Origin of the sequence: Methanobrevibacter oralis, from assembly GCF_001639275.1 — an archaeon.
Classification (GTDB): domain Archaea; phylum Methanobacteriota; class Methanobacteria; order Methanobacteriales; family Methanobacteriaceae; genus Methanocatella; species Methanocatella oralis.
Map to the genome: position 1 here is coordinate 1 of NZ_LWMU01000136.1, position 56,881 is coordinate 56,881.

The window sequence follows — 56,881 nt, forward strand, 5'->3', positions numbered from 1 at the left end:
AATGCCTTCCATATCTTAGATTGGATGGCAAACAATATATATTTATCGGTGATTTTAAAAATCCTATTCGAAAAGGGTTTTTAGATGGAAAAAGCTTTGTTGAAAAATGCTATGTTCAATTAATTCTATCCTATTGAATCAATATTGGATGATAATTATTTTGTTAATAAAAATGGTGAAATCGAAGAGCGTTATCCTTTTTGTAAACATTGTGGTTCTAAAAAAGTTATTAAGAAAGATTTTAATTGGAGAATTTTGTACTTAGAATCTGGTTTAGCTGTTAAGGTAAAAATAAAAAGATATGAATGCCATGATTGTAAAAGAAAATGTCAATCAGAATTCTCTAAATATTATGAAAAATACTGCAATTTTTCAAAATAATACTAAAATAATAAAGCAAAAAGATTACTCCAACATGGATGGAAATCATATAAGAAATCTTAAAAATGATTTTAATGAATTATATATCATTAAATATCTCTTATGAATCCATTAGAAAATACATATTTTTTGGTGATTCACTATATTGGTGTGATGAGGAATCAGAACTCTCAGGATATTTTGGTTATGACGCACAATGGATTAGAATAGAAGGTAAATGGTGGTTATAGACTCGATATATTTGATACAATAAGAAACATGCCCGTAGCATGCCATTATATCATAATAATGAATCAAATAAAACTGTTAAAAATTTTATTAAAAAAAGTATTCCATTAAAATACCGTAAAGCAATAGTAACATGATTCAAAACAAGGATATGATGAAATAATGAATGAATTAGGATTCGTTCATCAACATTGCATATTTCATTTATATAAAAATATTTTAGAAGTCATGCAATCTGAAATTAATAAAACCGTGGAAAATTACAAGCAGGAATTAAAAATAAAACATTCTGAACTCTCAGATTACAAAATTAAAAAATTAATTAAAGACAAAAAAATATGCTTAGAACAAGAAATAAAAGAATATCTTGAATTATTTTACGAATTATTTAACCAACAAAATTTCAAAAAAGCAATTCGTTATATCGATTTATTAAAAAATGAATTAAAAGGGTTTCCTAAACTTTTATCTGAATATTTAAATAAAAACTTTTTCCCAGAATATAGAAAATTTCTAAAATTCTTAGAAAATCCTTTTAAAGGAAAATTAGAAGGAACTAATAATAAATTAGAAAATTATTTGGGCAATACATTAGATAAACACACAAAAAGAATTTATAGAACTCCTGAAGGCATGTTTGCTTATATTATGTCAAGAAAAAATGGTTGGATCGAAAACCGAAATCAAGACCTAACAAATTGACAGTCCCATCTTTAGGTTAATCAAAACTTTTTTATACTCATTAATACTTAATATTAATTATTAATAAATAATGAGGGAATTTTCCATGACTGACTCCAAGATTAGTGAGAATATAGAAGAATATTTAGAAGTTCTTTATCGTAATGGAAGTAATGGTGAACAAGTTTCTACAACTAAATTATCTAGGGAATTAGGTATTGCTCCTGGTAGTGTTACTCAAATGCTTAAAAAATTAGAAAAACTTAACTATATCACTTACACACCATATAAAGGTGCTTCTTTAAATGATGAAGGTTTAAAAATAGCTCAAAAAATTACTAGGAAACATAGAATTCTTGAAAAATTCTTAATGGATATTTTAAAAATTAAAGAAGAAAATGTCCATGATCAAGCATGTAAAATGGAACATACATTATCTGATGAAGCAGAAAGAGCTCTTTGTACTATGTTACATAATCCTGATTTATGTCCAGATGATAATATAATTCCAGCTTGTGATTTTGATTTTGAAAGTTGTCAACAATGTTATTCTGAAACAGATTTTGATAATATTATTAATAGAAAATTCAATTTATTGTCTATATCTGAATTAAATGCAGATACTAATGGTGTAATTTCATTTATTAGAGGTAATGATGACTTATTAGATAATGTTAGTAAGTTAGGACTTCATGTAGGATTGAATATTGAATATGAATATTCTTCTGATAGCAATAAATCATCTTATGTGATTAAGGTTGATAATGATGAGTTAAATATTCCATTAGAAATGGCTAACAATATTTTTGTTAGAATTTAACTTTTTTTCTTTTTTTACTAAATATTTAAATAATATTGAATTCATAATATATTGCATTAAATATAATTTTATTCTTTTTGCGGTGTTTTAATGCGTGGAAATTTATCTAATGATATAGTATCTATTAAAATTGAAGAAGGAAGTAAAAGACCAATTGCTTTACATGAAAAAAGCATGTTTGGTAAAATTGAACATGATTATTTGTATCTTTCATTAATAGAAGCATGCTATTTGTTAGAAAAAGGCCGTTTAAATATTTATGAAGACGATATTAATTGTAGTATAAGTTATTTAGTTGACTTATTAAAAGAACAAAATATTTATTCTAAATATGTTGTTTATAGGGATTTGAAAAATCGAGGTTTTGTCATTAAAACAGGATTTAAATACGGTTCTGAATTCCGTTTATACAATCGAGGAGGAGGTCCTGGTCAAGATCATTCTGATTATTTAGTTAAAATTATTTATGAAACATATGATATTAATGTGTTAGATTTTGCAAGTTATGTTAGAGTTTCACATGGTGTTAATAAAAAACTTCTTTTAGCTATTGTCGATGATGATTTTGATATTACTTATTACAATATTGAATGGACAAGACCTTAGTTTAAATTAAAAATAGCTTCAAAATTATTAATATAAGTTCAATATTTATTCGTTATTATTATGCCAAAATTAATTTAATGTAGTTATAGGTTTTAAGGTGATTAGTTTGATTGATCCATGGGCATCATCAAGTGTAGATTATGATAAATTAATTAATAAGTTTGGTATTTCAAAGATTTCAGATTTATTATTAGATATTAAAAATCCTCAACGTTTAATGAAAAGAGGAGTTGTATTTGGACATAGAGATTTTGATAAAATTAATGAATTGATTAATCAAAAAAAGGATTTTGCAGTTGTTAGTGGAATGATGCCAAGTGGACAAATGCATATTGGTCATAAAATGGTAGTTGATCAATTAAAATGGTATCAAGAAAAAGGAGCAATGTTATCCCTTCCAATTGCAGATTTAGAATCATATGCAGCTCGCGATATGAGTTTTGATAAGGCTCGTCAAATTGCTATTGACGAATATTTAACTAATTGGATTGCGCTTGGTCTTGATTTAGAAAAAGACAATGTTAATGTTTATCTTCAATCTCAAAATAAACAATTACAGGATTTAACATTTAAATCTTCAAGAAAAACAAATTTTAATGAGCTTAAATCTATTTATGGATTTACTCCATCAACTAATATAGCTCATCTTCAAGCACCTATTGTTCAAGTTGCAGATATTTTACTTCCACAAATTGGGGAATTTGGAGGTCCTAAAAGGGTTGTTGTTCCAGTTGGAATCGACCAAGATCCACATATCAGACTTACAAGAGATATTTCTCATAAATTACATGATGAATTTGGATTTCTAACTCCATCTTCAACTTATCATAGGTTTTTAACAGGTTTAAATGGGGATAAAATGAGTAGTTCTAAACCATCTACAGCAATTTATCTAAATGAAGATAGTAAAACTGCATCTAAAAAAGTTAAAACAGCTAAAACTGGTGGAAGAGAAAGTTTAAAAGAACAACAAGAATTAGGGGGGGAAGTTGATAAATGTGTAATTTATGAAATGCTTGTTTATCACTTAATTGATGATGATGAAGAACTTGAAAAAATTCGCCAAGACTGTTTAAATGGGGTTTTACGTTGTGGTGACTGTAAAGAAAGAACTAGTGAATTAATGGAAAAATTCTTTGATGAGCTAAAAGATAAGCAAGTTGAAGCTCATGAAATTGCTAAAACTTTGATATAATGTTTAATTTAAAAAATGAAATTATTTTAGCTTTTAAACGAAATAAAATAGCTATCATATCAGCAACATTAATACTTTTAATCTCTTTAATCTTAGGGTATTTTTTAGAACATTATTTACAGTTTTATTTAAATCCTGTTGTTGAAGATTTAAATAATAAAGTTGAAACTGGTGTTCTTAAATTAACGTTTCAAAATATTTTTTCAAATAATATTCAAATAGTATTTATGATGTTTGCTTATGGAATAATTTTTTGTAGTTCTGCATTAGTTTTAGCATTCAATGGATTTTTCACAGGTTATTATGTAGCTAATTCCAATGACTTTTTCATAACAGCTCTTTTAATTATTCCTCATGGGATTTTTGAATTTTCTTCATGTATTTTAGCCTGTGCTGCGGGTTTTGTACTTTTTAATTTTATTTATAAATTTGTAAAGGATTTATTTAAAACAAAAAACCAAAAATTATTAACTAGATTTAATATTTCCTTTAATCAAAATTTTGATAAATTGAAAGAAGCAGTGATAATATTAGCTATCTCTTGTATTTTAATGGTTATTGCAGGAATTTTTGAGGTTTATATTACGATTCCTTTTGCAGAATTTGTATTATCAATGTTAAGATAAAATTTTTATATTAAATATATTAAAAAATAATAATGTGATTTTATGATAAGATGTGTTTCTTGTGGCGAAGAATATGATGATAATAATGTAATTTACACTTGTGAGAAGTGTGGTTCTGTACTTGAACTTGTTGTGGATATTGATGTATCTCGTGATATATTTGAGGGTAGAAGAGACACTTTATGGAAATTTAAAGAATGTATTCCAGTAGATGAAACTAAAATTGTTTCTCTAGATGAAGGAGGAACTCCATTTTGTAAATGTGGCAAGTTAGGTAGTGAGCTTGGTGTTAATTTATATGTCAAAGTAGAGGGATCTAATCCAACTGGAAGTTTTAAAGATAGGGGAATGACTGTTGGAATGACCAAAGCTATAGAGTTAGGTGTATCTACTGTTGGTTGTGCTTCAACTGGAAATACTTCTGCATCTCTTGCAGCTTATGCAGCTAGAGCTGGATTACGTTGTATTGTATTTTTACCTTCTGGAAAAGTAGCTTTAGGAAAATTAGCTCAAGCAATGTTCCATGGTGCAGAGGTAATGTCAATTAATGGAAACTTTGATGAGGCTTTAGAAGCAATGACTGCCCTTGCTTTAGAAAAACATCTTTATTTACTTAATTCAATTAATCCTTATAGGTTAGAAGGACAAAAAACTATTGGATATGAGATTCTTAGAGATTTAAACTGGCAATCTCCTGATAGGATTATCTTACCGGTAGGTAATGCAGGAAACATTTCAGCTATTTGGAAAGGAGTTAGTGAGTTTTATGAAGCAGGATTTGTTAGAGATATTCCTATGATGACAGGTATACAAGCTGAGGGTGCATGTCCAGTTACTAATGCATTTAAAAAAGGTGCAAAAAAAGTAGTCCCAGTTGAAAATCCAGAAACAATAGCTACTGCAATTCGTATTGGGGCTCCAGTTAGTGATATTAAAGCATTAAATGCTATTTATGATTCTAATGGATATTCTGAAACTGTAAGTGATGAAGAAATATTAAATGCTCAAAAATTACTTGCAAGAACTGAAGGTATTGGTGTAGAACCTGCTTCAGCAGCATCTATTGCTGGACTTAAAAAACTTGTTGATGAAGGAGTTATTGACAAAGGTGAAACTATCACTTGTGTAGTTACTGGCCATTTACTCAAAGATCCAAATGTTGCAATTGATGCTTGTAGTAAACCAAGTGAAGTAGAAGCAGATATTGATGTTTTAAGAGAAATCCTAATGAATAAGTAATATTTTCTTATTTTATTTTTTTTCTTTAATTTAGTTTTTATTAATACTAATTAACTATTTTTTTTATTTGAGCTATTCTTTGAAAAAGATTTTTGAAAATATTGTTTGCCATAATCATATTAAAATTTCTTTGTTTATAATGTTGAAATTATCAAGAAATAACAACAATAAACCAATATATTTATATATAACAAAGATAAATTAATAATTAACAAAAAAAAGAGGTGTAAATTATGGAATTACCTGTAGCTCCTGTAGGCAGAATATTAAAAAATGCTGGTGCACAAAGAGTAAGCGATGATGCAAAAATTGCATTAACTGAAGCTATTGAAGATTGTGGTAACGAAATCGCTATCAAAGCTGTCGGTTTTGCACGTCACGCTGGTAGAAAAACTGTAAAAGCAGAAGACGTTAAATTAGCTATTAAATAGATTTTTCAATGTTTTCGTGATAGTATTTTTTACTATCTCTTTTACTTTTTATAATTTTATTTTTTATTTAAACTTTAAATTAGCTTCAGAAATTTACTTTTTTTAATAACATTTATTAATGATGAATGGGATATATATTTCTGTCTAGTTCTCTAGAATTATTTCATTAATTACTAAATTTTTATTTTTAGTTTTGCTAAAAATTATATGAAATTCAGAAGTATTTGTATTGAAAGTTTAATCCCTCTTTTTTTCTTACGGGATTATATTTAGTGATATATGAATTGTTCAAGAATTAGTATTATTAAAAACTATATTAAATTATTCGTTCAGTGAATAATTTAAGTAATTTCTATAGTTAAAAAATAATATAACTATATATAATTACGAATATTATGATTCATATGAATTATAATATCTGCCTATGGATGGCATAGCCAGATGAAAAAGGAGGTATATATTATGGCAAACGCAATTTATGTAAAATTTGACACACCTGAAGAATTAGCTAAACAAGCTGAAGAAGCATTAGAAACAGCACAAGCTACTGGTAAAGTAGCAAAAGGAACTAATGAAGTAACTAAATTTATTGAAAGAGGAGACGCAGCACTTGTTGTTATTGCAGAGGATGTTGATCCTGCTGAAATTGTTGCTCATATACCAGTTCTTGCTGATGAAAAAGAAATTCCTTATGTTTACTTACCTACCAAAGAACAAGTTGGTGGAGCTGCAGGTTTAACTGTTGGTACTGCATCTGCATGTATTGTTGATGCTGGAGATGCTGAAGCTGCTGTTAGTGAAATTGTAGAAAAAGTTGCTGAATTAAAAGAATAAATAAATTCTTTTAAGTAATTTCGCGGTGATTATAGATGGAAGAAGGAACTCCTGCTGAAGTCATTGAAGTTTTAAAAAGAACTGGAATGACTGGTGAGGTAATGCAAATTAAATGCAGAATCCTTGATGGTAGAGATAAAGGAAGAATTTTAACAAGAAACATTATGGGACCTGTAAGAGAAGGCGACATTTTAATGTTACTTGATACAATTAGAGAAGCTAAGGAAATTAGAACTCCTTAAGAAGGTGTAAGAGCATGAGAACTTGTTCATTCTGTCATAAAGAAATAGAAGAAGGTACTGGAAAAATGTATGTTAAAAAAGATGGTACTATTTATTTCTTTTGTAGCAGTAAATGTGAAAAAAACATGATTAAGCTTGGAAGAGTTCCAAGGAAAGTTAAATGGGTTAAAGAATGATTCAAAAAAGTTTTGTAATGATGAAACCAGACGCTGTTCAAAGACGTCTTATGGGTAAAATATTTTCCCGTTTTGAAGATAAAGGTCTTCAAGTTATTGCTGTTAAATTAATTCAAATCGATGAAGATTTAGCAAAAACTCATTATGGAGAACATGCTGAAAAACCATTTTTCCCAAGTTTGGTTGAATATATTACTTCTTCACCATCATTAGCTATGGTGATTAAAGGAGAAGAAGTTATTTCCACAATTAGGAAAATAGTAGGTGCAACTAATCCTTTAGAAGCAGATCTTGGAACTATTAGAGGAGACTTTGCTATGGATATGGGAAGGAATATTATTCATGCTTCAGACTCTCCAGCTTCTGCAGAAAGAGAAATTGGTCTTTTCTTTGATGAAGACGAGATTTGTGATTATAAAATCATCGATAACAATTTAATTTATGAATAAATTTATAATTTAAATATTTATTATTAAGAAAGATTACTATGAAAATAAGATCCCCGATTGTATCAGTTTTAGGACATGTAGACCATGGAAAAACTACATTGTTAGATTATATTAGAGGCAGTACTATTGCTGATAAAGAAGCAGGTGGTATTACACAACACATTGGCGCTACAGAAATTCCTAATGATACTATTGAAGAAATCTGTGGGAATTTTATATCAAAATTATCTATCAAAGACTTAATTCCAGGTTTATTTTTTATTGATACTCCTGGACACGCGGCATTTACTAGTTTAAGAAAACGTGGTGGAGCATTAGCTGATTTAGCTATTTTAATTGTGGATATTAATGATGGATTCAAACCACAAACATTTGAAGCATTAAACATTCTTAAAATGTACAAAACTCCATTTATTGTTGTAGCTAATAAAGTTGACAGACTTTTTGGTTGGGAAACTCATGAATGTGCTTCTTTTAAAGAGACTTTTAATCAACAAGCTCAAAGTGTTAAACAGGAGTTAGATGTTAAAATTTATGAAATTGTTGGTACACTTCACAAAGAGGGTTTTCAATCTGAAAGATTTGATCGTGTAAGTGATTTTGCTTCACAAATTAGTATTATTCCGATTAGCGCTAGGTCTGGTGAAGGAATTATTGAAGTTTTAGCTATGCTTTTAGGTTTAGCTCAAGAATATTTAACTGAACAACTTGAAATTAATGAAAATGCACCTGCTAAAGGTACAGTTTTAGAAATTAAAGAAGAAGTTGGTTTAGGACTCACTGTTGATGCTATTATTTATGATGGAGTTTTAAAGACTAATGATGAAATTGCATTAATGTCTTCTTCAAATGAAGTATTAACTACTAAAGTTAGATCTATTTTAAGGCCTCTTCCTCTAGAAGAAATGAGAGATTCTAAAAAGAGATTCCAAAAATTCAATGAAGTAGTTGCAGCTGCGGGTATTAAAATAGCTGCTCCTAATTTAGATGATGTCGTTTCTGGTTCTCCACTTAGAGTATTAAGTGATAAAGAAAATGTTAAGGAAGAAATCTTAAAAGAAATTGAGGATATTACTATTAGTACTGAAGATGAAGGCGTATTAGTTAAAGCTGATACATTAGGTTCTCTTGAAGCTATTGTTAAATTATTAAGAGAATTAAAAATTCCAATTAGGGAAGCTAATATTGGTGATGTAAATCGTAGGGATATTATTAATTCTTCAATTGCTTTAAGTGAGGATGAAGCTCATGGAGCTATTATTGCATTTAATGTAGGCATACATTCTAATTCTATCGATGATTTAAATAACTCTGGAGTTAAACTTTTCCAAGGGGATGTAATCTATCAAATTATTGAAGAATATGAAGAATGGGTTGAAGAAAAAGAAGCAGCTAAGAAAAAAGCATTTTATGATGCTATTGTTAAGCCTGCAAAATTTATTTCACTTCCAAAATTAGTTTTTCGCCAGAGCAAACCTGCTATTATTGGAATTGAAGCTTTAAGTGGAACTGTTAAGCAAGGTCAAACTGTTATTAATAAAAATGGTGAAATTGTTGGAATGATAGCTAGTATGGAGGATAAAGGTGAAACATTACCAAGCATTTCTAGAGGTCAAAGAGTCGCTATGGCTATTAAAGATGCTATTGTTGGAAAACACTTTGAAGAAGGGGATGAATTATATGTTAATGTTTCTGAAAAACATTATAAATTCATTGAAAGAGAATTTAAGGATAAATTAACTGAAGATGAATTTGAAACTTTATATGAATTTTTAGATATTAAACGTAAACAAAATCCTGAATGGGGTAAATTTGGTCTTTTTGAATAATAAATAGAGTTTTTAAAAAAAATAAGGAGGAATACCATGGCATTCAAAGTAGTTGTATCTGATAAAGCTGAATCCTATCAAATTGAAGTTGATGAAACTAAAGCATTTAATGGTTTATTAATTGGTGATGAATTTGATGGTGGGCTTGTTGGTTTAGATGGATACACTTTAAAAATCACTGGTGGTAGTGATAAAAATGGTTTTACCATGAAAAAGGATATTTCAGGTACTAGAAGAATTAAAAGTTTATTAACTGGTGGTATTGGATATCACCCTAAAGCTGATGGTGTTAAAAGGAGAAAAACTGTTAGAGGAAACACTATTGCTGAAGATATTGTACAAATCAATACGGTTGTTGCTGAAGCTGGAAGTAAACCAATAGCTGAAATTCTTGGCACTGGTGATGAAGAGGAAGAATAGTTTTACTATTTTTCTTATTTTATTTAAAATAATGAAAAAGGTGGTTATCTGTGAAAGTACAGTCAGATGTTAACATAGGTTTAGTTGGTCACGTCGATCATGGTAAGACTACACTTACCAAAGCATTATCAGGTATTTGGACTGATACTCACAGTGAAGAAACAAAAAGAGGTATTTCTATTCGTTTAGGTTATGCAGACATTGAATTTAGAAAATGTCCTGATTGTGATGAACCTAAATGTTATACTACTTCTAAAATTTGTGAAAACTGTGGGAGTGAAACAGAATTAATAAGAAAAGTATCTTTTGTTGATGCTCCAGGTCACGAAACTCTTATGGCGACTATGTTATCTGGTGCTGCAATTATGGATGGTGCAGTATTAGTAATTGCTGCAAATGAACCTTGTCCACAACCACAAACTAAAGAGCATCTTATGGCACTTGATGTTATCGGTGTGAAAGATGTTATTATAGTTCAAAACAAAATTGATATTGTTTCAAAAGAAAGGGCTATTGAAAGTTATAATGAAATTAAGGAATTTGTTAAAGGTACTTGTGCAGAGGATGCTTTAATAATACCTGTTTCTGCTCAACAAGGAGTTAATATTGATGTTTTAATTGAAGCAATGCTTAAAAAAATCCAACCCCCTGAAAGAAATGCTGAAAAAACTGCATTGATGCATGTAGCAAGATCTTTTGATATTAATAAACCGGGGTCTGGTGCTAATAAAATTAAAGGTGGAGTTATTGGTGGTACTTTAGTTCAAGGTACTTTTAAACTTGGTGATACTGTTGAAATTAAACCAGGTATAAACAATAATGGTAAAAGAATCACTTTAAAATCTGAAATTATTGGTTTAGAATCAAATGGTGAACAAATTGATGAAATTGGTCCTGGTGGGCTTGTTGGTATTGCAACAAAATTAGATCCATCTTTAACTAAATCAGATTCATTATCTGGTTCTGTTGCTGGTGAAGAGGGTACATTACCCGAAGTATTAGATGCTTTTAAAATGGAAGCATATTTACTTGATCGTGTTGTAGGTACTAAAGAAGAACGTGAAGTTGCTCCAATTAAACTTAAAGAACCATTAATGATTAATTGTGGTACTTCAACTACAATTGGCGTAGTTACTTCAACTAAGAAAAATATTGTTGATGTTACTCTTAAATTACCCGTATGTGCAAATAAAGGTGATAGGGTAGCTTTAAGTCGTAGAGTTGGTGCTCGTTGGAGATTAATTGGTTACGGTATCATTAAATAATTAGAGGGCAAATTATGGAATCTAAAGAAGTTGTAATTGATACTAATTTTTTTATGGTTCCTTTTCAGTTCAATGTTGATATTATCAATGAACTTGAAAAATCATTACCTTCTTATAAATTAACAACTCCAATCTTTGTTATCAATGAATTGAAGGGTTTAACAAAAAATACAAAAGGAAAAACAAGGTTAAATGCAAATTTGGCTTTGAAATTAGCTAATTCTTCAAAAGTTGAAATAAAAGATATTTCATTAATGGAAAATGAGACTGTGGATGATGCGTTACTTAGAGTTTCTGAAGTATTAGCTACAAATGATATTGAATTAAAAAAGCGTGCAAAGGATAATGGAATTACAGTAGTATATTTAAGACAAAAGAAATATATTGTTATTGAAGGTAAAATATAATTATTAAATTAAAAAACTACAAATAGAGGGATTATTTTGTATTACAAAACAAAAATTGGAGATACTGTAAGAATTCCACCTTACAGATTTGATGATCCTCTTAAAGAGGTAGCTATTCAAACCTTAAATGAAACATATGATGGTCATTTAGACAAAAAATTAGGTTTACTTATCTGTGTCAATGAAATAATTGAAATTGGTGAAGGTAGACTTATTATGGGTGATGGAGCTTCTTATCATAATGTTGTTTTTGAAGCAATTTTCTTCAAACCTGAACAACAAGAGGTTATTGATGGTGAAATAATTGAAATAGCTGATTTTGGTGCTTTTGTAAGAATTGGACCTATGGATGGTTTAGTACATGTTTCTCAAGTGACTGATGATTATATTAATCATGATTCTAAAAGAGGAGCTTTACTTGCAAAGGAATCTAATAAAACTTTAGATGAAGGAGATTTAGTTAGAGCTAGGATTGTTTCACTTTCTATTAAGGATAATTCAGTTAAAAATACTAAAATTGGTCTTACTATGAGACAACCTAATTTAGGTAGATTTGAATGGATTGAGGAAGCTAAACAAAAAAATAAGAAGGGTAAACAATGAAAGCATGTACCGTTTGTAAAATGATCTCAACTAAAGATCGTTGTCCATCTTGTGGAAATCCAACTTCTGAAAATTGGAGTGGTCTTTTAATTATAACTGATCCAGAAGAATCTGAGATAGCTCATGAATTAAACATTGAAATTCCTGGTGAATACTGTTTGAGAGTAAGATAGAAGGTTTTATTGTGTTACGTTTAGATGCAGAATTAAATAAAGATATAATAATGGAACTTAAAAGACCATTAGGTAAGTTATATCCTGACTTTGAAGATGCAATTGATGAAATTAAATCTTCTGAGTTTTTAATTTCTGTTGGTGATGCAACTTTTAATAATCTTATTAAACATGGATTATATCCAAACATTGGAATTATTGATAATTTAATTCAAAGAAAAAATTATGATAATAAACATATAGGGACAAACAATATTTTAAAAGCAAATAATCCAGCAGGTACTATTACCGATGATCTATGGGAAACCATAGGCAAAGCTCTTGAATTATCAGACAATGGCGAATGTCATATAATTTCAGTAGCTGGGGAAGAAGATCTTGCAGTTCTTCCTTGTATTTTAATGGCTGATGATAATACAACTATTTTATATGGTCAGCCTAATGAAGGATTAGTCCTTTTAAAAGTTTGTGATACTAAGGTTATGGCTCAAAAACTTATTGATGGATTTATTAAAGAATAAACTAGAGGTTTTATAATGGAAATTGAATTTATTGAAGAAAAAGAAAACAAAGTTTTCAACAGAAAAGAAATTAAATTTTATGTTGATTATGAAGGAGAAGCTACTCCTAAGCTTTTAGATGTTAAATCTAAATTAGTTGCTTTATTAAACACTAAAAAAGAGTTAGTAGTTGTAGATAATATACAACCTCATTATGGTGAACCTAAAGCGTTAGGTTATGCTAAAGTTTACGATACTATTGAAGATTTAGAATACATTGAAACTAAAAGTGTATTAGCTAAAAATACTGAACCTGAAAAAGAAACTGAAGAAGAAGCAGAAGAATAGGTGTTAATATGGTAAAAAAATCTGATCTTTACAAAGTAGACGGAGACAAAATTGAAAGAAAAAATCAAACTTGTCCTCGTTGTGGTGAAGGTGTATTTATGGCTAACCATGGTGACAGAGTTGCTTGTGGTAAATGTGGATACACTGAAATGAAAAAATAGATTTAATTAATTTTTTTCTTTTTTTAATTATTTTTAAGAAGGGATTCTAGTGGATAACATAAGAAATGGTCGATTTAAAACAGGTATGACTGATGAAGCTGCTGAATATACTTCTTCGCTTGAATTTGATAAAATTATTTTTGAAGCAGATATTAAAACTAATTTTGCACATACTTTAATGTTGAAAAAGCAAAATATTATTGATTCTGATATAGCAAATAATATTTTAGGAGCTTTGGATCAACTTAAAGAAGAAGGTTACGATGAATTGATTTTTGATCCATCTGTTGAAGATATTCACATGGCAATTGAAAATTATGTAACTTCTAAAATTGGTTCTGAAGCTGGATTTATGCATACTGCTAAATCTCGTAATGATCAAGTAGCTTGTGATGTTAGATTAGTTCTTCGTGATAAAATTACTGAAATTCAAATTGGTATTTTAGAATTCATTGAGGGATTAGTTGAATTTGCAGGAAATCATTTAGAAGATGTATTTATAGGTTTTACTCATTTACAACATGCACAACCGATTACAATAGCTCATCATTTAATGGCTCATGTACAATCACTTAAAAGAGATTATGAACGTTTAGAAGATACTTACAAGCGTGTTAATTTAAATCCATTAGGTTCTGCAGCTATGGCTACAACTAGTTTTCCTATTGATAGACAATTAACTACAGATTTATTGGGATTTGATGCATATCTAGAAAATTCTATGGATGGAGTTTCGGCAAGAGATTTCATATGTGAAACTACATTTGATTTAGTAAGTTTATGTACTACTTTATCTAAAATTTGTGAAGAACTTATTTTATGGAGTACTTATGAATTTGGAGTTATAGAAATGGCTGATGAATATTCATCAACATCATCTATCATGCCTCAAAAGAAAAATCCTGATGTAGCTGAACTTGCAAGGGCAAAATGTACTATTGTTAATGGGGAACTTGTAACAATTTTAACGATTTTAAAAGCTATTCCTTATACTTACAATAGGGATTTACAAGAAATTACTCCTCATTTATGGAATGCGGTTAGTGTAACTCAAGATACATTATCTATTGTTACTAAAATGTTACTTTCAGTTGAATTTAATGTTGAGAGATGTGCTAAGTTAGCTGGAAAGAATTTTGCAACAGCTACTGATTTGGCAGATATTATGGTTCGCGAAAAGAAAATACCGTTTAGAATTGCTCATAAAATTGTTGGAAGGATTGTTAACGAAGCAACTGCTAATAATCTAAGTGAAGATGATATTACTTCTAGATTTATTGATGATATTGCATGTAGTTTAGGATTTGAAAAACTAGAACTTGATGATAATTTACTTCAAAATGCTTTAAACCCTATTGAAAATGTTAAGATTAGATCTGTTGTGGGTGGTCCTGCACCTGAAATGGTTGAAATTGCTAGAAATAATATAAAATTATTTTTAAATGAAGAATTTGAGAAAAAGGGAATTTAATTAATTCTGTATCATAAATTTCATAAATCTATTCTTCATCTTCTATATAATCTAAATAGTTTTCATGTATTTCTCTAGCTAAGTTTTCATCACCTTCAATAATAGGTCCTGTGTAATCACAGTCTTGACATACCCACATTGACCAGTTTTGAGGAATAATCCATTTTACATTTCTAGATCCACATCTTGGACATAACTTAAATTGCATTTTATCACCTTATTTTGTTTTATAGAAACTCCAGATTAAATCTAATGCTTCACCAGGTTCTAGTGCTGATGAACGTGTTTCTCTAAGTATTCTTTGTATTGAGTATTTTTTCAAATGAGGATATTTTTTATGAACTTCATAAAGAAGAGGACATCCAAAGCCTTTAAACTCTTTTAATTTGAATTCTCTTATTAATGATTTTATCTCTTGTTTGCTTAGTGATAAACTTGCCGGTAGGTTTAAACGATATACTCCTTCATCTTGAAGATTTATACATTGTGTACCTGTTGCAAGCATATCTCCAAATATAATAATGGGAATTTCATTATTTTTTGCATATTCTTTAGCTAATTTTCCAGTATTTTTAGAACATTTTCCACAAGGATGAATTTTTCCCAATAACGATTCTTTAATGATTTCACCATAATCAGCTCTAATATATTCATGGGAAATATTTAATTTTTCACAAAGTAGTTTAATATTGTTTTTATACTGATTTGGAAGAATAATAGTTCCAGAATCTATTGTAATAGCTTTTGGATTAAATCCTAATTTTTTAGCTAAAATCAATGAAAAACTACTATCAACTCCACCAGAAAGAGCAACTACAGCTTCGGTATTTTCAGATTCTTCAAATTGATTTTTTTCAAAATAACTATTAAAGTCAAAAGCATACATGTTATCTAATCTATCATCAATTACTTTTTCAAGATTTTCTAAAGCATTGCTTTTTAAATCTAAGTTATGAATCGTTCTTTTAGATAATTTTAATTGATATTCTTTTGTTAAAAAATCTCCATAACTTTCAACATGTATACTAGAAAGACCTAATTTTTCTCTTAATTTACCAACAACCCATCCCCCTTTTCCAATAATAGCGGATTTATCAGGTCGATCTTCTGTTATTATCCATAATTCATTTTCATTAAAGAAAATATCTTCAATAAAAATATTTACTTTATCATGACCAATTTCATGTCTAATTGAGTTAACTTCTGATAAAATAAATTCTTTTGTATACATTATTCACCATAGAACTTTTTTTTAAATATTAAAGTAAATATTTATCTAAATTTTATTTTCTTAATACCTTTCGGTTTGTTTATCAATATTTTCTTTATTGAATATAAACGCTTTATTTAATATTATTTCATTTTAACATATTTTTATATTGATTGTTATTTATCATATTTTATTCACATATAATTGTTTAGTTATGCAACACTTTATATAAATATTTAAATAGATATTCATTAAAATTATTAACTAGGTGATAATATGGATTTTAAAAAAGCATTAATTGTTGTTATTATTTTGATAATTATAATTTGTGTTTGTGCATTTTTTTTAATGGATAATAACTCTAAAATAAAGGATAATGTAAATGTAACAAATAATACAACAAATGTTACTAACGATACAGTTAAAAAAATTTTCATTGATTTAAATGATACTTCTGTTAATCAAACTAACCAAACTAATTCCTTAAATAATTCTTCTGATGGTGGATGGGTTTGGTCTGGTCAAGCAGATGATTATATTAAAGAGTATAATGATGATATGGGAACTCATCATGTGATTTTTAAAAGTACAGGAGATCATATTCAATATATGAAGAATGGTGAAGTTTATTATAATGGGGAAAATATTACTGAAGCGTTCCATGGGGATTTTAAATAAATCCTCCCTTTTTGTAATTTTATAAAAAATTAACCATTTAATATATATACTAATAAAAAACATAACTAATTTTATCAATAAATTAATTTTATTTAAATAAAGGTTTGATAATATGGTTAGATTTTCATCATCTCTTGAAGATAGGCAGCCACAAAATAGGAAAAAAACTGCTTCACAATCAAATGAAAATGTAGATTATTCTAATTATCAAGAAATGCAACCTCAAAAAGTAATTCCTGATGATTTTGAAGTGATTCCACAGAAAAAACCTCAAAATTCAGATTATTCTATTGAAGAAGCTTTTAAAAAACCAATTTCACAATCTAGTCAAAATATTGCCTTTCCAAAGGAGGATAATATTAAGTTTGGTGTAGTATATTCTCCAAATTCTAAACCGCCTGTTATTGGAAATAATTATACAATTAGATCTAATTCGATTATTTATAATGATGTGGTAATTGGAGATAATTTTCGAACTGGACATAATGTGGTTATTCGTGAAAATACCAATATTGGAGATGATGTTTTAATTGGAACAAATACTGTAATTGAAGGGGATGTTATTATTGGTAATGATGTTTCAATTCAATCTAATGTTTATATTCCAACTAACTCTGTTATAGAAGATAATGTTTTTATTGGACCATGTGCTTGTTTTACAAATGATAAATATCCTGTAAGGATTAATTATGATTTACAAGGTCCAAAAGTAAGAAGGGGAGCTTCAATTGGGGGAAATACAACATTTTTATCTAATGTTGAGGTTGGCGAAGGAGCTATTGTAGCTGCAGGAGCTATTGTTATTCATAGTGTCCCACCATTTTATTTAGCTATTGGTACACCTGCTCGTATTAAACCACTTCCAGATCATTTAAAAGTTCCGAATAAATTTTAATTCGTATTAAATAAAACATTTATACATGCTAATTTTATATATATAATTGGAGGTACTATCATGGCTAAATGGAAATGTAAATTATGTGGTTACATTTATGATGAAGAAAAAGGGGATTTAAGTAGAAATGTTCCAGCTGGAACTCTTTTTGAAGATTTTGCACTATCCTATAAATGCCCTAAATGTGGTGCTGGAAAAACTATGTTTGAACCTTTAGAATAGTTTTATATAATAAGAATATTAAAGTAATTATAATTAAATTTTAAATATTATTACAGTTTAAGATTTTAATTAAGTATCATTATAAAATTAAATTCTAAAATTTTATATGTATTAAAATTTAATTAAAATTTAAAAATATTATGGAGATTGTTTAGTATGGCGAAATTTAAATGCAAAATTTGTGGATATGTATATGATGAAGATGTTGAGGGAACTCCATTTGCGGATCTTCCAGATGATTTTAAATGCCCAATGTGTGGGGCTTCTAAAGATTTATTTGAAGAGGTTTAGGTGATTTAAATGGCTTATATTTGTAAAGTTTGTGGATATGTATATGAAGGCGATGAATTACCAGAAGATTACATCTGCCCAGTATGTGCTGTAGGTCCTGATCAATTCGAAGAACAATAAATCATGTTCTTTTTTATATTTTTTTGAAAATTTCTTTATTTTTATATTTGACTTTTATTTTATCTGCATATTTATTAAATTGTTTAGATAAGTTTGTATTGTTTTTAGATATAACAGAATATATTACTTTATTTGAATAATCTTTATCAATAATTATTAAATTATTATTTCTAACTTCATTATCAACAAGTTTAATATTTGAATATTCAAAAATAAAATCGTAAACATCATAATATTCTACTTCAATAATTACACTTTGAGCTATAGCTTCAAGAACAGCCTTACTATAAGCTCTTACAAGACCACCGGCTCCAAGTTTAATTCCACCAAAATACCTTGTTACAATTGCGGTTACATTTTTAATTTCGTTTTTTTTTAAAACATTAATCATAGGTTTACCTGCAGTTCCAGCAGGTTCACCATCATCATCAAAACCTTCTCCATCATTTACAATATAAGCTACACAATTATGAGTCGCATCATTATATTGTTTATTTATTTTTTTGATGATTTCTTTACTTTCTTTTTTAGTATTAGTTGGAAATAAACTGCAAATAAAGTGTGATTTCTTGATATTTATTTCACTTTTCACTGATTTAGCTATTGTTTTCATACTATCTATAATATTTATATAACTTATTAAATATATTATAGTTAATTAACTTATCAAGGTGTTATTATTGACAAGTAGGTCTGCTACAGTATTGGTAATTTTTATAGTTGCAATTGTTGCTTTTTGTTTAGCTAGTGTTTTTGCATCTATGACTGGTCAAATTTCTATTTTACCAAATGAAACATCTAATAATACAACTATTGAAAATTTAACGAATAGTGATGATGGATTTAACTATCAAAGTTATGGTTCACAAGATATTTCATCATACGAGGGTAAAAATCAAGAAGTTCATTATGATACATCCAATGATGATTCAGATGATGATGGTTCCAGTTCTGATTCTAATTCAGACAGTCAAACTACTAAACCAAAATCTCCGGATGATTCTTCAAGTAATGATGTAGAAAAGGAGACTAATCTTGAGGATGATTAAAATTAATAAGTTTAATTTTAGAAATCTAACAATTTTTCAATATCAAAAAGTACAGAATTAATAGATAAACTAAATAGTCTTTTTCCATAGATTTCATCTACATAAACACCATTTTCCTCAACATCTCTTGCCCCTTCATCTATATTAGAATCATTTTCACGTGCTTTTTTAAAACCATATAAACCAACTTCTTCATATTCATTAACATTTGCTTGGTTTACAACTTCTGCTTCGTTAAGGATACCTAAAACTTTAGCCATTGAAAGTTCACCACTTCCAGCATGAGGACCTTCAGAGGTGATAACTTTATTGTTTAAAATAATTGCCAGATTTGTTTTTTCTTCAATATGCCATAATTCAGTTAAAATTGGAATATTACCTCCATGAGCATTAACAATAACAACTTTTTCAATATTTAAGAATTTTTTAGCGGAATTTAAAGTATTAATGATATTATCTTTTAATTCATCAAGGGAAACATGTACTCCATGATCAATTTCATCTAATTCATAAGCAGGATAGATAATTCCTAAAAATTTAGCTCCACTTTCAAGTGATGACTGTAATGCAATATGAGCAGCTATTTTTGCATCAGTATCAATTGGTAAAGCAGGGCCATGGTTTTCTAGATGGGATCCAAGAGCTATTATTCCGACTTTATGAACTCTTGGATCTCTAATTTTCCCAGCACGATATCTTAATTCAGCCATTTAATTCACCTTTTTATAATTCAAAGTTCCAAATATCATCACCGACATAATGTTTTGTTTCAATAGCTTTTCCAAAATCATTTTTAATCATTTCTTCACCACTAATCAAAGTTATTCCGATTGCTAATGGCTTTTTATGGGTTTCATCAACTATTAAAACAATATCTCCTTTTTCAACGCCTTTGTCACTATCAACAATTCCTGGACTCATAATATCAGCACCATTACTTACAAATTTTATAGCACCCATATCAACAGTTACAGTTTTACCTTTAATTTCATTAGCTAGTGCTGCTTTAAGTGTTGGGAACGGTTTTCCATCAATAATTATGATGTAAGGTTCACCATCCACTAATATAAATGAGTTATCAGTGGTTTCTAATATTTCAACATTTTTCTTATTTTGAAGCAATTTGCCATAATCTTTTAATTCATTTTTTATTTCTTTGATTTTCTTTTTTTTAAGATAATTTCTTTTTTTAACTTTTATGCTCATAATTTATCACATAATTTTTTATAAATAATAATATTAAAGTAAGAATTAATAAATTTTATTGAATATTAATATTCACAGAAACTAGGGTGTTTATGTTTTTAAGTAATGTTGTTTATATAGGTTATACTAAGATTTTTATAGGATTTGTGAACAAATTGTAAATAGGAATTAAAAATACATAAAAAAATTTATTAGGTGGGAGTGTCCGATAATTTTTGGGTAATACTTTTCATCACTTGAAATCATAAGTTTTGATTTTTGACTTTTTGTTTTATTGACTTTTTTCAAGCATTACTAATTTAACCACACATTAAATAATATGACAAAAATAAACTATCAATAGTTATTTGATTAAACAACAATCAAATATAATTAATACATTCTATTTTTTAATGACGAATAATCATTTAACATTACAAAATGAAAACTTTACTAATATTACTTTAAATTACTTATAACTATTTAAAAAATCTTTATTTTAAAATAAAAAGAAATATATTTATATTTGAAGGAATTCATAATTATTAAACATACAACAACATAAACTAACAAAAATAAATTCACTTCACGATCTAATTTTTTGTGATTTATATAATTTATTTTTTTCGATTTTAAAAAAAACTCAGATTAATTTTAAAATATAACATTGTGTTTTTTTTTGTTGTATAATAAAACTAAAATATAGGTGAAATTAAAAATGAACACTACATATCAGAGTTATTATACTTTAAAGAATCTTGGCGATAATATAGATAAAACACATGAATTTTACACATTATATTATTTATTTCAAATATTTAAAGAATTAAATCCCCATTATTTTAAAAAAAATAGAGGTTCAGACAGACCAAGGATTTATACTGCAGATATTATGTTGCCTTTTGTACAATGGGGACATTTAAATAAAATAATAAGTTGTAGAGAGTTAGAAAACTGGTGGACAAGAAACGATGACACCTGTAATTTCATTTTGGATTGCAAAAAGCCAGGAAAAAGTAGCATAAATGAGTTTATTAATGATTATGATTATTTAATCGATGAATTTGACAAATTCATTGTAGATTTTTTCTCTAAAAACTGGTTTAATGGATGGAAATATAATTTATCATGATGGTACAATACTAAAAGGATATTGTAATGATTTTAAAAAATTATATGCGGATCAACTTTATTATTTAAGAGATTTCATTTTGGAGCATCGACACGAAACTGATGAAAATGAATTATGGTTTAAAATGGAAAGATATTTCACTGAAAATGAATTAAAAGAAGACATTGAACTCCATTTTAAAAGATTTAAAAAAGATAGTGCATGCTAGTGGCATTTATATGCTAGAATCAATCTTTAAACGAAAAAACAGTTTGAAAAAAGTATTATTAAAAATCAAACACATGGAAGAAAATGTAAAAGGAAATCAACCTATCAGTATTGTAGACCCTGAAACACATCACATTCTTGATAAAAATAACAAATGGGGATTTAATTATAATTTTCAAGCAGGAGTGGATGATAAATATGGAATGATAGTAGTACACTACATTACACAAAGCGCAAATGATAAAAAAGAACTATTAATAACTGTAAAAGAATTAAATGAACGATTACACAATGATAAGTACGTCATAGTTGTTGATCATGGATATTGGCATTTAAAAAGTTTAAAAAAAATTTATAACTCGCCCACAACCATAATAATACCTGATAGAGCATCAGCAACACGTAAAAAAGAAAAAATTAATGAAAACATAAAAGAAAACACTAATCAGAAAAACAATGAAAAAGAAAAATAAAAAAAATATAATTTCATTAAAGATTGGGAAAAAGACATTTATATAGAGTAAATGATGAATTAACACAATATACAATCACACACAACATTAAAAAAATACACAAACATATGGCTGTTAATGTACTAAAAACCATATTAAATTTAATTAAACAAGAAAAAACAAAGCATAAAAATGTAAATATAAAGCTACATATAACTGTTTTACCTAATTTGGTTTGTTATAACATATAGTTATTAATGTAATAACAATAATTCAATGTATTTTTCTTTATTAAGTTTCATAGAATAATTAATCTGTGTATTTATCCTATTTTTAAAATGGTAAAAAGAACAGTTGCAAAATAATTTAAATACTTGAATATTACAATATAATTCTGTTATTATTGAATAAACATGTTTTTTATTAAAATAGGATATCAATCCTAAACATTTATATACTAGTGTGGCTATAATTAATAATATTAGTTTTAATTAGGTTTTGTCTTATCTTAACTTGATTATATTATGTCTAATATGAAATGAGTAATTGTTTTAATGATTATTTGTTTTAAAATTTTAAAATTCAAATTATTGTAATATAGGGTGATATGATGAGCGGACAAAATGTTCAAAGACCACTTGATGCGTTAGGAAAATCTGTGAATTCTCCAGTTTTAATAAAACTCAAAGGAGATCGTGAATTTAGAGGCATACTTAAGAGCTTTGATTTACACATGAATTTAGTTCTTAACGATGCAGAAGAGTTACAAGACGGTGAAGTCACTAGAAGACTTGGTGTTGTTCTCATTAGAGGAGACAATATTGTTTATATTTCACCATAAATATTATTCAATAATTGTTTATTTCAAGATAATTTTAGTAATGACTAATTTAGGGAGGTGTATCGATGTCGAAAGGTACTCCATCAATGGGTAAAAAGAATAAAAAAACCCATATTAGATGTCGAAGATGTGGAAAAAACACTTATCACATTCGTAAGAAAGTCTGTGCTTCTTGTGGATTTGGGAAATCAAAAAAATTAAGAAGGTACAGCTGGCAAAATAAAAAACCAACTACTAGAAAAAGATTAGTTTAAGTTGGTTGTTATGAAGATTATTTAATTAATCTTCAATTAAATCTATTTTTTTTAAATAATTTTACTAAAAATATTATTTTAGACTTTTTTTCAAATCAATTAATTTAAATAAGATTAAAAATAATTGATTATTGTATATAAATTATAATGGAGGTCATTTAATGGTATCTATGAATGATATTTTTTTAAAAGAAAATATGAATTTAGATGAATATTTAATATTAACTCGTGAAAAGGGTGATGTATTAGCTATTAAAACTAAATACATTGGAATTAAACAAAGACAAGATCGTATGATGAGTATTAACTTTAATGTTAGTCCTCCACAGATGAAAGAAATCGAAGGATTTTTTGAAGGTACTAATGATTTTGATACACTATATTATGATATAAGTCAAACTGGTTTCGTTCCAGTTAATTTTCGAGGAATGTCTTCTGTAACAAGAAATGTTGGTGCAGATAATGACACAATTTTTTCATTGTCTATTCTTTTAGAACCAGTTAATGATGTACCGAAGGATTCTTATATCGAACCAGTTTGTGAATGTTGTGTATTTCATCATATTCAATAAAATGGGGGATTTTTTCTGCCAAATAACGAAATAAATTCTTATATTACATTTACTAAAATGAGATCTGGCGATAAAATTCAGATTGAACAGAAATATGTTCAAATTAGAGAAGGTCAAAATAAAATCATGGCTTTAAGTTACAAAGCACCCTTATTTGAAACTGTTGAACTTGAGAGATTTTTTGATGGCTTAAACGCTTCTGAAAAAATTCAATTAGATATTGGAGGTACTGGTGATTTTGGTGTAAGCTTTAGAGGTTTAATTGAAGGTAAAGAAAAAAACTTTAGTCGAAATATTGACCATAAAATTTTATTATTAGAAGAATATAAGTGTCCTAAAAAAGGGGAATATGTTAATATAAAGAGATATTCTAAATTTGTTCCTAAAAATCAACAACAAACTTAAGTGGAGTTTAATTATACTAATTCCACTTCATCTTCTATTGCTTCCCATAATTCAGGAGCCCAACTTTGTTTAGCATTAATTACCATATCTAAAAGTCTTATTTTTCCATCTTTAAATCTAAATATTCTGTAATCTTGTTGTGGTTTTTTCTCACTACCTTCTTTATTACAATCAAGGTATATTCCTTCATCATAATTTTCTTCGAAATCACCGGATTTTACGAAATCTCCAACAAGTGAATAACCATTCCTTACACTTTTATCTAGTTTTTCAACGGTTTTAAGCCATCCGCCCTGTGATCTAAAATTTATATCTGGATCAATTTTTGTTATTTCTTTTTGCCAATTTAGTTTCATATTACCAAATCCTTTCGTATTATTGTTTTTATAATGTTTTTAATTTAAATGAAAAGTAGGAGCATTTGAAAAGTAATATTTTATTTCACTATTTGCTAAGATTAAATATATCATATTTATATATTCTAAAATAAAAATTTAATAACATTAAAAAAATTTTAGGCTTTGATCATGAATTTATTTGAAAAATTTGGTATTGTAACTGAAAATGAACATTTATATGAAATAGCTTTTACTCATGGTTCTTATTCATCAGATAATAATTTGAAATATAGTTATGAGAGATTAGAGTTCTTAGGTGATGCTGTTTTAAGTTTAATTGTTTCCGAATATTTATATAATAAGTATCCTGATTGTGAAGAGGGAAGTTTGACAAAACTAAGAGCAAATTTTGTTTGTCAATCAGCATTAATATTTTACTCCCATGAATTAAATTTAAGGGATTATATTAGGATTTCTTCTGATAATATTTATTTAACAGAAAATGAAATCTTATCTGTTACAGCAGATATTTTTGAATCATTTTTAGGTGCAATTTTTTTAGATCAAGGTATTGAATTTGCAAAAGATTTTGTTTCAAAAACAATATTCAAATATATAGATGAAGGAAGAGTATTTTTCTTTGATTACAAATCTTTAATAAAAGAATATGGGGATTCTTGTGAATTGAGAGTTAGTTATGAAATTTTAGATGAAATTGGTTTTCCTCATGATAAAACTTTTACAATGGCTATTTTAATCGATGGAAAACAGATGGGTATTGGTAAAGGTAAAAATAAGAAAGAAGCAGAACAAGCAGCTGCTAAAGAAGCTATTAGCAAATTAAATATTGGTGTTTTAAATGAAAAGTGAATCTGTTGGTGTTGTTAAAACAAAATATTTCAATATTAAAGAACCCATTAAATTAGAAAGTGGAAAATCTCTTGATAATGTTACAGTAGCTTATGAAACATATGGTGTACTTAATAAAGATAAAAATAATGCAATTCTTATTTGTCATGCTTTAACTGGTGATGCTCATGCAGCAGGGTGGCATGAAGGCGATAAAAAACCTGGTTGGTGGGAAATCATAATCGGGCCTGGAAAAGCATTAGATACTGATAAATATTTTATTATTTGTTCTAATGTGTTAGGTGGTTGTAAAGGTACAACAGGTCCTAATTCTATTAATCCAAAGACAGGTAAACAATATGGGCTTGATTTTCCAGTAATTACTATTAAAGACATGGTTGATGTTCAAAAATTATTAATTGACTCATTTGGAATTAGTAATCTAGTTGCTGTTATTGGAGGGTCCATGGGTGGAATGCAAGTTTTACAATGGATTATTTCATATCCTAAGATGATGAAAAAAGCTATTCCAATAGCTACTACTGCTAGATCATCTCCTCAACAAATTGCTTTTAATGAAGTTGGTAGACAATCAATTTACAGTGATTTAAATTGGGCAGGTGGTAATTATTATGAAAGTGGTAAAACTCCTAAAAATGGTTTATCTGTTGCTAGAATGGTCGCTCATATTACTTATTTAAGTGAAGAATCAATGTATCTTAAATTTGGTCGTGATTTACAGGATAAAGATGAAATAAGTTATGATTTATCACTTGACTTTCAAGTAGAAAGTTATTTACATCATCAAGGTGAAAGCTTTGTAAAACGTTTTGATGCAAATAGTTATATATTTATTACTAAAGCTGTTGACTTATTTGATCTTTCAGTTAACAACTCATTAATTGATGGATTTAAAAATGTTGAATCTAAAGTAGGAATCATTTCTGTTGATTCAGATTGGTTATATCCAACTGAACAAAGTACAGATATTTTAACAGCTCTCAATGCTAATGATGTTGAAGTTTCATTTTCACAAATAAAATCTAATTATGGCCACGATGCATTTTTACTTGAAAAAGGACAACTTAATTATATTATTTCACAATTTTTATCCGAAAATATTGTGGCTGATTTAATGAAAAGAGGTGGACCTACAATTAAAGAGGATGTCAATGTTAAACAGGCAGCTAAATTGATGTTAGACACTCATGTAACCCATATACCTGTTGTTGATGATGAAAAAAAGCTAATTGGTATTTTTACCAGTTGGGATTTATCAAAATCAATTGCTACTAACTGTGAGAACTTAAAAGATATCATGACCACTTCAGTTAAGTATTGTCATGCAGATGACCCTATTGAAGAAATCGCTCGTATGATGAATAAATATCATATTTCTGCTCTTCCAGTTGTTGATGATGATTTTGAAGTTCAAGGTATTATAACAACTGATCAAATTAGTAACATGTTTTCATAATATAAATAGAAAGGTATTAAACCTTTCTAACTAATTGCTTTTTTTAATGCTTGGTCTATATCATAAATCAAATCGTCTACATCTTCAATTCCAACAGACATTCTAATAAAGTCAGGAGTAATTCCACTTTCAATTTGTTCTTTTTGAGTCATATTAGAATGTGTAGTACTTGCTGGATGAATTACTAAAGTTTTAGCATCAGCAATATTAGCTACATGACTTAAAAGTTCAACACTTTCAATGAATTTTTTACCTTCTTCAATTCCACCTTTTATACCAAAACCAACAATGCAACCATAATTGCCTTTTAAGTATTTTTTAGCCATCTCGTGGTTTTCATTATCTTCAAGTCCAGGATAATTAACCCAGGATACTGCTTCATGACTTTTTAAAAATTTAGCTATTTCTAAGGCATTTTTGCAATGTTGATTTACTCTTAAGCTTAATGTTTCACAACTTTGTAAAATCATAAAAGCATTAATCGGGCTCATAACGGTTCCTAAATCCTTCATTAGATGAACTCTTGCTTTTGTAATATATGCTTTATTTTTAAAAGCTTCACTGTAAATTAGTCCATGATATGCTGGGTCTGGTTTAGTAAATTGTGGAAATTTTCCACAGCTCCAATCGAATTTTCCTCCATCTACTATTACACCACCCATACTTGTTCCGTTTCCGGATAAAAATTTAGTAGCTGAGTGTACAACAATATCTGCACCATAATCAAGGGGTTTTACCATTGTAATAGCAGAGGTATTATCTACAATTAATGGAATATTGTTTTCATGTGCAATTTCAGATAAAGCTTCAAAATCTGGAATGTCTAGTTGGGGATTTCCGATTGATTCACAGTATATTGCTTTTGTATTTTCATTAATAGCTTCTTTGTAAGCTTTTAAATCATGTGTATCAACAAAATTTACTTTTATTTTCCAATTTGGCATCGTATTTTTAAATAAAGTATATGTTCCTCCATAGAGGTTATTTGATGATACAATTTCGTCTCCAGCTCCTGCAATGTTTAGTATTGCAAGTAAAATTGCACTCATTCCACTAGACTGAGCTAATGCTCCAACTCCATTTTCAATAGCCGCTACTCTTTTTTCTAAAACTTCTGAAGTGGGATTTGAAAGTCTTGTATAAATATGTCCTTCTTCTTCAAGTGCATATAATTTTTTAGCTTGTTCTGCACTTTTAAAAGCATAAGAACTAGTATGATAAATAGGAGTAGCTCTAGCACCAGTAACAGGATCAGCTTCTTCTTCGCCTGCATGAACTTCTAAGGTTCTTTGGCCGTATTTGTGTTTTTTTTCCATAAAATTTCACCTAATTAGATATTGTTTAATAAAATATTTATAAGTAATTTTTTAAATTATTATTGATGAGTTCTATAGTAGGTCTTTTGGGAAATTTTAAAGGTAATGACATTGTTAAAATGTTAAAGGTGTCTAAATTTAGAGGTTTTGATGCTTCTGGAATTTTTTTAGACGATATTAAATTAAATATTGATTTGGACAAATTTAATAATGATAGTAATTATTCAATCGGATTAGGCCACAATTTACTTTCAATTCATGATTCTGAAGATAAAATGTCAAAAACTCAACCAATAGCTAAAGATAATTTGGTTTTAGTTTTTGACGGTGTTTTATATAATTTTAAAACTATAAAAAATTTCTTAAATAAAGTTGGAATTGAAGATGAAATAAATTCCGATGGTGAAGCTTTATTATATTTAATTGATTTTTATAATAAGTCCAATTTAGTTAAAGCAATTAAATCTGCTGTCCATTTAATAGATGGAGATTATTCATTTGCTATTTGGGATGGTAAAAATTTAGCTATTACAAGAGATCCATTAGGTGTTAAACCGTTGTTTTATTCAGTAACTAATGATTTATGTGGATTTGCATCTTCAAAAGACTCGCTGAAAATTCTTGGATTTGAAGATATTAAAACATTAAAACCCCAACATATTCTTTATAACTGGAATGATATAGCTCCAGCACAAACGATTCATGAAAAGGTTCTTGAAGGTGATGTATCTAAAATAGACAAGCTATTAAAATTAAGTGTTATTAAAAGAGTTGAAGGATTGATTGAGGTTGGTGTAATATTTTCGGGTGGTGTTGACAGTTCGTTTTTAGCATTACTTTTAAGTGAAATTGCAAAAAATACAAACTTAAGAATAACATTATATGCAGTAGGCATTGAAGGCTCAAAAGATATAGAAGCAGCAAAATATGCTGCAAATCAACTTAATTTACCTTTAAAAATAAAGATAGTTACAGAAAAAATCATTCGAGATAATTTGGCTAGTGTTGTAAAAGCTATTGGAGATGATAGCTTAATGAAAATTGGCGTTGGAATGACAACATACCTTGCAACTTCAATGATAAAAGAAGATGGAATAAAAGTAGCTATTTCAGGTCAAGGAGCAGATGAATTATTTGGAGGATATAAAAGATATCTTAAAAGCTTTTCTGAGGGTAATTTAAATTTAGAGTTAAGAGAAGACATAGCTAATATGTATCATGTTAATTTAGAGCGAGATGATGTATGTTCTATGTTAAATGGAGTGGAGTTACGTTTACCTTTCTTAGATAAGAACCTAGTTGAATTAGTTTTAAATATTGAAGATAATAAAAAGATAGTTTCAACAGATGATAACTTGAGAAAAAGTTTTCTTAGAAAACTCGCTTTTGAAGAAGGTTTAGATTATAAAATAGCTTATAGGCCAAAAAAAGCAGCTCAATATGGAACTGGCATTGATAAAATTTTAAGAAAAAAAGTCTTAAAAGACACAGACATTGCATCTTTTTTAGATTAGAGTATCAATCAAAATTAATTTCTTCTTTTATTAAACAATGGATTATTTGGATCTATTGTCAAGATAACTCTAACTTTTGGAGAATATTCATTTATTAAAAAATAATTAGTTTGAAAAATCTTAAGTTTCTATGTCTATAATGTTTAAATAACAATAATAGTATTATATATTAATAGGAGGATTTCTTATATGCAATTATCAAAAATTGAAATAAAAAATTTTAAAAGTTTTAATGATATTTCACTTTCTTTAAATAATTTTAGTGTTTTAATCGGTGCATGTGCTTCAGGAAAATCTAATTTTATTGAAATTTTTAAATTTTTAAACGATATTGCTGATGATTTTGAGAAAGCTATTTCTAAACATGGTGGCGATTATTATTTAAAAAATTTTAAATTAAATTCACAAGATAATCCATGTTATTTGAAAGTAACTTTTAATAATCTTAATTATGGAGGTTATCTTTTTCCAATATTGGGTTCTAGAGTAGGATTAAATGATGATGAAGTTATTATAATAGATTTTAAACAAATAGATTATGAATTAAAATTTAATTTTTCTATATCAGATTCTTATGATATTTTAAATGAAATGGTTAAATTTTCTTGTAACTTTTATAAAGTAAATAATAATGAGGAATTACCCAAAAATTTTGATGAAGAGCATAAAATTTGTGAAAATTCTATTCTGTTACATAATTTTAAAGGAAAAGTCATTGCAAAATTAGAACAAGAAATGGATATTATTAGAATTGAAAATATAATTCATGATTCGTTATTAGATATGGTTAATAATTCTAATAATGAAAATAAGTTGATTATTAATTCACCATTATCTGCAGTACCAATTCCATGGAATTCTTTATTTAAAGACATGGTTTTTTATGATTTTCATCCAAAGTTATGTAAAGGAATTAGTGCTATTGAGGGAGATTCTACATTAACTGAATATGGAGATAATTTACCAGTAATATTGGACAATATTCTTCGAGATAATGAAAAAAGAAGACAATTTTTGAATTTAATAACAAATATGTTACCTTATATTGAGGATATTAATGTAGAAAAAATTATTGAAGAACGTAGAGTATTTACTCTTCTTGAGAGATATACAAATACTAATATTCCAGCACCTTTGATTTCTGATGGAACTAGCGATATTATTGCATTAATTGTGGCTTTATATTTTGAAAAATCCAAATTTGTATTAATTGAAGAGCCTGAAAGAAATGTTCATCCAGCGTTACTTTCGAAAATAGTTCAAATGATGATTGAATCTTCTAAAAAAAAGCAAATTATAATTACTACTCACAGTCCAGAAATCTTAAAATGTGTTGATTTAAAAGACATTTATTTAATATCACGGGATTTAGATGGGTTTTCAGTGATATCTAAACCTATTAATAATGAAATTATAAAACCATTCATTGAAGAGTTAGGAATTGATGAGGTTTTTATTGATGATTATTTGGGGTTAAGTGATGAATAATTTATTTATTTTTGTTGAGGGTGATGATGATAAACATTTTGTTGAAAAAATTTTAACCAAGTTATTTTTAAGTAAATCGATTAATATTATTCCCATATGTTATCAAAAAAAGCGTAATATTGAGATAATTAAACATATTCATAGGATTAGATTAACAAAAAATCAAGATTATATATTATTGTCTGATTTTGATTTTCAGTATCCATGCATAACTTCAAGAAAAAATAAACGGATTAATGAATTTTCTAATGAAAATTATGACTGTTTAGATTTGGATAAGATTTTCATAGTTAAGTTAGAAATTGAAAGTTGGTATATTTCAGGAATTGATAATTCACTAGATCAATTTAAGGATTTTGATATTCCTGATGATACTGAAAATATTTCTAAGGAAACTTTTGATAATCAATTAAAAAATAGTCAATTTTCTTCAAAACTTGATTTGTTGATAGAAATATCAAAATTTTATAACTATAAATTAGCTATTAGTAGAAATAAGTCTTTAAAGTATTTTTTAAAGAAATTAGATTTAATAAAATATATTTAATAACAGTTAATTTTATTTAAGGCTTTTTTTAAATTCTTAGCTTTGTAGAATTTCTCACTAAAAAGTTGTATTTCTTTACGTTAAACATTATAATTATTCAATTTAATTTATCTGTTGAACATTCCAAAGATATATTATATGTTCAAATTAAGGAAAATTGGGATGTATTAAAAAGCAGATGATTTTTTAACAAATTAATAATTATGTTTAAAACTTTTTAACAATATTTAAATAGTACTAATTGAAATAACTTATAAATAATAGTAGTATTATTTAAATATATTTTTGTATTACTAATTTATTGTTTTTAGCTATTTTAGTAATACTTTCTGTTTTTTTAAAATACTATTATTATTTTAGAGGTATTTAAAATGGATAAAAAGATTTATATTGGGCTTATTGTTGTTGTCATTGCGATAATTGCTATTGTTGCATTTAATTTTAATGATAATTCCAATGAAAGTTCAAATGGAATGATATCAGTACAAGACATGGCAGGAAGAACAGTTAATGTTCCTGTTAATGTAGAGAAAGTTGTAGGTGTTGGATGTAGTGCAAGAGAGATTGTTTATCTTGGTGCAGAAGATAAAATTGTAGGAATTGAACAGATAGAATCTAATTCTCAAGGAGCTTGGGGTAATGAGTTACCATATATTAAATCTAATAAGGATTTAATGGATTTGCCAATCATTGGTAATGCAAAAACAGATACGGTAGATTATGAAAAATTATCAAGTTTAAAACCAGATGTTGTATTTGCAGGAACTCCTGAACAAGCTAATTTAATTCAAAATAAAACAGGCATTCCAACAATTGTTACATATGTTGGAGCTGTTGGAACAGAGCAACAGATGGAAAAATATGAAAATTCCTTAACTATGATGGGAAAAGTTTTAGGTAAAGAAGATAGAGCTAGTGAATTAATTGGTTATATGGATGAAATTGAAAAGGATCTTAAAGATAGAACAAATAATGCTAAAAAAGATAAAAAAGTGTATATTGCAGGACAAGCATTTTATGGAGTTCATGGTATAACTTCTACTAATCCGTATTATCCTTCATTTATACATTTAAATGCAACAAATGTTGCAAGTGGTGTTGGTGGAGATAATGCAACTGTACATGCAATCCAAATAGATAAAGAGCAATTGATTCAATGGAATCCAGATTATATTTTTATTGAAGGTGCAAGTAATCAAGTTATTAAAGATGATATTTCTAAAAACCCTGATTATAAGAATATGAGTGCTATTAAAAATAAAAAAGTTCATAATTTATTAACTTATTGTTTGTATAGCTATAATAAGGAAGAAATGTTTGCAAACTCTTATTATGTTGGTAAGATTTTATATCCTGAAGAATTTGCTGATGTTGATATAGATAAAAAAACTGAGGAAATATTCATTAAATTCAATGGAGATAATGGTGGAGATGCTGCAAAAAATATAACATCTCATTATAAGGCATTTGAAGAAACAACAATTTAGTTTTCTTTTTATGGATGATATTTATGGATATTATGGAAGAACCTTCAGTTTCTGTTTTAGAATTTGAAAAAATTTTAAATGATGCAACAAAAGGAATTAAAGTATTTAATATTATAAAAACATCGTTAAATATTGGTTTATTTGATGTTTTAGAAAAGAAACATACTTGTTTAGAACTTTCTAATAAATGTTCAATTGACTATGACATGTTTTATTATCTTTTGGAAGCTTTAGTAAAATTAGATTTAATTGAAGAAAAAAATGGGTATTATATTAATAAAGAGATTTCTAATATCTATTTAAACTCAAATTCTTATTTCCAAAGAAAAACAATAATAAAATCTTTAAATCAACCTTTATCCAATTGGAATGATTTAGAAAATGTTTTATACTCTAAAGAGATAAAACAAGATGAAAACTTTTTTAAATTTATTATTAAAGCAATGGCTGAAGATGCTGTATCTGGAGAACTACAAGAAACTCTAAATATAGTTAATAATTATGATGAATTTAGAAATTCTAAAACTTTATTGGATATTGGTGGAGGGCATGGATTATATTCTATAGGATTTAAAAAATTAAATCCAAATTTAAAAGCATTTGTTTTTGATTTTCCAGATGTTTTAAATGAAACTAAAAAATTTTGTGATAAATTTAATTCTGATATAAATTTAATTTCTGGAAATTTCTATGAAGATGATTTAGAAGGTTCTTATGATATAATATTTTCTTCGTATAATCCTGGTGGAAAAAATGCGAAAATCGCAGAAAAAATTTATAACTCATTGAATATGAATGGGCTTTTTATAAATAAACAATATTTTCCAACTAAAACAGAATTAAATTTAAATGATATTTTGAATAATTTAGAATGGAATTTTACAAACTTTGATAAATCAAATAAAGGAAAAGTAAGATATACATTTAAAAATGACTTGTCTTATGATTCTTATTTGAAAAATTTAGAAAATCTTGGTTTTGATATTTTAGACATATTTCCAATTAATCATCATAATGCTTCTTTTGGAACAACAGCCGAAGACAAAATCATAATTGCAAAAAAAGTGAGATAGTTGAAGTTGAATACTAAATCCTACCAAGATTATATAAACAGAAAGTTTGTAATCATTTTAATCTTATCTATATTATTATTAGTAGTATCTTTATTTTCAATAAAAGTAGGTGCTACTAACTTAAGTTTTAAACAAATATTACTTTCTATTTTTTTTGATACAGAGGATTCATCAATAATTTGGAATATTAGAATATCAAGAATTGTTGTTGCAATTGTTGCAGGGATTTTTATGGGTGTTGAGGGTACAATTTTACAATGTGTACTTAGAAATCCTCTTGCAAGTCCTTATACAATGGGCATTTCACAGGGTGCTGCTTTTGGAGCTTCATTTTCAATTATTATTTTAGGTGCAGGAACATTGTATAGTTCTCAAGCAGATGCAGTAATATTAAACAATCCTTATTTAACAGTATTTTTTGCTTTTATAGGTGCTTTAATTGGTGTTATTGCAATTATCATAATTTCTAAAATTCGAAATTTAACTCCAGAAGTAATGATTCTTGCAGGAGTAGCAATGAGTGCATTATTTTCAGCAGGAACCATGTTTTTGCAGTATTTTGCTAGTGATACTCAAGTTGCTGCTACAATATTTTGGACATTTGGGGATGTTAGTAGAGCTGTTTGGAATGATTTTTGGATCATGTTAATAATACTTATTCCAAGTTTAAGTTATTTTATTTATCATTCCTGGGATTATAATAGTCTTTCTGCAGGGGAGATTACTGCTAAAAGTTTTGGAATTAACACTGAAAAAATTCGGTTGATTGCTTTATTATTGTCTTCGTTTACAGCAGCACTAACAGTTGCTTTTTTAGGAGTTATTGGATTTGTAGGATTAATAGCTCCACATATTATGAGAAGAATCTTAGGTAATGATCATAGATTTTTAATTCCATCAGCAGGATTGTTAGGTGCTTTAATTTTATTAATCTCAGATACATTGTCTAGATTAGTCATAGCACCAATTATTTTGCCTGTAGGTATAATAACTGCATTTATGGGTGCGCCAATGTTTCTTTATATAATTATAAAAATGAAGTATTAAGTGATTTTATGCTTTTGTCAGTTAATAATATGGAGTTTTCTTATAAAGATAGAAAAATATTAAATGGAATTAATTTCACAGTTGAAAAAGGAGATTTTATTTCTATTTTAGGAATTAATGGTTCTGGAAAATCTACACTTTTAAAGTGTATAAATAAGATATTAAGCTATGAAAAAGGTTCTATTTTATTAAATGATGAAGATATTAAAAATATTGATAATTTTAAAATAGCCCAAAAAATTGCTTATGTTCCACAAAAATTTTCAGTTGAGAGATCAACAGTTTTTGATGCTATTTTACTTGGAAGAAGACCATATATAACATGGAATGTATCTAAAGAAGATATTGAAATTACAGAAAATGTAATGAAATTATTGAATATTGAATCCTATGCCTTAAGATATATTAATGAGCTTAGTGGTGGTGAATTACAAAAAGTTGTTTTAGCTCGTGCACTTGTTCAGGGTCCTGAAATTCTTCTTCTTGATGAACCTACTAGTGATTTGGATTTAAAAAACCAATATGATGTAATGAATTTACTTAAAAAAATATCTAAAGATAAAAAAATAACTCCAATAGTTGTTTTACATGATATAAACTTAGCTTTAAGATATTCTAATAAATTTATTCTACTGAAAAATGGTAAGGTTAAATGTGGTGGGGAAGATGCAATTAATTCAAATACCATAAAAGAAGTATATGGCATAGATGCATATGTTAAAGACATAAATGGTATTAAAACAGTTATTCCAAAACCTTATTAATTTTTTTTAATTTTTAATAGTTAAATCTTTTTTTATATTTCAAATTTTTCTTTTGTTATTTAACACTTAAAACTTTTAACGATAATACAATTAACTGCAAATATTTATTAATATTGAAAAATAAAATACTCATATTATTAATGTAGGAGTTTTTAATAATGACAATCGAAAAAGATGCAGAGGAAATCATTGATAAATTTTCAAAAACATTAGAAAATATTCCAGATTTAGAGGAAACATGGTATATTACTGACAATTTAAATTTAACTCGTGATGATGAATCCCATGAGAAAAATCCTGAAAAAATTTTAAGAAATGCTAGAATTGATAAAGATGGGAATTTAATAGTTAAAAAAGCAGATTGGACAAATTAAATACGGTGATTTTATGAGAATGGATTTAGTTCTAGAACTTTTAGATGTTCCAGGGCAATTAGTTTCAGTTTTAGAACCTATTAGTGGCCTTGGTGCAAATTTAGTAACTGTTATCCATAAAAGAGATGCTAAAAATGAAAAAGGTATGATTCCTGTTCAACTTACATTAGAAGGTGAACAAGAAAACCTTAATCGTGTAATTCAAAGATTTGAAGAATTAGGAATCTCTATTATTGAAATGGATGGTGTTGTTAAAAAAGAAATAATAAGTACAATCCTTATTGGTCATATTGTAGATAAGGATGTGCAAGATACAACAGAAAGAATTAATGCGTTAAATGGTGTTTATGTCGTTGGTTTTGATATTAAATTAGATGGTGAAGATAAATCTACTGCTTTACTTAATCTTGAAACGGATTTTGGTCAAAAACAATATGTATTTAATGAAGTTAAAAAAATTGCTGAGGAAAAAAATTTACTTATGATTAATGAAGTTTAGGGATTAATATGAATGAATGTAAAATCATTATAATGGGGTTTGGAGCTGTAGGTCAAGGAATAGCTCGTGCAATTTCATTAAAAAAAAATATGATTAGAGAAAAAGTTGGCATAGATTTAAAAATTGTTGCTGCAGCAGATTCATCTTCATCTGCAATTAATATTGATGGTTTAGATGAAGAATTACTTGTTGATGTAAAAAACAATGATGGAAACTTATTAAATTACCCTGAATGTGGTAGTGATGTAGCAGGTGCAAATGTATTGGATGCTGTTGAATATGATTGTTTAATGGAAGCAACTCCTACTAATATAGTTGATGCTGAACCTGCATTTTCTTTAACACTTAAGGCTTTTAATCAAGGAAAAGATGTAGTAACATCTAATAAAGGTCATTTAGCACTTAAATTCAGGGATGTTGTTAATGCTGCTCGTGAAAACAATGTAGAATTTAAATATGAAGCAAGTGTTGGAGGAGCAATGCCAATTATTAATTTTACTAAAGAAACACTTTCATCTTGCGGTATTAAATCAATTATTGGTATTTTAAATGGTACTACAAATTACATTTTATCAAGAATGACTTCTGAAGGCTCGGCTTATGATGTTACTTTAAAAGAATCTCAAGAGTTAGGAATAGCTGAAACAGACCCGACTCAAGATGTAGATGGTATTGATGCAGCTTGTAAAACTGTAATTTTAGCTAATTCTCTTTTAGGAATTGATGCAACTTATAGTGATGTTAAAGTTGAAGGTATCTCAAATATTAACTCTCAAGCTATTGAACTTGCAAATAAAGATGATTATTTAATTAAGTTAATAGCTGAAGTTTCTCCTGATAATTTACAAGTTTCTCCACGTTTAGTTAAAAAAGGAAGTTCTTATGATGTAAGTGGAACTTTAAATATGGCAACCATTCACACTGATTTGGCTGGAGATATAACTGTAATGGGACTTGGAGCAGGTTCACTTGAAACTGCCTCAGCCATGTTAACTGATTTAATTAGTATTTTAAAAAATAAAAACTAATTAAAAAGTTTTTTTTTTATTTTTTTTTATAAGTGATATCATGAAATATGTGATTTTTATCCCTGATGGGTCTAGTGATTTTCCAATCGATGAACTTGAAGGTAAAACTCCTTTACAAGTAGCTAATACTCCAAATATTGATAAATTAGCTAAAAATGGTTTTGGGGGTTTAACCAATAATGTTCCTGATGGTTATACTCCAGGTTCTGATGTAGCTAATATGAGTATTTTTGGATATAATCCAGCAGATTATTATACTGGTAGGGGACCTCTTGAAGCAGGTAGTGTTGGTATTAAAACATCAAAAAATGATGTAATATTTAGATGTAATACTATAACTGAAAAGGATAATGTTATGGACAATTTTAATGCAGATCATATTAGTTCTGAGGAAGCAGATGTTTTATTAAATGCATTGAATGATTATTTCAGTGATAAATATGAGAATTTTAAAGGTAAATTTTATACTGGAATTAGTTATAGGCATTTATTTGTTTATTCTTGTGAAAATCAAGAAGATGTTGAGCTATTAGCTAATTTAAAAACAATACCTCCTCATGATATTGTTAATGGATCATTAGATGAAAATACTTCATCAGTAATTGATGATGCATGGAATCATAATTTAGCTCAATTTATTAAAAAAATAATGTATGAAACACAAGATATTCTAAAGGAACATGAAATTAATAAAAAAAGAATAAGTGAAGGTAAAAAGCCAGCTAATATGCTTTGGTTGTGGGGTCAAGGTGTAACTCCATCATTACCTGATTTTAAAGAAACTTATGAATTGTCTGGGGCAGTTATAACTGGAGTAGATTTATTAAAGGGTATTGCTCTTTTTGCAAATATGGAAGTTGTTGATGTGCCTGGTGCTACAGGATTTTTCGATACAAACTATGAAGCAAAAGGAAAATATGCTATTAAAACTTTAAAAGAAGTAGATGTTTTATTTATTCATGTAGAAGCTCCAGATGAAGCAGGACATGCTCAACTTATAGATGAAAAAATAAAAGCTATTGAGAGAATTGATGAGTTTATTGTAGGGCCTGTAATAGAGAGTTTAAATGGTCAGAAATTTAAAGCTGCAATATTGCCAGATCATCCAACACCAATAGCTCTTGGAACTCATACAAGAGATGATGTGCCATTAATTATATATTCATCAACAAAAGAAGGGGATGATTGTGAATCTTTTGATGAATTTGGGGTTTTAAAAGGTTCATTAGAAAAAAAAGAAGGATATAAATTATTATCTAGACTAATTAATGATTTTTAAATTGTGGAGTAGTTATATGTTTTACTTAAAAAAAATTTTAAAATTGACTGAATATTAGGTTAAATCCAATGATGAAAGAACTTATAAGAACTCCAGATAATTATTTATTCTCAAATAAAGCTTTATTTTATTTGTTTATTCCAATTTTAATAGAACAGGCTTTAGAGTTCTTTGTAGGTTTAGCTGATTCAATAATGGTTGCATCTTTAGGAGAAGTGGTTATTTCTGGAGTTTCTCTTGTTGATTTTTTAATGCAATTATTAATTTTTGGTTTTTCAGCACTAGCTACGGGGGGAGCTGTTGTAGCAGGTCAATATTTAGGTGATAGAAAATTTAAAGAAGCAAATAATGCTTCTAATCAATTAGTTTGGTTTTCTGCAATTTCATCATTTGTATTAATGATAATTGTTTTACTTTTAAGATTCTTTTTAATTAGTTTATTATTTGGTGAAATTGAAGCAGATGTTTGGATTAATGCTGAGAAATATTTGTATATTGTAGCATTATCAATTCCATTTATTGCAATATATAATGCTGGTGCAGCTATTTTTAGAACAATTGGTAATTCATATTTACCTATGAAAATAATGATTGTTTGTGATATTTTAAATGTCGTGGGTAATGCGTTTTGTATTTATTATTTAGGTTGGGATGTTCGGGGTGTTGCTATTCCAACAGTAATGTCTAGATTTTTATCAGCAGCTATTATAATGTATTATGCTCTTGATAATAAAAATAAATTACATATTAAAAGGACTTTTAAACATAGATTTGATTTTAGTATACTTAAAAAAGTATTGGATGTGGGAATTCCATATGGTATTGAAAATGGATTATTTCAACTTGGCCGTATTTTAGTTTTAAGTTTAGTTTCAACTTTTGGTACTTTGGCAATTGCTGCAAATTCTGTTGGATATGCAATTGGTATATTTTCAGTTTTACCAGGTTTTGCAATTAATTTAGGTCTAACAGCTATTATTTCACAATGTGTTGGTGCTAATGATTATGAACAAGTAAGATATTACAATAAAAAATGTTTATTTATCGTTTTTGTATTTCATGTAATTATTAATTTAATTATTTTTGCAATTCTCCCTGTGATCTTAGGGGTTTATAATTTATCTTCACAAACTGCTGCAATGGCGTCTGAAATGATTATATGGCATGGTATTTTTGCAATTGTAATATGGCCTATATCTTTTACGCTTCCATCTACATTTAGAGGAGCAGGTGATTCAAAATCTGTCATGTTTATAAGTTTATTTGTAATGTTTACTTGTAGAATTGCTTTATCTTATGTTATTGCTGATTGGATGGATATTGGAGTATTTGGAACATGGATAGCCATGTTCATTGATTGGTATGTAAGAGCAGGATTCTATCTTTATAGATACTTTTCAAATAAGTGGACAAAATATAGAGTTGTTGCTTGGTAGAGTTAAAGGGTGATATTTATGGTATTATTTAGAGGAGACATTAAATGTAAGTCATTGCAGAGAAGAACATCTATAAGTGTTATTCTACCTGCAGATAATATACATTTTTTAGATGATAGACAGGAGGTTATAGAACAACCATATAGGACATTGTACTTATTACATGGTCTTTATGGTAGTGATGATATATTTTTAGCTAATACTTCTATTCAGAAATTTGCAGAAGATGCAGGAATTGCTGTTGTAATTCCATGTGGTGAAAATAGTTTTTATTTAAATCATTTAAAGTCTCATGAATTATATGCAGATTATGTAGGTCAAGAACTTCTTGATATTACAAGGAATATATTTCCATTGTCTTGTAAAAGGGAAGATACTTTTATAGCTGGTTTTTCAATGGGAGGGTATGGAGCTATTAGAAATGGATTAAAATATTCTCATAATTTTTCTAAAATTGGTGCTGTATCTGCTGCTTTAATTACGGACGATGTTCATTTGTTGGATGAAAATAATAATGTGTTATATTCAAGATCATTTGCAGAAAGTTGTTTTGGCAATTTAGATGAAGTTATTGGAAGTGACGTGGATCCAAAATATTTAATTGAACATACTAAGAATATTCCTGAAATATTCATGGCTTGTGGATATGATGATTTTTTATATGATAAAAATGTTGATTTTTACAATTTTTTACATTCAAAAGGAGTTAATTCTAAATTTATTCAAGCTGAGGGTAAACATGATTGGGAATTTTGTGATAAGTATATCAAGGAATTTATTAAAACACTAATTTTATAAATTAAGAAAATCTAAAATTGTAGTATATTAATTTTATTTAATGGAGAGGATTTTTCTGACAAAGTATATTATTATAACAGGTGGGGTTGTTAGTTCAATTGGTAAAGGAATTACTTCTGCTTCTATGGGTAGGATTTTAAGATCTTATGGATTGAATGTAGGGGCTATTAAAATAGACCCGTATTTAAATTGGGATTCTGGAACATTGAATCCTTATCAACATGGAGAAGTTTTTGTAACTTCTGATGGAATGGAAACTGATTTAGACTTAGGACATTATGAAAGATTTTTAGATGTTGAATTACAAGGTTTAGCAAATATTACAACTGGTAAAGTATATAAATCAGTTATTTCAAAAGAAAGAGAAGGTAAATTTTTAGGAGCTTGTGTGCAGGTTATTCCACATATAACTAATGAAATTAAAGAAATGATTAGAGCTACTTCTGAAACTGGAAATTATGACGTTGTTTTAATCGAACTTGGAGGTACTGTTGGGGACATTGAAAGTCAACCATTCCTTGAAGCTTTAAGACAATTACGTAATGAAGAACGCTCTGAAAATGTCATGTTCGTCCATGTTACATTTATTCCCTACCTAAATGCAGCTGGTGAATTTAAAACAAAACCAACTCAACATTCTACCAAAGAATTAAGAAGTATGGGTATTAATCCTGATGTTATAGTATGTAGGTCTCAAGAACCTATTGATAAAGCTTTGAGAGATAAAATCGCTCATTTTTGTGATGTAGATCCAAAAGCAGTTGTAAATACTCCTGATGCAACTACTATTTATGAAGTACCATTAGTCTTAGAAGAAAACAATATTGGTGCATTAATTGTTAATAGAATTGGTTTAGATGTAGTTTCTGATTCTTCAAAATTATGTGGTTGGAGTGAAATTGTTAAATCTCTTAAAATTGATAATCCAGTTGTAACAATTGGCATTGTTGGAAAATATGTTGAGCTTGAAGATGCATATATTAGTATTAGAGAGTCCCTGCAACATGCAGCAGCTAGTATTGGTGTTAAAGCTAAAATTAAATATTTAAGTTCTGATGTTGAAAAACTTGACATTGAAGCTATGAGTGAATTTGATGGTATTCTTATTCCTGGTGGATTTGGTGAGAGAGGTTTTGAAGGTAAATTAGATGCTGTAGATTATGCTATTGAAAATAATATCCCTTTATTTGGAATATGTTTAGGAATGCAGTCTATGGTTACACAATTTGCAAGACGTAATGGTTATCTTGATGCTAATAGTTCTGAATTTGATAGTGAAATTAATCATCCTGTTATTGATATGATGGAAGAACAAAAGAAAATCAAAAATATTGGTGGAACAATGCGTTTAGGTTCTTATGATTGTAAAATCATTGAAGGAACAAAAACTTATGAAGCTTATAGTGAATTAGATATTAAAGAGCGTCATAGGCATAGATATGAATTCAATAATGATTATAGAAATGATTTACAAGAAAAAGGTTTAATAATTTCTGGTACTAGTCCAGATGACTTTTTAGTTGAAATTATTGAATTGCCAAATCATCCATGGGCTATTGGTTGTCAGTTCCATCCAGAATTTAAATCAAGACCTAATAGACCACATCCGTTATTTAAATCATTTGTTAAAGCTAGTTATGATTATTCTAAAAACTAGTTTTCTCATTTTTTTATTTTAAAAACAATTTTTTAAGTCTAATTTCTATCTAATTAATATTTTTGATTGTTTAATTTATTAATATGGATTTTAGTGTTATATTTTTAATTCAAATTATTATTACAATACTTTTCTGTTTAATTGCTGCAATTTTTGATGTAAGACTTAGTTTTATTCCTGATGAATTAAATTTTTCTTTACTAATTTTTGGATTAACCTCAAATTTGATTTTATCAATATTTTTAAATAACAGCAAATTCATTTTGTGCTCATTTATTTCTATGATTATAACTTATGCTATATCTTTATTATTATGGAAATTAAATATTTGGGGTGGTGGTGATGTAAAATTGTTAACAGCTATTGCTACAGTAATACCGATTGGTATTGAAATACCGACTTTAAATATTTATCCGTTATTATCAATATATCCATTTTCATTTACAGTAATAATAAATAGTATTTTAGTTTCATTTCCTTATTTAGCAATAGTTTTTATGCATTTTAACTTTAAAAATGACTTATTTAATCGAAATATTGATTTATTAGTGAATATTTTCAATATAAACAGCTTAATATTATTATTAGATATGAGTTTTAAAAAAGTTGTCAAAGTTAAAGATTTAAAAGAAGGAATGATAGTTGATGATTTTTATTTTAATAATGAACATATTTGTTTTTTAATAGATGATATTAAAGGAAATTTAAAAGTTTATAAAACTAATGGCAATTCTGATTTTAAATATTATTTTAAATCTCAAACAGCAGGTGGAATTACACTTAAGGATGTTTATTTACTTAAAATTATGAATTCTCAGAATTTTATTTCTTCTGAAATTACAGTAAAAATGGCTTTTCCATTTGTTCCATCCATATTGGTAGGACTATTAATAGCTATTTTTCGGGGTGATTTAATGATGTTATTTATAAAAAACTTATTTGTGGTGATTTAATTGAAAATAGATAATCAAGGACAGGTTTCACTTGAATATTTACTAATATTTGCAATATCTCTAATAATTCTAGTTGCATTTACCTTGCCATTAGCAGAAATTAGCATTGAAAATACAATGGACATTACAAATGTTTTAAATGCAAAATCAGATTTATCTAAAATATCCTCTCAAATTAACCAAGTTTATAGTGAAGGTGAGGGATCAAAACATACAGTTTTTGTTCACAAAAAAAATTCTATTAAAATTAAAGTTGAAAAAAATAAGATTTATTCTAATTTAAAACTCAATAATGGTGATTATAAAAAAATCAAAACATCTCACAAATCAAATTTAAAAAGTACATCATTATATCTTTATAAAGGTAAAAATATTCTTGTAATAGAATGGCCTGTATCAAGTGACAAAATGGTAATTTATCGTAAATAATCCTTATTTTTACAAAATTATTTTATACATTAGTTATATAAAATTAACAATACTGTTAAATGGTGTGTGAATTTATGGATTTTATAACTGCGACTATTTACATCATTTTGTTTGTAATAATGATGGTATTTGTATTTTCAATAGGAATGCTGAGAAGATACATGCCAAGAAAAGAGGTTATTCTAGTTCTCGTTGTTGCTTTTTTAATTGGCTCAATAGGTGGGGCATTTTTCTTAGATCCAATTTATGATGAGTTACCTTCTGTTGTTAGTTCAATTGAGAAAAATATGCCTGGTAATGAAGAGACATTATATTTGGATTTTTCTTCATCGGTTGATGCTGTGGAATTAGAAAAAAACTTATCTGGTACTGAAGGTTTTAAATTGTACAATGAAACGGGCATAACTTTCACTATGTGGGCTTTTAGTGAGGTGGAACAAAGTTATTTTGAGGAAATTATTGGTAATATTGATTCACATTATACAAATTACACAGTTAATAAGTCTGGTGTGATTAACATAAGTATTGAAGATAATTATACTGCAGCTCAAGCTTTAAAATCATTTTCTGATTGGTATAAATTAGTTTATGGTGGAACCATGACTTATGCTCAGGTTCATGCTGTTTTAGTTGTTGATTCATCTTCATTAGACACTTTTGAAGAAAATTTACTTGAAAGAGGAATTGTTGCTTCACGAATTGATGGACCAATTCAAGATAGTATTAATGCTACAAATTCTTCAATGTTTACAAATTATGAATTTATATTAATTTGTGGTGGTGTAGGAGTAGTAGTTTCTGTTATTGGGATTTTCTTTGAATCATTTGTTATTGGTTGGAGAAAATTCAAAAAATTTCTAAGAGAAAAACGTAAACGGTAAATTCATGAAATCTGCAATCTTATTTTCAGGGGGAAAAGATAGTATAATGGCTTTGTATGAAGCTTTAAATAGGAATGAAGATGTTCAATATCTTCTTTCTATGAAATCTACAAATGATGAATCATACATGTTCCATGTTCCTAATATTCACTTAACTACTTTACTTGCAGAAGCACTTGATATAAAGTTAATGCTAGTTCCAACTAATGGTGTTAAGGAAAAAGAACTTGAAGATTTAAAACTAGCTTTTCAAAAACTTAAAAATTTAGGCATCGAAACTATATACACAGGTGCACTTTATTCAATTTATCAAAAATCAAGAATTGAAAAATTAGGTAAAGAGTTAGATTTAAAAATAATCTCTCCATATTGGCATGTTGATGAGTTAGAATACATACGAAAAATTGTATCAGTAGGTTTTAAAATTATAATAAGTAGTGTAGCTGCTTATGGTCTTGATGAATCATGGTTAGGTAGATTAATAGATGATGAAGCTATTGATGAGTTAGTTAAACTTAATGAAAAATATAAGATTAATATAGCTTTTGAAGGTGGAGAAGCAGAAAGTTTAGCTATTGATGGACCTATATTTAAAAAAAGAATTAAAATTTTAAAAGATAGAAAAGAATGGCACAGGGATAGTGGTGTGTATATTATTGAAGATGCTATCTTAGAAGATAAATGATTTATAAATCAATTTCTTCTAAAAATTTACTTATTTTATTAGTATAGCTTTCTAAATCGCTTTCATTTATAATGATCTTGTTAGATAATGATATTACATTTCCAATACCAAAATCTAATTCCATTTGATCTCTTTTTTTGAAATCATCATAACTTTTAGAGTCATCTTCCCGATTTCTTTTTTGTAATCTTTTGAAACGTAAATCAGGATTTGCAAAAATTGAAAGAACAATAAACTTTTTAAAGTTCTCTTTAAACATATCTACTTCAAATGGGCTTCTAATACCTTCAACGATGATAGGGGTTTCAATACCTTCTTCTCTGAGTTTTTTAATTTTTTTAATTGTTAATTCAGAAACAATATAATCTCCGTGTTCAGCTCTAAGATTTTGAGCAGTTTCTTTTGAGCTTTCACCTCTTTTTTTAGCTTTTTCACGAATAATATCTCCCATACTAACGATTATTGCACCTTTTTCACTAGCCATTTTTGAAACCAAGCTCTTCCCAGATCCAGGTAATCCAGATATTCCAATTATTTGCATTATTTTTCCTCAATTATTTAATTTAATTTGTTCTAATGATTCTTTAAGATTATCTTTATTATCAAAATCATTAATCATCTCAATTAAGACTTTTTTGTCTTGTGTTTTTAAGTCTTTAGCTATTTTAGTCATAAATGGGATAGCTCTAACAATATTGTCCATAATTGATATATTTGACATTTTTGATGTTCTAGATAATGGGTTTAAATCAATAGTTATTATATTTTTACCACTTTTTTTAAGTATTTCTGCTCTATCTCCATCTTCAAGAGGGATAAGAATTGTATCTGCTGAATATATTCCATTTTTACTAGCCGTAGCTCTAAGATTTTTAATTTCATTTAAATATTTAATTTCATCATCTAGACTTCCTAAAATATTTAAATATCCATGATTTTTATATAATTCGCTAATAAGTTTAACTCGTTTATCAGTTCTATAAAATAAATTAATTTCAATTTTTGCATTAACTGTCTTTGCAAATTTAATTATTTCATCAATAGCTAAAGCAGTTGTGTTTCCATTTACTGAAATAACTGGATTTTTTGATAATAACATAGTAGCTACTCCAGCATACATTGCTCTTTTAGCAGGATAGGTGGTTCTTTCACCAATTAAATAATCGAAAGCTTCTCCTCGTCCATGTGCAATCATTGCGGAGTCTGCTAAGTAACCATCTTTAGAAGCTTTTACAATTTTGTCTCTTAAAAGTAATGATTCATATCGTGGGTGTGATTTTGGTATCATGTCAACATCTCTATTTTAATTCAATTTCCATTTCTGCTAAATAACCTAAAAATGATGTAATTAATAAGGTAAGTATAACCATTGAAATAATATGCAATGGATAATCTTCAACGATTAAAGTTGTATTTTTAGGTAGTATGAAAAATAATAAATCACAAATGGTATCTACAATTATAAATATTATTCCAACTAATATTCCTTCGTAAGTCTCATTTTCTTCTATATTTCTAATATATAATATTCCAAAAAAACTAGTAACAATAACAATAACTACTGGCACTATAATTGTAATATAAGGAATATTATCTATAAAAATAGGATTTAACATAGTTGAAATAACATAAGTTAAGAACCATATTAATATTCCATATATAATAGCTAATTTTAATTTCATAATACAACCTTAAAAAAACAATTAATAATTATTTATTGTTTTGAAATATTTATATTTTTTAGATATTTTTATTTTATATTAATTTAATTAAATAGTGCTGGAGAGTGTAGGATTGAATTTTTATGGAAAAATATAGATAGAAAAATATGGTTAGATATTTCAAGAGCAATAATGATTATTCTTGTTGTATGTGGTCATTGTGACAGTTTTTATTTCTGAAGTATTCAGAAATTTACATGTTTATTTTTATAAGTGATCTTTTTTCATTTTTAAAAAAGAAGAGTTGTTCCAATTTATAAATATCATTTAATTTATGAATTAAGGTCATTGTAATAAACTGATAAGTTTAGGAGTATTTTAGCACATGGTCAAAAGAATTTACCAAATTATTGCATTTCATTTGTTTTGTTTAAAATTGTGATGTTGTTCAATTATTTAATGGATATATTGATTTTGGTCAGTTAGCTATTCTTAATAGAGCTACAATGATAATCTTTGTTATTTAGTACTTGTTTTATGTGGAGTATTTAATCCATTATTAAATAAGTTACATTTTATTAAAAAAGTAAAAAAAGATTTATTTTATCTTAATTAAAAATTAGGGTAGTTAGGTGAATTAATAATACTATTAATCACCTAACAGCTTGTTATTACAAGCTTTTGAGAAACGAATTCTAAATTTGGCTGTTTAATCTATCTCTGGTTACATAATGTAACCATAATATTAATTATGCTTTTAACATATATAAAGTTATTCAAAATTTATAAAAACTCAACTTAACTTTATTATAAACTTTATATTAATTTAAAAATATACTAATTAATGAATGACACACAATAATGAACATGAAAATTATTTGTTAAATAATATTTTGGCAAATTCAATATCTTCAAAAAATCCTTCAAATGAAGCTAAAGAACTGGCAAGAAAAAATTCTTATTCTTATTTTGAAGATTTAAAAAATAACCTCTTAATATCTTATAATGGTATGAAATTAACAGATATTAAAGGAAGCAAAGTAATTGGCACTGATTATGGTGAAACATTAAAAATCATTGACAAACAAAAAATTGATTTCAATTTAAAAGATAATGATTTCAAAAATCAAATGAATCATAATCTTAAATTACTTCCAGGTATTGGAATTAAAACTGAAGAAAAACTAAAAAATGAGGGATTTAAAACAATAAGCTCTCTTAAAAACCATGATAAGTATTCAAATAGTGCATCTAAATTAATGTCCAATATTGATGAAATGTCTTTTTCACAAGTTGTTGATTTGTTAAGTGAAAATAAATATACTAAAAAATGTAGGAACAATTTAATTAAATGCATAAGTCTTACAGATTATGAAAACCTTAAATTTATGGATATTGAAACATTAGGACTTTCAAATGTTCCAATTATATTAATTGGTGTTGCTGAGATTAAAAATGATAAAATAATCTCCTCACAATATTTTTTAAGGGATTATTCAGAAGAATCGGCTATTATTGATGCATATTTATCTCATTTAGATGAAGATTCAGTTCATTTAACCTTTAACGGTAAAAGATTTGATGTGCCATTTATTAGAAATAGATGCTTGTACAATAGAATTGATCTAAAAATGAGATTACCACATGTTGATTTAATGTTATTCGCAAGAAATTTATGGAAAGATCAGATTCCAAATTTCAAACTCCAAACAATAGAAAAAGAACTATTTGGAATAGAAAGAGTTGATGATGTTCCAGGTCAGTATATTCCTGATTATTATAAAACTTATTTATCAAAAAACAATATTGGGTCGATGATTCCAATAATAGAACATAATCGTCAAGATATTGTTTCACTAGCTAGTTTTTTAATGAAAATGTATGGGGATGTAAATTAATATGGGATTTTTAAACAGATTTAAAAAAGATAAAAAGGAAGAAAAAAAGCCAAAAAATATTAAAAGTATTGATGAAATACCTCAAGACCAAATTGATCTTAAAAAAATAGCTATGACTAGTAAAGATAGAAATGAAAGAGCTTTTGCTGCTGATAATATCACTAACCAATATGTTTCACTAGATTTAGCTAAAAATGTAACTGATAGGGCCATTAGATTAATTGCAATTAATAATGTTAAAGATAAAGATTTATTATGGGATGCAGCTTTAAATTCAAAATTTTATGATGTTAGAAGTTTTGCCTATGAAAGATTAGGTGAAAACAACAAATCAATAGCAGAAATTGTAATCAACAAAAAAAGACAAACAAATGTTACTGAAATGTTTAACAAAATTGAGGATGAAGAAACTCTTAAATGGATAGCTAGTGACGCTATTGATAAAAAATATAGGCGTGAAGCTTTGGAAAAAATCGAAAATGAACGTTTATTAATAGATTTAGCATTAAACGCTAATGATAAATTTATTAGGAAATCTGCTGTAAATAAAGATCAATTTATAAAAGAAGATGTTTTAGAAAGAGTAGCTATTGAAGATAATGATGAAGAAGTTAAAATTGCAGCTGTAAATAAGTTAAGAAGTGAAGAGAGATTAGCTAATATTGTTAAAAATGAAGAAAATGCTAAAATAAGAAATATTATTTTTGGTAAAATCAAAAATCTTAATCTTTTAAGAGACATTGCAATAAATTCAGAAAAATCTGATGTAAGATTAGATTTAGTAAATAAAATAGATAATTTTGAATTAATAGAAGAAATAGCTTTAAATGATGTTGATAAAGTAATTAGAACAGAAGCCTGTAAAAGGATAGAAAATCAAGAAATATTAATTAAAATAGCTTTAAATGATGAAGATAGTTTTGTTCGCCAAACTGCTGTTAGCCACATTTCTGATGTAGCTATTCTTATAGATATTGCACTTAATGATGAAGATCAATTTGTAAGAAATCATGCTATTTCAAATCCAAACTTATGTGATGAAAAAGATTTTACTTATATAACAATAAACAATCATCATGAAGAAAGTGCTTTAGAAGCTATGAAGCATATTAATAGTGAAAAATATTTTATTGAAATATTACATGATGCTAAAATAGAATCAGTTAAAAGGGCTACATTAAAACATATCGATGATTTAAAAGAGTTGGTTCTAATAGTTTTAAATAATTCTGATGAAGAATTCAGTTTAAAAACTTTAGATAAAATTACTGATCAAGAAATTTTATTTAAGATATATGAAAAAAATGTATCTGAAAACATTTCAGTTTCAGCAGTTTCTAAAATAAAATCTCAAAAAGTATTAATTAATTTAATTAAAGATGAAGAATCTTGGAGAATTCGTGAAGCAGCTGTTAAAAACATTTCTAATAAAAAAGTTTTAAAAGAAGTTTCTATTTCTGATGAAAGTGAATATGTAAGAAATGTTGCTAAAAATAGATTATAGAAAATAAAAATTATACTTACCTAAAAACTTATTTATGTATATATTAAATAAGTTAATGTTGTAAGAATTTTTTGGTGATACAATGGAATTAATGAAAGAACTTTCTTTAGCACCCGGTGTATCTGGATCTGAAGATGAAATTGCTAAAATTATTGAAAGAGAATTAAAAGATGTTGCTGATAAAATCGAAAGAGACAGTATGGGAAACATTATAGCCACTAAAAAAGGTGAAAAGAAGGCTCCATCTGTAATGTTAGCATCTCACATGGATGAAATTGGATTAATGGTGAGATATATCGATGATAATGGTTTTGTCAAATTCTCAAATATTGGTGGAATTAATGATCAAATGTTAATGAATCAGACAGTAACTATCCACAGTAGTATTGGAGAAGATATTGTTGGTGTAATCGGTTCAAAACCACCTCATGTTACTAAAGCTGAGGAAAGAAATAAGGTGGTTAAAGCTGATGATATGTTCATTGATATTGGTGCAAAAGATAAAGAAGATGCAGAAAAAATGATCCGTATTGGAGATAAAATGACTTTCAATTCATTATTTGAGTTTTATCCTAACAATTTAATCATGGGTAAAGCATTAGATAATCGTGTTGGTTGTTATGTGATGATGGAAGTTTTAAAAAGAGTTAATACAAGAGCTACTGTTTATGGTGTAGGTACTGTTCAAGAAGAAGTAGGTCTTAAAGGTGCTAAAACTTCAGCATTTAAATTAAATCCAGATTTAGCTATTGCTCTTGATGTAACTTTATCTGGTGATCATCCGGGAATTAAATCAGAAGAAGCTCCGGTTGTTATAGGTAAAGGTCCAGCTATTATTCTAGCAGATGCAAGTGGACGTGGAATATTAACTCAACAATCTATAAAAGATTTACTTGTTAAATCTGGTGATGAAAATGAAATTCCATACCAACTTGAGGTAAGTGATGGAGGAACTACTGATGGAACTGCAATTCATTTAACTCGTGAAGGAATTCCAACTGGTGTTTTATCTGTTCCTACTAGATACATTCATACTCCTGTAAGTGTTTGTAGTATGGAAGATATTGAATCTACTATTCAATTAATTACAGCGGCTATAAATTCTTTATGAATAGTTAGTAGTGATTAAAGGTACTTTTAGTACCTATTACTTTTAATCATCAAATAAAATCATTTTTAATTTTACTTTTAAGTTGCTCCCAAATTAGTTGTTCATCACCACAACCAGTAATTATTATATTTTTATATTTTGATTCTTTTATTAGTTTTTCAATGCTTATTACTCTTTTTTCGATTTCTTTGTTTTCACATGGACTAAAATTTGCGTTAAATTCATTTTTGATTTGATTATAATACGTTTCTGCAGCATCTATGGAGGTTCTTCCTGGAACAATAACTAAATGATTTGGTTGGATTAATTTAATTGATTCAATGTGGTCTTCAAAGATTTCTTCTTCACCTATATCTGGTGTTGTATATATAAATTCTACTTCATCGTTAAGATATTGTTTCATAAGTAAGATATTAGCTTTTAAAGCATCTCCATTGTCTCCTTGTCCAAGTCCAATATTTTTTCCACTTGGGGTGATAATAACTTCAAATCTTCCTGGAGGTACAATATTCATTGTAAGTGATGAAAAGATTTTCTTTGCTGTTGTTTCAATTTTTTCAGGGCTTGGTGTAAAGCTAGCATATGTGGTTAGTGAACATAATGTATTGTATAAATTATGAATTCCAAATGGAGGAAGGTTAGTATTAAACTTAAAAAAAACATTCTCTTTTTCGCAGTAATTATAAACATTGCCTTCAATTGTGATATTCCATTGTGTAGGTTCTATTTTTAAATCAGTAATTTTTACATCTGGTTCTGGTCTTTTAAACCCACATTCACATTCATATATTCCGCGATGATTCATAAAATTTTTATGATATTTAATTTCTTTTTTACATACAGGGCATTGAATTGGGGATTCATTAAAGAAATCTTCAATATCTAAATCACAATCAAAGCCATAATAATTGACTTTAATATCTTTTTCTTTGTTTTTTCCAATAAATGCGGTTCTTGGATCATCACTATTAACAATCACTATTCCTTTTTTCATATTTTTACAAAGAGCGCTTTTTGCATCAAAATATCTTTTAAATGGGTTTTTTACACCAAGAACTTGTGTGTGCTCTCTAGATATTGTGGTGTATACTACTCCAATAGGATCTAAAAGTTTTTGAATTTTTTCAGGTATTCCATGTTCAAAATTACGTATACCATATTCAAATACTCCAATTTTTGCATTGTTTTTAAGTAATCCAGTTGCAATTGCATTTATAGTATTACTTTCAAAATTATAACAAATATCTGTATCATTTGCGAGTAATTTTATTAACATCATGGTTGTTGTAGTTTTACCGTTAGTGCCAGTCAATATTATAGAACCTATTTCTGGTTCTTGAGCTAGATTATTTAAAGCGTCATATGATCCAAATTTTAAAAATAACCAACCTGGAAAACTTTTTCCCATACCTCCTTTTAGACCTACAAGTTTTATTCCTAATTTTCCCATTAATTTAGCAAATCTGTATCTTATAATATTTGTCATATAAACATTATGTATATTTTTATTATTATTTAAATACTATTATTATTTATTTATTTTAAATAGTATTCATTAATTAATATTATTTAATGTTTTTTGTTTATTTCACATTGTTATATTCTTTATAATTTTCTTTAATGTTTCTTATTTTAATTAGTTCGCTTTGTCTTGAATAGTTATTAAAAAAGCTATTATTGAATATTCAAAAAAATTTAAAGATCATTTTCAAGTTTTCTAACGACCTTTGCAGGAACACCTAAAACTAGAGAGTTGTCTGGAATATCTTTAGTTACAACAGCTCCTGCTCCAACAACAACATTATTTCCAATGTTTACTCCAGGGAGTATTGTTACATTACCACCTAACCAAACATCATCACCAATTTTAATTTCTGATGCTTGTCCTAAGTGCTGACGACGTTTTTTTGGTGTTAATGGATGACCAACAGTAGTAATTAATGTATTTGGGCCAATCATTACATTATCTCCAATATACACTTCTTTAATATCTAAAATTGTCAAATTAAAATTTCCTGTGAAATTATTACCTATATGAATGTTTTTACCATTATCACAGCTAAATGTCTTTCCAATCCAGACTTTTTCACCAACAGAGCCTAACATTTCTTTTAAGAAAGCATATTGGGCATCTAAATCTTCATCATCAATGCTATTGTAAATTTTACAGTTTTGAACTGCCTTTAATTTTAATGCAGTGACTTCTTCATCATCGTAACAATATTCAAGACCGGCTTTCATTTTCTCAATTTCTTTCATAGTTAATTATATTATTAATTATATTTAAAATATTTAATGGATTACAACGATTCTTAGAGTAAAAAACATTTTAAATATGGGTAGGACAGTAAAAGCACCACCATCTAAAGCTATTCTTACTGTGCAGTTATTTTAGCAGCATTATTTAATGGAACTTCAATTGTATGGTATGTTATATTCTGAAGGATACTTTAGCATAAATAAAAGTTTTTGAAAGCTTAGAAACTAAAATTACAAAAACTTATATTGTTATTAAATTTATTTTAAAACTCTAAACAAGGAAATAAATTTATTTAGGGGGCTGAATTTTTTAGTTCTTGAATAATGGTTGTATGGCTGTTTTTGAGTGGAATCTTTGTGATGTGATTAGGTTTCCTAAAAATACATTTAAATATACTGTTTTTTCAACTGATTGGTTTGAATTTTTTTCCATTGGTCTATTTTTTTTAGGATAATTTGTGTTTTAAATGGTTATAAAATCTTTTTTCAGTGTATTCGCTAAAATTAATTTTTTTTATCAGAATTGTTCTTTTTTTATTAAAAAGAAGATTATAATATATTTTGTCAGCTTATCATTGATTTTTGATAGACACTCTTTAATTTTTTTTCTTTAATGATTATATTTTTATACTACGAATATAAATTTAGTTATACCTAATATAAGGTGATTATCATGGGAGAATATATAGAAAAACTAGCTGAATATTCATATCTAAAAATGTATTCACAAACCTTAATAGCAGCATTAAATTTAGATTTTTTCTCAAATTTAAAAGAATTTAGAACTAGTAGTCAAATTGCAGAAATAATGGATTTACATAAGGATAATACAGAATATTTCTTAAATGCATTATATAGTCTGAATTTTATTACTAAACAGGATAATAAATATAAAAATACTGAAGATACGGCAAAATATCTTATTAAAGATAGTCCTTATTATACAGGGAATATTTTAAAAATTTTTTCAGGAATTAATGACTTTTCTAATTGGGATATTGTAGATTTAATTAAAAATGGACCTAATAAAAATTTTCAAAATGAAAATGCAATGTATTTTGATGAATTTTATAAGGAATTAAAAGATTCACAAACTGGAATTCGTCAAGTTGAGATATTAGATATTGTAAAGGATCTTGAAGAGTATCCTAATATTAAAAATATACTTGATTTAGGTTGTGGAGCTGGACTTTTAGGTTTATCAATTGTTAAATCTCGTGAAGATATAAATGCTACATTATTTGACATGCCTCCAATGGAAAACCTAATTAAAGAATGTATATCTGAAAATGAACTAACACAAAGAGCTAAAATAAAATTAGGTGACTATATGAATGATGATATAGGATCTGACTATGATTTAGTAATTGCGATTAATACTTTAAATTTTGCTAAAAATAACATGAAATTAATCATTGAAAAGATTTACAATAGTTTAAATGATAATGGTGTTTTTGTTGCGATTATTGATGAAGTTAAAAGTGATTTTTCAAATCCTAAAGAAATTGTTGTATCTTGGCTTCCATATGCATTTAATGGAGTCGATATGTATTTAGTAGAGGATTATGTTAAAGATATAGCATTAGATGTGGGATTTAAAGATATTAAAGTTGAAAAAAAAGTTTTAGCTTCAGGGCCTATGAGTATAAACATATTTAAAAAATAATTTATTTTTCTTTTATTTTTTAAGGGGTTTGTCAATAAATCCATTTTTTCGTAATTTTTCTTGTTTCTTCTATTTTTAAGTTAATTTGGTTTTGGTTTTTATTTTAGAGTTCTTTGGTTCTTTTATTTTTTTTACATGTTTTTGATTGTTTTCAATCGTAATTTTTATTAAATTTGAATTTCAAAAATTAAATTGAACTTCCATTCTTTGGATTTCTATGTTTCATTCAAAAATGGTCGTTTATGATACAGCGTACAGTCTATCT

General features: G+C 27.2%; 72 protein-coding genes. 60 read left to right on the plus strand and 12 right to left on the minus strand.

The window, feature by feature from the left end; genetic code table 11:
* Positions 1-144: 144 nt before the first annotated feature.
* The 23 genes from MBORA_RS09720 (at position 145) to argH (ending at position 15,085) form a co-directional block, all read left to right on the plus strand.
* Entirely contained in the window at positions 145-381 is a 237-nt protein-coding gene (locus MBORA_RS09720; protein WP_063720616.1) for a hypothetical protein, read from the plus strand.
* Positions 382-455: 74 nt separating this feature from the next.
* Complete coding sequence (locus MBORA_RS10710) at positions 456-611, plus strand: hypothetical protein (protein ID WP_156482727.1); 156 nt, start codon at positions 456-458, stop codon at positions 609-611.
* A gap of 160 nt (positions 612-771) precedes the next feature.
* On the plus strand, positions 772-1,311 hold the full coding sequence (locus MBORA_RS09725; RefSeq protein WP_063720617.1) for a hypothetical protein: 540 nt from the start codon (positions 772-774) through the stop codon (positions 1,309-1,311).
* An 85-nt stretch (positions 1,312-1,396) separates the two neighbouring features.
* On the plus strand, positions 1,397-2,110 hold the full coding sequence (locus MBORA_RS09730) for a metal-dependent transcriptional regulator (RefSeq protein WP_042692836.1): 714 nt from the start codon (positions 1,397-1,399) through the stop codon (positions 2,108-2,110).
* A 90-nt stretch (positions 2,111-2,200) separates the two neighbouring features.
* Positions 2,201-2,716, plus strand: coding sequence for a tRNA-intron lyase (gene endA, locus MBORA_RS09735; protein ID WP_042692832.1), 516 nt, complete (start codon positions 2,201-2,203; stop codon positions 2,714-2,716).
* 106 nt (positions 2,717-2,822) lie between these two features.
* Positions 2,823-3,911 carry a tryptophan--tRNA ligase gene (locus MBORA_RS09740; protein ID WP_042692827.1) on the plus strand — a complete coding sequence of 363 codons (1,089 nt, stop codon included), beginning with the start codon at positions 2,823-2,825 and terminating at the stop codon, positions 3,909-3,911.
* A complete protein-coding gene (locus MBORA_RS09745) occupies positions 3,911-4,537 on the plus strand; it encodes a stage II sporulation protein M (RefSeq protein WP_063720618.1) in 627 nt (208 codons plus the stop codon). The genes MBORA_RS09740 and MBORA_RS09745 overlap by 1 nt, the downstream gene beginning before the upstream one ends.
* Positions 4,538-4,579: 42 nt before the next feature.
* Complete coding sequence (thrC, locus tag MBORA_RS09750) at positions 4,580-5,776, plus strand: threonine synthase (RefSeq protein WP_042692824.1); 1,197 nt, start codon at positions 4,580-4,582, stop codon at positions 5,774-5,776.
* Positions 5,777-6,009: 233 nt separating this feature from the next.
* Positions 6,010-6,207 (plus strand): histone family protein, encoded by a 198-nt coding sequence (locus MBORA_RS09755; RefSeq protein WP_081738351.1) that lies wholly within the window; start codon positions 6,010-6,012, stop codon positions 6,205-6,207.
* A gap of 462 nt (positions 6,208-6,669) precedes the next feature.
* A complete protein-coding gene (rpl7ae, locus tag MBORA_RS09760) occupies positions 6,670-7,041 on the plus strand; it encodes a 50S ribosomal protein L7Ae (RefSeq protein ID WP_042692820.1) in 372 nt (123 codons plus the stop codon).
* 35 nt (positions 7,042-7,076) lie between these two features.
* Complete coding sequence (locus MBORA_RS09765) at positions 7,077-7,283, plus strand: 30S ribosomal protein S28e (protein ID WP_042692817.1); 207 nt, start codon at positions 7,077-7,079, stop codon at positions 7,281-7,283.
* Positions 7,284-7,297: 14 nt separating this feature from the next.
* Entirely contained in the window at positions 7,298-7,459 is a 162-nt protein-coding gene (locus tag MBORA_RS09770) for a 50S ribosomal protein L24e (protein ID WP_042692815.1), read from the plus strand.
* Complete coding sequence (ndk, locus tag MBORA_RS09775; RefSeq protein ID WP_042692811.1) at positions 7,456-7,908, plus strand: nucleoside-diphosphate kinase; 453 nt, start codon at positions 7,456-7,458, stop codon at positions 7,906-7,908. The genes MBORA_RS09770 and ndk overlap by 4 nt, the downstream gene beginning before the upstream one ends.
* 38 nt (positions 7,909-7,946) lie before the next feature.
* On the plus strand, positions 7,947-9,737 hold the full coding sequence (gene infB, locus MBORA_RS09780) for a translation initiation factor IF-2 (protein WP_042692808.1): 1,791 nt from the start codon (positions 7,947-7,949) through the stop codon (positions 9,735-9,737).
* Between the two features lie 36 nt (positions 9,738-9,773).
* Positions 9,774-10,157 (plus strand): 30S ribosomal protein S6e, encoded by a 384-nt coding sequence (locus MBORA_RS09785; protein ID WP_042692805.1) that lies wholly within the window; start codon positions 9,774-9,776, stop codon positions 10,155-10,157.
* Positions 10,158-10,207: 50 nt separating this feature from the next.
* The gene (locus tag MBORA_RS09790) at positions 10,208-11,422 is read left to right on the plus strand and encodes a translation initiation factor IF-2 subunit gamma (RefSeq protein ID WP_042692802.1); all 1,215 of its coding nucleotides are present in this window, start codon (positions 10,208-10,210) and stop codon (positions 11,420-11,422) included.
* Positions 11,423-11,436: 14 nt separating this feature from the next.
* Positions 11,437-11,829 carry a type II toxin-antitoxin system VapC family toxin gene (locus tag MBORA_RS09795; RefSeq protein ID WP_042692798.1) on the plus strand — a complete coding sequence of 131 codons (393 nt, stop codon included), beginning with the start codon at positions 11,437-11,439 and terminating at the stop codon, positions 11,827-11,829.
* A gap of 36 nt (positions 11,830-11,865) precedes the next feature.
* The gene (locus MBORA_RS09800) at positions 11,866-12,432 is read left to right on the plus strand and encodes a DNA-directed RNA polymerase (protein ID WP_042692795.1); all 567 of its coding nucleotides are present in this window, start codon (positions 11,866-11,868) and stop codon (positions 12,430-12,432) included.
* Positions 12,429-12,605: a transcription elongation factor subunit Spt4 gene (gene spt4 / locus MBORA_RS09805; protein WP_042692793.1), complete on the plus strand. Its 177-nt coding sequence runs from the start codon at positions 12,429-12,431 to the stop codon at positions 12,603-12,605. The genes MBORA_RS09800 and spt4 overlap by 4 nt, the downstream gene beginning before the upstream one ends.
* Positions 12,606-12,616: 11 nt before the next feature.
* Positions 12,617-13,126: a GTP-dependent dephospho-CoA kinase family protein gene (locus MBORA_RS09810; protein WP_063720619.1), complete on the plus strand. Its 510-nt coding sequence runs from the start codon at positions 12,617-12,619 to the stop codon at positions 13,124-13,126.
* Positions 13,127-13,141: 15 nt separating this feature from the next.
* Positions 13,142-13,453 carry a 30S ribosomal protein S24e gene (locus tag MBORA_RS09815; RefSeq protein ID WP_042692790.1) on the plus strand — a complete coding sequence of 104 codons (312 nt, stop codon included), beginning with the start codon at positions 13,142-13,144 and terminating at the stop codon, positions 13,451-13,453.
* Between the two features lie 8 nt (positions 13,454-13,461).
* Entirely contained in the window at positions 13,462-13,614 is a 153-nt protein-coding gene (locus MBORA_RS09820; RefSeq protein ID WP_042692787.1) for a 30S ribosomal protein S27ae, read from the plus strand.
* A gap of 49 nt (positions 13,615-13,663) precedes the next feature.
* Entirely contained in the window at positions 13,664-15,085 is a 1,422-nt protein-coding gene (gene argH / locus MBORA_RS09825; RefSeq protein ID WP_261795604.1) for an argininosuccinate lyase, read from the plus strand.
* A gap of 28 nt (positions 15,086-15,113) precedes the next feature.
* Here the strand turns inward: argH and MBORA_RS09830 are convergent, their stop codons facing one another.
* Together MBORA_RS09830 and MBORA_RS09835 are read right to left on the minus strand one after the other, a co-directional pair.
* Positions 15,114-15,293, minus strand: a complete 180-nt coding sequence (locus tag MBORA_RS09830) for a hypothetical protein (RefSeq protein WP_042692784.1) — start codon at positions 15,291-15,293, stop codon at positions 15,114-15,116.
* A gap of 9 nt (positions 15,294-15,302) precedes the next feature.
* Positions 15,303-16,316, minus strand: a complete 1,014-nt coding sequence (locus MBORA_RS09835; RefSeq protein ID WP_042692780.1) for a 7-cyano-7-deazaguanine synthase — start codon at positions 16,314-16,316, stop codon at positions 15,303-15,305.
* Between the two features lie 255 nt (positions 16,317-16,571).
* Here MBORA_RS09835 and MBORA_RS09840 point away from each other — a divergent pair, with 255 nt between their 5' ends.
* The 5 genes from MBORA_RS09840 (at position 16,572) to MBORA_RS09860 (ending at position 18,501) form a co-directional block, all read left to right on the plus strand.
* Positions 16,572-16,973 carry a hypothetical protein gene (locus MBORA_RS09840; protein WP_042692777.1) on the plus strand — a complete coding sequence of 134 codons (402 nt, stop codon included), beginning with the start codon at positions 16,572-16,574 and terminating at the stop codon, positions 16,971-16,973.
* 313 nt (positions 16,974-17,286) lie between these two features.
* Positions 17,287-17,868, plus strand: coding sequence for an acyltransferase (locus MBORA_RS09845; RefSeq protein WP_394296257.1), 582 nt, complete (start codon positions 17,287-17,289; stop codon positions 17,866-17,868).
* 60 nt (positions 17,869-17,928) lie between these two features.
* Complete coding sequence (locus MBORA_RS09850; RefSeq protein WP_042692775.1) at positions 17,929-18,090, plus strand: rubredoxin; 162 nt, start codon at positions 17,929-17,931, stop codon at positions 18,088-18,090.
* A 156-nt stretch (positions 18,091-18,246) separates the two neighbouring features.
* Positions 18,247-18,381 carry a rubredoxin gene (locus MBORA_RS09855; RefSeq protein ID WP_042692772.1) on the plus strand — a complete coding sequence of 45 codons (135 nt, stop codon included), beginning with the start codon at positions 18,247-18,249 and terminating at the stop codon, positions 18,379-18,381.
* A gap of 9 nt (positions 18,382-18,390) precedes the next feature.
* Positions 18,391-18,501 carry a rubredoxin-like domain-containing protein gene (locus MBORA_RS09860; RefSeq protein WP_042692769.1) on the plus strand — a complete coding sequence of 37 codons (111 nt, stop codon included), beginning with the start codon at positions 18,391-18,393 and terminating at the stop codon, positions 18,499-18,501.
* Positions 18,502-18,514: 13 nt separating this feature from the next.
* On the opposite strand, the gene MBORA_RS09865 is transcribed toward MBORA_RS09860, so the two are convergent.
* Positions 18,515-19,114: a YigZ family protein gene (locus MBORA_RS09865; protein ID WP_063720620.1), complete on the minus strand. Its 600-nt coding sequence runs from the start codon at positions 19,112-19,114 to the stop codon at positions 18,515-18,517.
* Positions 19,115-19,181: 67 nt separating this feature from the next.
* Here MBORA_RS09865 and MBORA_RS09870 point away from each other — a divergent pair, with 67 nt between their 5' ends.
* Complete coding sequence (locus MBORA_RS09870) at positions 19,182-19,550, plus strand: hypothetical protein (RefSeq protein ID WP_042692765.1); 369 nt, start codon at positions 19,182-19,184, stop codon at positions 19,548-19,550.
* 17 nt (positions 19,551-19,567) lie between these two features.
* Here MBORA_RS09870 and arfB read toward each other — a convergent pair whose 3' ends face one another.
* Both arfB and MBORA_RS09880 read right to left on the minus strand, forming a co-directional pair.
* Positions 19,568-20,260: a 2-amino-5-formylamino-6-ribosylaminopyrimidin-4(3H)-one 5'-monophosphate deformylase gene (gene arfB / locus MBORA_RS09875; protein ID WP_042692762.1), complete on the minus strand. Its 693-nt coding sequence runs from the start codon at positions 20,258-20,260 to the stop codon at positions 19,568-19,570.
* Between the two features lie 13 nt (positions 20,261-20,273).
* Positions 20,274-20,756 carry a DUF1947 domain-containing protein gene (locus MBORA_RS09880; RefSeq protein ID WP_063720621.1) on the minus strand — a complete coding sequence of 161 codons (483 nt, stop codon included), beginning with the start codon at positions 20,754-20,756 and terminating at the stop codon, positions 20,274-20,276.
* A gap of 697 nt (positions 20,757-21,453) precedes the next feature.
* Between MBORA_RS09880 and MBORA_RS09885 the strand changes: the two genes are divergently transcribed.
* The 7 genes from MBORA_RS09885 (at position 21,454) to MBORA_RS09915 (ending at position 24,598) form a co-directional block, all read left to right on the plus strand.
* A complete protein-coding gene (locus MBORA_RS09885; protein WP_042692755.1) occupies positions 21,454-21,867 on the plus strand; it encodes a hypothetical protein in 414 nt (137 codons plus the stop codon).
* Positions 21,842-22,075 carry a hypothetical protein gene (locus MBORA_RS09890; RefSeq protein ID WP_042692752.1) on the plus strand — a complete coding sequence of 78 codons (234 nt, stop codon included), beginning with the start codon at positions 21,842-21,844 and terminating at the stop codon, positions 22,073-22,075. Before MBORA_RS09885 ends, MBORA_RS09890 begins: the two co-directional genes overlap by 26 nt.
* 10 nt (positions 22,076-22,085) lie before the next feature.
* Positions 22,086-22,547, plus strand: coding sequence for a hypothetical protein (locus tag MBORA_RS09895; RefSeq protein WP_063720622.1), 462 nt, complete (start codon positions 22,086-22,088; stop codon positions 22,545-22,547).
* Between the two features lie 589 nt (positions 22,548-23,136).
* Positions 23,137-23,367, plus strand: coding sequence for an LSm family protein (locus MBORA_RS09900; protein ID WP_004034197.1), 231 nt, complete (start codon positions 23,137-23,139; stop codon positions 23,365-23,367).
* 65 nt (positions 23,368-23,432) lie between these two features.
* Complete coding sequence (locus MBORA_RS09905) at positions 23,433-23,621, plus strand: 50S ribosomal protein L37e (RefSeq protein WP_063720623.1); 189 nt, start codon at positions 23,433-23,435, stop codon at positions 23,619-23,621.
* Positions 23,622-23,782: 161 nt separating this feature from the next.
* The gene (locus MBORA_RS09910; protein WP_042692739.1) at positions 23,783-24,193 is read left to right on the plus strand and encodes a hypothetical protein; all 411 of its coding nucleotides are present in this window, start codon (positions 23,783-23,785) and stop codon (positions 24,191-24,193) included.
* Positions 24,194-24,250: 57 nt separating this feature from the next.
* Positions 24,251-24,598 (plus strand): hypothetical protein, encoded by a 348-nt coding sequence (locus MBORA_RS09915; RefSeq protein ID WP_231475820.1) that lies wholly within the window; start codon positions 24,251-24,253, stop codon positions 24,596-24,598.
* Positions 24,599-24,609: 11 nt separating this feature from the next.
* On the opposite strand, the gene MBORA_RS09920 is transcribed toward MBORA_RS09915, so the two are convergent.
* On the minus strand, positions 24,610-24,954 hold the full coding sequence (locus MBORA_RS09920; protein WP_042692732.1) for a hypothetical protein: 345 nt from the start codon (positions 24,952-24,954) through the stop codon (positions 24,610-24,612).
* A 171-nt stretch (positions 24,955-25,125) separates the two neighbouring features.
* Between MBORA_RS09920 and rnc the strand changes: the two genes are divergently transcribed.
* Positions 25,126-25,806 (plus strand): ribonuclease III, encoded by a 681-nt coding sequence (gene rnc / locus MBORA_RS09925; protein ID WP_042692729.1) that lies wholly within the window; start codon positions 25,126-25,128, stop codon positions 25,804-25,806.
* On the plus strand, positions 25,796-27,262 hold the full coding sequence (metX, locus tag MBORA_RS09930; protein ID WP_042692725.1) for a homoserine O-acetyltransferase MetX: 1,467 nt from the start codon (positions 25,796-25,798) through the stop codon (positions 27,260-27,262). Before rnc ends, metX begins: the two co-directional genes overlap by 11 nt.
* 26 nt (positions 27,263-27,288) lie before the next feature.
* On the opposite strand, the gene MBORA_RS09935 is transcribed toward metX, so the two are convergent.
* Positions 27,289-28,578 (minus strand): O-acetylhomoserine aminocarboxypropyltransferase/cysteine synthase family protein, encoded by a 1,290-nt coding sequence (locus MBORA_RS09935; protein ID WP_042692722.1) that lies wholly within the window; start codon positions 28,576-28,578, stop codon positions 27,289-27,291.
* Between the two features lie 65 nt (positions 28,579-28,643).
* On the opposite strand from MBORA_RS09935, the gene MBORA_RS09940 reads away from it, so the two are divergent.
* From MBORA_RS09940 to MBORA_RS10025, 18 genes are all read left to right on the plus strand, one after another.
* Positions 28,644-30,092: a DUF7411 family protein gene (locus MBORA_RS09940; RefSeq protein WP_042692720.1), complete on the plus strand. Its 1,449-nt coding sequence runs from the start codon at positions 28,644-28,646 to the stop codon at positions 30,090-30,092.
* Between the two features lie 189 nt (positions 30,093-30,281).
* Positions 30,282-31,580 (plus strand): AAA family ATPase, encoded by a 1,299-nt coding sequence (locus tag MBORA_RS09945; protein ID WP_063720624.1) that lies wholly within the window; start codon positions 30,282-30,284, stop codon positions 31,578-31,580.
* The gene (locus MBORA_RS09950; RefSeq protein WP_063720625.1) at positions 31,573-32,127 is read left to right on the plus strand and encodes a hypothetical protein; all 555 of its coding nucleotides are present in this window, start codon (positions 31,573-31,575) and stop codon (positions 32,125-32,127) included. The genes MBORA_RS09945 and MBORA_RS09950 overlap by 8 nt, the downstream gene beginning before the upstream one ends.
* Positions 32,128-32,498: 371 nt before the next feature.
* The gene (locus tag MBORA_RS09955) at positions 32,499-33,614 is read left to right on the plus strand and encodes an ABC transporter substrate-binding protein (protein WP_052331790.1); all 1,116 of its coding nucleotides are present in this window, start codon (positions 32,499-32,501) and stop codon (positions 33,612-33,614) included.
* Positions 33,615-33,637: 23 nt separating this feature from the next.
* Complete coding sequence (locus tag MBORA_RS09960) at positions 33,638-34,687, plus strand: methyltransferase (RefSeq protein ID WP_169805479.1); 1,050 nt, start codon at positions 33,638-33,640, stop codon at positions 34,685-34,687.
* Positions 34,688-35,734 carry a FecCD family ABC transporter permease gene (locus tag MBORA_RS09965; protein WP_063720627.1) on the plus strand — a complete coding sequence of 349 codons (1,047 nt, stop codon included), beginning with the start codon at positions 34,688-34,690 and terminating at the stop codon, positions 35,732-35,734.
* Positions 35,735-35,763: 29 nt separating this feature from the next.
* The gene (locus MBORA_RS09970; RefSeq protein ID WP_211258400.1) at positions 35,764-36,498 is read left to right on the plus strand and encodes an ABC transporter ATP-binding protein; all 735 of its coding nucleotides are present in this window, start codon (positions 35,764-35,766) and stop codon (positions 36,496-36,498) included.
* 158 nt (positions 36,499-36,656) lie between these two features.
* Positions 36,657-36,872, plus strand: a complete 216-nt coding sequence (gatC, locus tag MBORA_RS09975; protein ID WP_042692707.1) for an Asp-tRNA(Asn) amidotransferase subunit GatC — start codon at positions 36,657-36,659, stop codon at positions 36,870-36,872.
* Between the two features lie 13 nt (positions 36,873-36,885).
* Positions 36,886-37,371 (plus strand): amino acid-binding protein, encoded by a 486-nt coding sequence (locus MBORA_RS09980; RefSeq protein ID WP_042692703.1) that lies wholly within the window; start codon positions 36,886-36,888, stop codon positions 37,369-37,371.
* Between the two features lie 8 nt (positions 37,372-37,379).
* Positions 37,380-38,399, plus strand: coding sequence for a homoserine dehydrogenase (locus tag MBORA_RS09985; RefSeq protein WP_063720628.1), 1,020 nt, complete (start codon positions 37,380-37,382; stop codon positions 38,397-38,399).
* Between the two features lie 40 nt (positions 38,400-38,439).
* Complete coding sequence (locus tag MBORA_RS09990; RefSeq protein WP_063720629.1) at positions 38,440-39,678, plus strand: cofactor-independent phosphoglycerate mutase; 1,239 nt, start codon at positions 38,440-38,442, stop codon at positions 39,676-39,678.
* Between the two features lie 71 nt (positions 39,679-39,749).
* A complete protein-coding gene (locus MBORA_RS09995; RefSeq protein WP_042693259.1) occupies positions 39,750-41,114 on the plus strand; it encodes an MATE family efflux transporter in 1,365 nt (454 codons plus the stop codon).
* Positions 41,115-41,132: 18 nt separating this feature from the next.
* Positions 41,133-41,912 (plus strand): alpha/beta hydrolase, encoded by a 780-nt coding sequence (locus MBORA_RS10000; protein ID WP_042692699.1) that lies wholly within the window; start codon positions 41,133-41,135, stop codon positions 41,910-41,912.
* 40 nt (positions 41,913-41,952) lie between these two features.
* On the plus strand, positions 41,953-43,569 hold the full coding sequence (locus MBORA_RS10005) for a CTP synthase (RefSeq protein WP_042692696.1): 1,617 nt from the start codon (positions 41,953-41,955) through the stop codon (positions 43,567-43,569).
* Positions 43,570-43,652: 83 nt separating this feature from the next.
* Positions 43,653-44,522: a prepilin peptidase gene (locus MBORA_RS10430; protein ID WP_081738348.1), complete on the plus strand. Its 870-nt coding sequence runs from the start codon at positions 43,653-43,655 to the stop codon at positions 44,520-44,522.
* Positions 44,523-44,951: a class III signal peptide-containing protein gene (locus MBORA_RS10015; protein WP_042692693.1), complete on the plus strand. Its 429-nt coding sequence runs from the start codon at positions 44,523-44,525 to the stop codon at positions 44,949-44,951. It abuts the gene before it with no gap.
* Positions 44,952-45,025: 74 nt separating this feature from the next.
* Positions 45,026-45,832: a hypothetical protein gene (locus tag MBORA_RS10020; protein ID WP_042692690.1), complete on the plus strand. Its 807-nt coding sequence runs from the start codon at positions 45,026-45,028 to the stop codon at positions 45,830-45,832.
* 4 nt (positions 45,833-45,836) lie between these two features.
* Positions 45,837-46,517 carry a diphthine--ammonia ligase gene (locus MBORA_RS10025; protein WP_063720630.1) on the plus strand — a complete coding sequence of 227 codons (681 nt, stop codon included), beginning with the start codon at positions 45,837-45,839 and terminating at the stop codon, positions 46,515-46,517.
* 1 nt (position 46,518) lies between these two features.
* On the opposite strand, the gene MBORA_RS10030 is transcribed toward MBORA_RS10025, so the two are convergent.
* Genes MBORA_RS10030 through MBORA_RS10040 form a run of 3 tightly spaced genes read right to left on the minus strand, consistent with a single transcriptional unit; the run spans position 46,519 to position 48,199 of the window.
* Positions 46,519-47,058, minus strand: coding sequence for an AAA family ATPase (locus tag MBORA_RS10030; protein WP_063720631.1), 540 nt, complete (start codon positions 47,056-47,058; stop codon positions 46,519-46,521).
* A 9-nt stretch (positions 47,059-47,067) separates the two neighbouring features.
* Complete coding sequence (locus tag MBORA_RS10035) at positions 47,068-47,805, minus strand: phosphopantothenate/pantothenate synthetase (RefSeq protein WP_042692685.1); 738 nt, start codon at positions 47,803-47,805, stop codon at positions 47,068-47,070.
* A gap of 10 nt (positions 47,806-47,815) precedes the next feature.
* Complete coding sequence (locus tag MBORA_RS10040; RefSeq protein WP_042692683.1) at positions 47,816-48,199, minus strand: hypothetical protein; 384 nt, start codon at positions 48,197-48,199, stop codon at positions 47,816-47,818.
* A gap of 827 nt (positions 48,200-49,026) precedes the next feature.
* On the opposite strand from MBORA_RS10040, the gene MBORA_RS10045 reads away from it, so the two are divergent.
* From MBORA_RS10045 to MBORA_RS10055, 3 genes are all read left to right on the plus strand, one after another.
* Positions 49,027-50,076 carry a ribonuclease H-like domain-containing protein gene (locus MBORA_RS10045; protein WP_042692679.1) on the plus strand — a complete coding sequence of 350 codons (1,050 nt, stop codon included), beginning with the start codon at positions 49,027-49,029 and terminating at the stop codon, positions 50,074-50,076.
* A gap of 1 nt (position 50,077) precedes the next feature.
* Positions 50,078-51,580: a HEAT repeat domain-containing protein gene (locus tag MBORA_RS10050; RefSeq protein WP_042692676.1), complete on the plus strand. Its 1,503-nt coding sequence runs from the start codon at positions 50,078-50,080 to the stop codon at positions 51,578-51,580.
* Positions 51,581-51,662: 82 nt separating this feature from the next.
* A complete protein-coding gene (locus tag MBORA_RS10055; protein ID WP_042692673.1) occupies positions 51,663-52,691 on the plus strand; it encodes a M42 family metallopeptidase in 1,029 nt (342 codons plus the stop codon).
* Positions 52,692-52,740: 49 nt separating this feature from the next.
* On the opposite strand, the gene MBORA_RS10060 is transcribed toward MBORA_RS10055, so the two are convergent.
* Together MBORA_RS10060 and MBORA_RS10065 are read right to left on the minus strand one after the other, a co-directional pair.
* Positions 52,741-54,177: a Mur ligase family protein gene (locus MBORA_RS10060; RefSeq protein WP_063720632.1), complete on the minus strand. Its 1,437-nt coding sequence runs from the start codon at positions 54,175-54,177 to the stop codon at positions 52,741-52,743.
* 209 nt (positions 54,178-54,386) lie between these two features.
* Positions 54,387-54,950 carry a sugar O-acetyltransferase gene (locus MBORA_RS10065; RefSeq protein WP_042692670.1) on the minus strand — a complete coding sequence of 188 codons (564 nt, stop codon included), beginning with the start codon at positions 54,948-54,950 and terminating at the stop codon, positions 54,387-54,389.
* Between the two features lie 673 nt (positions 54,951-55,623).
* Here MBORA_RS10065 and MBORA_RS10070 point away from each other — a divergent pair.
* Positions 55,624-56,616: a class I SAM-dependent methyltransferase gene (locus MBORA_RS10070; RefSeq protein WP_042692666.1), complete on the plus strand. Its 993-nt coding sequence runs from the start codon at positions 55,624-55,626 to the stop codon at positions 56,614-56,616.
* Positions 56,617-56,881: the final 265 nt, after the last annotated feature.

Bases quoted from the DNA above. Each gene is read 5' to 3' on its own strand.
- MBORA_RS09935 (WP_042692722.1), bottom strand. From the start codon at position 28,578: ATGGAAAAAAAACACAAATACGGCCAAAGAACCTTAGAAGTTCATGCA.
- MBORA_RS09755 (WP_081738351.1), top strand. From the start codon at position 6,010: ATGGAATTACCTGTAGCTCCTGTAGGCAGAATATTAAAAAATGCTGGT.
- MBORA_RS09890 (WP_042692752.1), top strand. From the start codon at position 21,842: ATGGATGGAAATATAATTTATCATGATGGTACAATACTAAAAGGATAT.
- ndk (WP_042692811.1), top strand. From the start codon at position 7,456: ATGATTCAAAAAAGTTTTGTAATGATGAAACCAGACGCTGTTCAAAGA.
- MBORA_RS10030 (WP_063720631.1), bottom strand. From the start codon at position 47,058: ATGCAAATAATTGGAATATCTGGATTACCTGGATCTGGGAAGAGCTTG.
- MBORA_RS09730 (WP_042692836.1), top strand. From the start codon at position 1,397: ATGACTGACTCCAAGATTAGTGAGAATATAGAAGAATATTTAGAAGTT.
- gatC (WP_042692707.1), top strand. From the start codon at position 36,657: ATGACAATCGAAAAAGATGCAGAGGAAATCATTGATAAATTTTCAAAA.
- metX (WP_042692725.1), top strand. From the start codon at position 25,796: ATGAAAAGTGAATCTGTTGGTGTTGTTAAAACAAAATATTTCAATATT.
- MBORA_RS09855 (WP_042692772.1), top strand. From the start codon at position 18,247: ATGGCGAAATTTAAATGCAAAATTTGTGGATATGTATATGATGAAGAT.
- MBORA_RS09835 (WP_042692780.1), bottom strand. From the start codon at position 16,316: ATGTATACAAAAGAATTTATTTTATCAGAAGTTAACTCAATTAGACAT.
- MBORA_RS09905 (WP_063720623.1), top strand. From the start codon at position 23,433: ATGTCGAAAGGTACTCCATCAATGGGTAAAAAGAATAAAAAAACCCAT.
- MBORA_RS09950 (WP_063720625.1), top strand. From the start codon at position 31,573: ATGAATAATTTATTTATTTTTGTTGAGGGTGATGATGATAAACATTTT.
- rnc (WP_042692729.1), top strand. From the start codon at position 25,126: ATGAATTTATTTGAAAAATTTGGTATTGTAACTGAAAATGAACATTTA.
- MBORA_RS09860 (WP_042692769.1), top strand. From the start codon at position 18,391: ATGGCTTATATTTGTAAAGTTTGTGGATATGTATATGAAGGCGATGAA.
- MBORA_RS09815 (WP_042692790.1), top strand. From the start codon at position 13,142: ATGGAAATTGAATTTATTGAAGAAAAAGAAAACAAAGTTTTCAACAGA.
- MBORA_RS10020 (WP_042692690.1), top strand. From the start codon at position 45,026: ATGGATTTTATAACTGCGACTATTTACATCATTTTGTTTGTAATAATG.
- MBORA_RS09770 (WP_042692815.1), top strand. From the start codon at position 7,298: ATGAGAACTTGTTCATTCTGTCATAAAGAAATAGAAGAAGGTACTGGA.
- MBORA_RS09985 (WP_063720628.1), top strand. From the start codon at position 37,380: ATGAATGAATGTAAAATCATTATAATGGGGTTTGGAGCTGTAGGTCAA.
- MBORA_RS09945 (WP_063720624.1), top strand. From the start codon at position 30,282: ATGCAATTATCAAAAATTGAAATAAAAAATTTTAAAAGTTTTAATGAT.
- MBORA_RS10000 (WP_042692699.1), top strand. From the start codon at position 41,133: ATGGTATTATTTAGAGGAGACATTAAATGTAAGTCATTGCAGAGAAGA.
- thrC (WP_042692824.1), top strand. From the start codon at position 4,580: ATGATAAGATGTGTTTCTTGTGGCGAAGAATATGATGATAATAATGTA.
- MBORA_RS09725 (WP_063720617.1), top strand. From the start codon at position 772: ATGAATGAATTAGGATTCGTTCATCAACATTGCATATTTCATTTATAT.
- MBORA_RS10035 (WP_042692685.1), bottom strand. From the start codon at position 47,805: ATGATACCAAAATCACACCCACGATATGAATCATTACTTTTAAGAGAC.
- MBORA_RS09830 (WP_042692784.1), bottom strand. From the start codon at position 15,293: ATGCAATTTAAGTTATGTCCAAGATGTGGATCTAGAAATGTAAAATGG.
- MBORA_RS09920 (WP_042692732.1), bottom strand. From the start codon at position 24,954: ATGAAACTAAATTGGCAAAAAGAAATAACAAAAATTGATCCAGATATA.
- MBORA_RS09900 (WP_004034197.1), top strand. From the start codon at position 23,137: ATGAGCGGACAAAATGTTCAAAGACCACTTGATGCGTTAGGAAAATCT.
- MBORA_RS09970 (WP_211258400.1), top strand. From the start codon at position 35,764: ATGGAGTTTTCTTATAAAGATAGAAAAATATTAAATGGAATTAATTTC.
- MBORA_RS09960 (WP_169805479.1), top strand. From the start codon at position 33,638: ATGGATATTATGGAAGAACCTTCAGTTTCTGTTTTAGAATTTGAAAAA.
- MBORA_RS09840 (WP_042692777.1), top strand. From the start codon at position 16,572: ATGGATTTTAAAAAAGCATTAATTGTTGTTATTATTTTGATAATTATA.
- endA (WP_042692832.1), top strand. From the start codon at position 2,201: ATGCGTGGAAATTTATCTAATGATATAGTATCTATTAAAATTGAAGAA.
- MBORA_RS09785 (WP_042692805.1), top strand. From the start codon at position 9,774: ATGGCATTCAAAGTAGTTGTATCTGATAAAGCTGAATCCTATCAAATT.
- MBORA_RS09765 (WP_042692817.1), top strand. From the start codon at position 7,077: ATGGAAGAAGGAACTCCTGCTGAAGTCATTGAAGTTTTAAAAAGAACT.
- MBORA_RS10050 (WP_042692676.1), top strand. From the start codon at position 50,078: ATGGGATTTTTAAACAGATTTAAAAAAGATAAAAAGGAAGAAAAAAAG.
- MBORA_RS10430 (WP_081738348.1), top strand. From the start codon at position 43,653: ATGGATTTTAGTGTTATATTTTTAATTCAAATTATTATTACAATACTT.
- MBORA_RS09915 (WP_231475820.1), top strand. From the start codon at position 24,251: ATGAGATCTGGCGATAAAATTCAGATTGAACAGAAATATGTTCAAATT.
- MBORA_RS09865 (WP_063720620.1), bottom strand. From the start codon at position 19,114: ATGAAAACAATAGCTAAATCAGTGAAAAGTGAAATAAATATCAAGAAA.
- spt4 (WP_042692793.1), top strand. From the start codon at position 12,429: ATGAAAGCATGTACCGTTTGTAAAATGATCTCAACTAAAGATCGTTGT.
- MBORA_RS09880 (WP_063720621.1), bottom strand. From the start codon at position 20,756: ATGAGCATAAAAGTTAAAAAAAGAAATTATCTTAAAAAAAAGAAAATC.
- MBORA_RS10710 (WP_156482727.1), top strand. From the start codon at position 456: ATGAATTATATATCATTAAATATCTCTTATGAATCCATTAGAAAATAC.
- MBORA_RS10025 (WP_063720630.1), top strand. From the start codon at position 45,837: ATGAAATCTGCAATCTTATTTTCAGGGGGAAAAGATAGTATAATGGCT.
- MBORA_RS10060 (WP_063720632.1), bottom strand. From the start codon at position 54,177: ATGACAAATATTATAAGATACAGATTTGCTAAATTAATGGGAAAATTA.
- infB (WP_042692808.1), top strand. From the start codon at position 7,947: ATGAAAATAAGATCCCCGATTGTATCAGTTTTAGGACATGTAGACCAT.
- MBORA_RS09820 (WP_042692787.1), top strand. From the start codon at position 13,462: ATGGTAAAAAAATCTGATCTTTACAAAGTAGACGGAGACAAAATTGAA.
- MBORA_RS10040 (WP_042692683.1), bottom strand. From the start codon at position 48,199: ATGAAATTAAAATTAGCTATTATATATGGAATATTAATATGGTTCTTA.
- rpl7ae (WP_042692820.1), top strand. From the start codon at position 6,670: ATGGCAAACGCAATTTATGTAAAATTTGACACACCTGAAGAATTAGCT.
- arfB (WP_042692762.1), bottom strand. From the start codon at position 20,260: ATGGCTGAATTAAGATATCGTGCTGGGAAAATTAGAGATCCAAGAGTT.
- MBORA_RS09990 (WP_063720629.1), top strand. From the start codon at position 38,440: ATGAAATATGTGATTTTTATCCCTGATGGGTCTAGTGATTTTCCAATC.
- MBORA_RS09795 (WP_042692798.1), top strand. From the start codon at position 11,437: ATGGAATCTAAAGAAGTTGTAATTGATACTAATTTTTTTATGGTTCCT.
- MBORA_RS09745 (WP_063720618.1), top strand. From the start codon at position 3,911: ATGTTTAATTTAAAAAATGAAATTATTTTAGCTTTTAAACGAAATAAA.
- MBORA_RS09885 (WP_042692755.1), top strand. From the start codon at position 21,454: ATGAACACTACATATCAGAGTTATTATACTTTAAAGAATCTTGGCGAT.
- MBORA_RS10070 (WP_042692666.1), top strand. From the start codon at position 55,624: ATGGGAGAATATATAGAAAAACTAGCTGAATATTCATATCTAAAAATG.
- MBORA_RS09895 (WP_063720622.1), top strand. From the start codon at position 22,086: ATGCTAGAATCAATCTTTAAACGAAAAAACAGTTTGAAAAAAGTATTA.
- MBORA_RS10045 (WP_042692679.1), top strand. From the start codon at position 49,027: ATGACACACAATAATGAACATGAAAATTATTTGTTAAATAATATTTTG.
- MBORA_RS09910 (WP_042692739.1), top strand. From the start codon at position 23,783: ATGGTATCTATGAATGATATTTTTTTAAAAGAAAATATGAATTTAGAT.
- MBORA_RS10065 (WP_042692670.1), bottom strand. From the start codon at position 54,950: ATGAAAGAAATTGAGAAAATGAAAGCCGGTCTTGAATATTGTTACGAT.
- MBORA_RS09995 (WP_042693259.1), top strand. From the start codon at position 39,750: ATGAAAGAACTTATAAGAACTCCAGATAATTATTTATTCTCAAATAAA.
- MBORA_RS09850 (WP_042692775.1), top strand. From the start codon at position 17,929: ATGGCTAAATGGAAATGTAAATTATGTGGTTACATTTATGATGAAGAA.
- MBORA_RS09955 (WP_052331790.1), top strand. From the start codon at position 32,499: ATGGATAAAAAGATTTATATTGGGCTTATTGTTGTTGTCATTGCGATA.
- MBORA_RS10055 (WP_042692673.1), top strand. From the start codon at position 51,663: ATGGAATTAATGAAAGAACTTTCTTTAGCACCCGGTGTATCTGGATCT.
- MBORA_RS09940 (WP_042692720.1), top strand. From the start codon at position 28,644: ATGAGTTCTATAGTAGGTCTTTTGGGAAATTTTAAAGGTAATGACATT.
- MBORA_RS10005 (WP_042692696.1), top strand. From the start codon at position 41,953: ATGGAGAGGATTTTTCTGACAAAGTATATTATTATAACAGGTGGGGTT.
- MBORA_RS09980 (WP_042692703.1), top strand. From the start codon at position 36,886: ATGAGAATGGATTTAGTTCTAGAACTTTTAGATGTTCCAGGGCAATTA.